This window comes from Nocardia sp. FBN12, assembly GCF_054031145.1.
In genome coordinates, this window is sequence record NZ_CM132926.1 from 1016648 (window position 1) to 1072400 (window position 55753).

Below are 55753 nucleotides of genomic sequence, written 5' to 3' on the forward strand. Positions count from 1 at the left end.
GTACGGCAATGTGCGCAATATCGTGCTGGTCGGGCACAGCATGGGCGGGATCATCGCGCTCGAAGTGGCGCGGCACATCCACCTCGGTAGCGATCGGCGCTTGGTGGCCGTTGTGCTGGATTGCACACCGATGGACCTGGATGCGGTGCGACCCGAAAGTCGTAGTCGTGGTGCCGATCTGGTGCGATGGCTGGGCTGGTTGCCGGGTGCCAGAGAGAGCAGGCTGCTGCGCTTCGCGGTCGAGATGTCGGTGCGGCGTGAACGTTTCGCGCAGCGCGACGGGCTGTTCTACGACATCGACTATCGCGCGATGGGCGCGGCGGCGTCGGAGGTGTTGCGCGACAAGATCTTCTCGCGAGATGCGGCCAGTAACGGGTTGATCGAGTCGCAGTTCCTGGCGATCGTCGCGGGCGGCGGCACCGCGGATCTCCGGGCGCTCGGCCGGCCGAATCCGGACAAGCGAAACCCGGCCATCGTGTTCATCCGCCCCCGCGACGCCGCCCGCGACGGCGTGGTGGACGTGGCCTATTCCCACGACGTGCTGATCGAACACGCCGGTGGCGTCGACGGCACACTGTCGGTAGTGCGGCCGGGTCAGATCGAACACGCGAATCCGATTCAGCGACCCGGCGAATACAACGAGGTCATCGAATCGCAGGTGCTGCCGTTCGTGCGCCGCTTCCAGGAAGCCAATCGCCACGATCCGCCCTGATCAACGCACGCGGGTACCGAGAATGGTGCGCACGCCCGCGATGAACAGCTGCAAGCCGAAGTCGAATCGGGCGGTGGGATCGGGGGTTTCGAGCAAGGGCGTGTTGTCCTCGCCGAGCGCGCCGACGGAGTCCATCTGCATGCGCGACTGCTCGTCGACGGTCTGGCCGAGCACGTAGTAGAGCAGGGTGTAGGCCGTGAGATCGGCTTCCTCCCTGGTCATTCCGGCGCGAATGACGATGCCGGCCAGGCGTTCCCGCGCCTTGCTCGTGGTCAGCCGCGAGGCATAGGTAGCCGACACCAGTTCGGCGCCGTCGCGGAAGGCGAGCAGGCAGTCGCGCAGCCGATGCGCCAACTCGGTGAGCTGGGAGGGCCACTCGGTGGCGGTGATCGGCTCGTCCATCGGGGCGAGAATCCGGTCGGCCACCGCGCCCAGCAGGGTCTGCTTGTCCTTGACGTGCCAGTACAGCGCCCCCGGCTGTACCTGCAGCGAGCCCGCGAGGCGGCGCATCGTCAGGTCGGCGAGCCCGTACTGGTCGAGAATCGCGACGGCGGCATCGACCACATCCGTCTTCCGCAGTTGCACGCGCGTCCTTTCGTGGTGAATTTCCGACCCGAGTGTCGTGACTCACTCGTAGCCGCTACCCTATCCTGAACACCGTTCAAGTTGCACGGCCACGCCGGGTGGATCACGCCCACGGCTCGTGCGCATACCCCCGTCGAAGGGACATCACGTCGTGACACAGGCACCCGTCCAGACCGATATTCTGGCCATCGCCCGTGAGCAGGTGCTCGAGCGCGGCGAGGGCCTCACCGAGCAGCAGGCCGTCGAGGTGCTGCGCCTCGGCGACGACCGCCTGGAAGCGCTGCTCGAGCTCGCCCACGACGTGCGGATGAAGTGGTGCGGCCCGGAGGTCGAGGTCGAGGGCATCATCAGCCTCAAGACCGGCGGTTGCCCCGAGGACTGCCACTTCTGCTCGCAGTCGGGCCTGTTCCAGTCGCCGGTGCGCGCGGCCTGGCTCGACATCCCCAGCCTGGTCGAGGCGGCCAAGCAGACCGCCAAGACCGGCGCCACGGAGTTCTGCATCGTCGCCGCCGTGCGCGGGCCCGACGAGCGCCTGATGGCGCAGGTCGCCGCGGGTGTCGAGGCCATTCGCAACGAGGTCGACATCCAGGTCGCCTGCTCGCTCGGCATGCTCAACCAGGAGCAGGTCGACCAGCTCGCCGCCATGGGCGTGCACCGCTACAACCACAATCTCGAGACCGCCAAGTCGCACTTCCCCAAGGTCGTCACCACCCACTCCTACGAGGAGCGCTTCGAGACGCTGCGGATGGTGCGTGAAGCCGGCATGGAGGTGTGCTGCGGCGGCATCCTCGGCATGGGCGAGAGCATCGAGCAGCGCGCGGAGTTCGCCACGCAGCTGGCCGCGCTGAGCCCCGACGAGGTTCCGCTGAACTTCCTCAACCCGCGTCCGGGCACCCCGTTCGGTGACCTCGAGGTACTGCCCGCCGCCGACGCGCTGCGCGCGATCGCCACCTTCCGGCTCGCGATGCCGCGCACCATCCTGCGCTTCGCCGGTGGTCGCGAGATCACCCTCGGCGACCTGGGCGCCAAGCAGGGCATGCTCGGCGGGATCAACGCCGTCATCGTCGGCAACTACCTCACCACCCTCGGCCGTCCCGCCGAGTCCGATCTGGATCTGCTCGGCGAGCTGAGCATGCCGATCAAGGCGTTCAACGAAACACTGTAAATCGCTGTGTACGATCGAGTATCGACCCAGGTCGGCAGGGATGACACGACCGCCGAGTCGCACTTCACGGAGGCGGTAACCGCATTGGATGAGCGCTACAACCCGTTCACGGGTAAGCGGATCGTGCCCGGAATCGACGACGCGATGCCCGCGTCGGCCACGCTCGGTCTCGAACCGCCGCGATTCTGCGAACACTGCGGGCGCCGGATGATCGTGCAGATCAGCCCCGACGGCTGGTGGGCCAAGTGCTCGCGGCACGGTGTCATCGAATCGGCGCGGTTGGAACGCCGGTAGTGCTCGGCCGCGGGGAGCGTCCGGAGGTATTGCGGCGCGAGGTCGTCGGCGTCGGCGTCGTCATGGCCGTGGTGCTGGTGGCGAGTGCGGCGGCCGGCGTGGTCTGGGGTCTGCTGGCGCCGACCGAGCGGTTGCGGGTGACCCAGCCCGGTCGCGCCGCGGTACTCACCGGCGAGAGCATGCACCTGTTCGACGCGGTCGGGATGTTCCTGTGCATCGGCGCGGTGGTCGCGGTGTTGAGCGCGGTCGGTGCCTGGCGGGTGCGGGTCGCGCGGGGACCCGCGCTGGTGCTCGGCGTGCTGCTCGCCTCCGGGCTCGGCGCGGTGCTGATGATGTGGATCGGCGAAGGGGTTGCGGGCGTGCGTCATCCGCGCCCCGACGACCCGGCGATCGGTCAGATCGTCGCGCTGCCCGCGGAAGTCGGCACCGATCTCGCCCTGCTGGTGCAACCGTTTCTCGCTGCCCTGGTGCTGTTGTTCCTCGCCGCGTTGCACCCGGCCGCCGATCTCAATACCGGCGCCGCCGGGCTGCTCGGTGACTTGCGCCCAGCCGACTTCGCCGACGACGCCGACGAATACCGGCTGCCGTACGGCGCCGAACAGTATCGGCCGAGCGGCGATTTCGATCCGAGTTCGCAACCCCGCGGCTGAGTGCCCATAGCGCGATACCATTTTCGCATAACAGCAGGTAGGTACTTGCTTGCGATGCGAGAGGAACGGTCGTGGGATTCATCGGTGGTGGTCCGGTCGTCGAGGAACTCGACGCGAGATTCTGGCGGCTCACCGAACCGCTGACCTATCAGGGCGCGGTCGAAACCTTCACCGTCCCCAGCGGATTCCGCACCGACTTCGCGTCGGTGCCGCGCGCGCTGGTGTGGCTGATTCCCCGCTACGGCGCCTACACCCGGGCCGCGATCCTGCACGACTATCTGTGCCGCACAGGCGAAGTCGGGCCCGCCGACGCGGACGGGATATTCCGGCGCAGCCTGCACGAGGCCGGGGTATCGGTGCCGCGGCGCTGGATGATGTGGGCGGCGGTGCGCCTCGGCAGCAGGTTGCGTGGGGCTCGCGCGGTCGATGTGCTCGGCTGGTTGCTGATCGCGGTGCCCTCGGTGGTCTTCCTCGCGGTGCCTGTTGTGGTGGTGACTGCCGCGCTGCTGGTCTTCTGGGTGGTCGAACTGGGTTTCTGGGCGACCGGACGGATCGCCCGCCGCACCGCGGCGCCACCACCGAAGCCGCAGATGAAGACCGCCTGAGCGCGGATCTCACCCGGAACGGGGGAGGTGGCGGCGTTTTCGCGTGGCTAGCGTTCGGCGCATGTCCGAGCCGAGCACCGACGCCGCAGCACCGCCCGCCGAGTGGTCGATTCCCCGCGGCCTGATCGTGTTGCTGTCGCTGGCCGCCGCCGTCGTCACCATCGCCGGGTTGAAAGCGTTCTCCGGGATCGTCGGGCCGGTCTTCCTCGCGCTCATGCTCACCGTCGCGGTGGAGCCGTTGCAGAGCTGGGCACAGCGGCGCGGATGGCCCGCGTGGGCGGGGATGGCGGTGGCGCTCGCCGCGGTGGTGGCGATCATCGTCGGCATCGGTGGTGCGCTCGCGCTGTCGGCGGTGCAGTTGGCCTCACTGCTGCCGGAATACGCGGACAAGCTGAACTCGCTGCTCGACAACGCGCGGGGGTGGCTGTCGGACCTGGGCGTCAGCACCGAGCAGATCCACAGTGTCCTCGATGGCGTGGACGTCGGTAAGGCGGTGGGCGCCATCGAGATGCTGCTCGGTGGGGTTCTCGGGGTGTTCTCGAATCTGTTCTTCGTGCTGGCGCTGCTGCTGTTCATGGCCGTCGACGGCATGACGATGGCCAAGCGGATGGAGTTCGTGGCGCGGGAGCGGCCCGCCATCGCGAACGCGCTGACCTCCTTCGCCACCGGGACCCGCAAGTACCTGATCGTGTCGACGGTCTTCGGCGCGATCGTCGCGGTGATCGACGGCGGCGCGCTGTGGTTGATGGGTGTGCCGTTGCCGATTCTGTGGGGGCTGCTGTCGTTCATCACCAACTACATCCCCAACATCGGGTTCGTCATCGGCGTCATCCCGCCCGCGCTGCTCGCGCTACTCGACAGCGGTCCGGTGCTGATGATCTGGGTGATCGTGATCTATTCGGTGATCAACTTCGTGATCCAGTCGATCATCCAGCCCAAATTCGTCGGTGATGCCGTGGGACTCGGGGTGACCATCACGTTCTTGTCGCTGGTGTTCTGGGCGTGGGTGATCGGTGCGCTGGGGGCGCTGCTGGCGATTCCGCTGACCTTGCTGGTGAAGGCGCTGCTGCTCGACATCGATCCGACGACGCGATGGGCGGATGTCTTGATCGGCGCGCCGATCGACAAAAAGACTGCGCCGCAGCAGAAGTCGGGCAAGGCTGCCGCGACCGCGGTGGACAAGGAATAGACCTCGGCGTGGATCGGTTCACCGGAAAACCAGTGGAATGTGGTCGTACCAGCTCCTTATCCTGGCGACATCGAAGTTTCGGGGGAGGACCTGACCATGAAGACCGCAGCCGAGCAGGCCGCTGAACAGCCCGCCGAGCGACCCGATCTGGTCGCCTGGCGCCGCCGCCACGCCCTGCGCAGCTCGTCCGCCGCCACCGCGGTGCCGAGTGGGCGCGCCTACCGGCGCTCGCCCAAGCACCGCGACCGCCGCCACGAATCCTGAACGGGCCGGACTATTCCGGTTCCGTCCGGGTCAGCACCACCAGCGGCAACGGCTTGTCGACCTTGGCCTGATATTCGGCCAGCAACGAATTCTCCGCCAGTGCCCACGCCGCGAACTCGTCGTATCGCTCGCCCGTCAGTACGTCGGCTTTCGCCGCGAACTCTTCCCCACCCAACTCGATCGTCACCCGGGGATCAGCCTTGGCGTTGTGATACCAGGCCGGGTACTTGTCCTCCATGAACGAGCTCACGTACATCACGTCGCCGCGATACAACGCACCCAGCGGAACTACGTGCGGCTTACCGCTTTTGGCGCCGGTCGTCGTCAGCAGCAGCAACGTGGCGCCCGCATAGTCGCCCCCGACTCTTCCCTCGTTCTCGCGGAACTCCGTGATGACCCCGTCGTTCCAGCCTGCCATCTCCTCCTCGGAGAACTCCTTGTTCCATGGCGCGTCAGGGTCGTCGTAGGAGGTGGTTTCTTTCGCGTCCGCTCGGTTGTTGTCCATGCCTGCAGTGTGACACCGCCCACCGACAACTTTCGGTCCTCCGCCGCGGTCCGCACGGTGATGCGGTAGCCGAGAGGCATCCCGCTGGGTCCGGTCAGGTCGGGGGGCGTAGGGCCGCGAACTCGTCGGTGACGCGGAGGCCGGAGTCGGTGAAGCGATAGAGGGCCGCGGGCCGGCCGCCTGCTCGGCCGGAGGGCGCGGTGGCACCGGTGGGGGTTATGACCTTGCGGCGGGTGAGGACTCGTTGGAGGTTGGTGGTATCCACGTCGTAGCCGAGTGCGGCGCAATAGATTTCGCGCAGGGTCGACATGGTGAAGGTGTCGGGAGCGAGCGCGTAGGCGATGTTGGTGTAGGAGAGTTTGGCGGCAAGGCGGGTGCGGGCGTGGTCGACGACGGTGCGGTGGTCGAAGGACATGTCGGGCAGGTTCGAGACCGGGTGCCAGGTGGTGTCGGAGGGGAGTTTGGGTTCGGTGGTGAGGGGGACCAGGCCGAGGTAGGCCGAGGCGATGCGGCGCGGGGCCGGGACGCGCTCGGGATTGCTGAACACCGACAACTGCTCGAGGTGGTGCAGGTCGCGCACGTCGACCTTCTCGGCGAGCTGGCGCCGCGCGGAGGTGTCGAGGTCCTCGTCGTCGCGCAGGCGGCCGCCGGGTAGCGACCACGTGCCCTTCTGCGGATCGAGCGCGCGTTCCCACAGCAGGACCGCCAACTCCGGGTACTTGGCGCCTCTACCTGCGGAAATGCTCGAGGGGAAGCGGCGAACCTGGAACACCGCGGTGAGCGATTCGTGGATGGTGTTACTATGGGGCACGTTTTCGATTGTAAGTCGAAAACCTGGTTTGGTGCGAATCGCGGCGATGGAGCCGCTCGCACGATGAAGGGAGCCACCATGGCGACGACGACTGCACAGCGGACGCTGATGGATTCGGTCTTCGACGGACCCACGGGCTACGCGGGTGTCGAGGCGACGCCGGAATGGGCGCAGGAGGTGCGCCGGCTGGCGCGCGAACGCAATGCGACCATCCTCGCGCACAACTACCAGCTGCCCGAGATCCAGGACGTGGCCGACCACGTCGGCGACTCGCTGGCCCTGTCGCGCATCGCGGCCGAGGCCGAAGAGGGCACCATCGTGTTCTGCGGCGTGCACTTCATGGCCGAGACCGCCAAGATCCTCAGCCCGGCCAAGACCGTACTCATCCCGGACCAGCGCGCGGGCTGCTCGCTGGCCGACTCGATCTCCGCCGAGGAACTGCGCGCCTGGAAGGCCGAGCACCCCGGCGCGATGGTGGTGTCGTATGTGAACACCACCGCCGAGGTGAAGGCACTCACCGACATCTGCTGCACCTCCTCCAACGCCGTCGACGTGGTCGACTCGATCGACCCCGACCGCGAAGTGCTGTTCCTGCCCGATCAGTTCCTCGGCGCGCACGTCAAGCGGGAGACCGGGCGCGAGAACATGCACATCTGGGCGGGCGAGTGCCACGTGCACGCCGGCATCAACGGCGACGAGCTCACCGAGCAGGCCCGCACGCACCCCGATGCCGAGCTGTTCGTGCACCCGGAGTGCGGTTGCGCCACCTCGGCGCTGTACCTGGCCGGCGAGGGCGCGTTCCCGGCCGAGCGGGTGCACATCCTGTCGACCGGCGGGATGATCGACGCGGCGAAGGCATCGCACTCCAACCAGGTGCTGGTGGCGACCGAGATCGGCATGCTGCACCAGCTGCGCAAGGCGGCGCCCGGGATCGACTTCCAGGCCGTCAACGATCGCGCGTCCTGCAAGTACATGAAGATGATCACCCCGGCCGCGCTGCTGCGCTGCTTGGTCGAGGGCGCCGACGAGGTGCACGTCGACCTGGCGATGGCCGAGGCTGGGCGCGCTTCCGTGCAGCGGATGATCGCGATCGGCAACTCCGGTGGTGGAGAGTGACCGGCACCGTTCGGCCGAGACGGTAGGCGACCATGGTGGTTTCCTGGGAGGCCGAGGTCGACCTGGTGGTCATCGGCGGTGGCGTCGCGGGTCTCACCGCGGCGCGCACGGCCTCGTTGCGTGGCCTGCGGGTGCTCATCCTCAGCAAAGGTGGCCCGACCGATACGTCGACGCAGTACGCGCAGGGTGGCATCGCTGTCGTTGCGCCACTGGGCGATTCGGTCGATTCGCATGTGCATGACACGGTCGAGGCCGGGGCGGGCTTGTGCGAGGTCGACGCGGTGCGCTCGATCGTCGAGGGCGGGCAGGCCGCGGTCGCCGCGCTGACCGACCTCGGTGCGGTGTTCGACCTCGGACGCGACGGGCAGATCTCGCGCACCCGCGAGGGTGGGCACAGCACGCGACGCATCATTCACGCCGGTGGGGACGCTACCGGCGCCGAGGTGCAACGTGCGCTGAACGCGGCGGGGCTGCCGGTGCTGTTCGGTGCCGCCGCGCTGCGTGTGGTGACCGGGCCCGACGGGGTGCAGGGCGTTATCGCGGTGTCGGACAACGGTTTCGGCGTCGTCCATTCGCCCTCGGTGCTGCTGGCCACCGGTGGGCTCGGGCAGCTCTACGCGCTGAGCACCAATCCGCCCGGGGCGACCGCGGACGGTGTGGCGCTGGCCTTGTGGGCCGGGGCGGCGGTGGCCGATCTCGAATTCGTGCAGTTCCATCCGACGGTGCTCTACACGCCGGGCGGGGTGGGCAGGCGGCCGTTGATCAGCGAGGCGGTCCGCGGCGAAGGAGCGATACTCGTTGACTCCCAAGGGAACTCGGTGACTGCTGGGCACCCACGAGGTGACTTGGCACCTCGGGATGTGGTGTCGCGGGCGATCGCTGAGCGGATGCGGGCACTCGGGACCGACCACGTCTTCCTCGACGCACGCGCTGTCGAGGGGTTCGCGCAGCGGTTCCCGACCATCACCGCCTCGTGTCTGGCGGCGGGGATCGACCCTGCGGCGCAATTGATTCCGGTCGCACCCGCCGCGCACTATCAGTGCGGTGGAGTTCTCACCGATACCCACGGACGGACCGGTGTGCCGGGGCTGTTCGCGGCGGGTGAGGTCGCCAGAACGGGGCTGCACGGCGCCAATCGGTTGGCCTCCAACAGCTTGCTCGAAGGGCTGGTGGTCGGTGAGCGGGCAGGCGCGGCGGCGGTGGAGCGGGTCGGTGTTCGCGCGCGGGTCGACGAGATCGCGTCGTGGACACTGGAATTCGCCGATCGTTCGGTGGTCCAACAGGCGATGACCGAGCATGCCTCGGTCGTGCGCGACGGTGCCGGACTCGCCGAGGCGCTGGGACGCATCGAGGCCGCGATGTCGGCGGTGCCGCTGCTCGACCTCGGTGCGGAATCGGCGCAGTATCTGCGGCGCATCGAAGACGCGGCGCTCACCTTGACCGCGCGGGCGCTGCTGCACGCGGCGGCCCGCCGGACCGAGAGTCGCGGGTGCCATACGCGTTCAGAGTATCCGGAGTCGGTCGATCGGCAACGGCACAGTACCGCGATTCGTGAGACGCACAGTGGTCTCGAGCTGTCCACCATGGCAGTGGATTCCGAGCCGGTGGGGACGCGGTGAGAGTCGTCGCGTCACCATGCTGTTTGTTCAGGTAATACCGGCGGAGCGAGAGTCTCCCGCCCGATCGACGCGGCAACCAGTCGCCCGAGAACAGGAGTGCAGTGATGGCACTGGATGCCACCCTCGACCGTGATGAGCTGCTGACGCTGATCCGTACCGCCCTCGACGAGGACCTGCGCTACGGCCCCGACGTCACCACGGTCGCCACCGTGCCCGCGGACGCGGTGAGCAAGGCCTCGGTGGTCTCGCGCCAGCACGGCACTGTCGCGGGCCTGGACGTCGGACTGCTCGTGCTCGACGAGGTCCTCGGCGCGGGTACTTACGAGATCACCGCCCGGGTGGCCGACGGCACCCGCGTGGAGCCGGGCACTTCGGTGCTGAGCATCGTCGCCCCCACCCGCGGCCTGCTCACCGCCGAACGGACCATGCTCAACCTGGTCTGCCACCTGTCCGGCATCGCCACCGCCACCGCCGCCTGGGTCGACGAGGTCGACGGCACCGGATGCGAGATCCGTGACAGCCGCAAAACACTGCCCGGCCTGCGTGCCCTGCAGAAGTACGCGGTCCGCGTCGGCGGCGGCGTCAACCACCGCATGGGTCTGGGCGATGCCGCGCTGATCAAGGACAATCACGTGGTGGCGGCGGGCTCGGTCGTCAACGCCTTGCGCGCGGTCCGCGAACTGGCACCGGAGATCGCCTGCGAGGTCGAGGTCGACAGCCTCGAACAACTCGACGCCGTCCTGGCCGAAAACGTCGAACTGGTCCTGCTCGACAACTTCCCCCTCTGGCAGACCCAGGCCGCCGTCCAGCGCCGCGACGCGACGGCGCCGGACACCAAACTTGAGTCCTCCGGCGGACTTTCGCTCGAACAAGCCGCCGAATACGCGGGCACCGGCGTCGACTACCTCGCCATCGGCGCTCTCACCCACTCGGTCCGCGTGCTCGACCTCGGGCTCGATATGTGAGCGAGCCGCTCAGGCGTGGTCCGTCACGGTTCGACGGTGACCTTGATGGCCTCGCCCTTTTCGACGACGGTGAACGCCTCGAGTGCGTCGGCGAGGGGGATGCGGTGCGTGATCAGGTCGTGGACCGGGACTCGGCCGGTGGCGATGTAGTCCAAGGCCCGCCGATTGTGTTCGGGGGCAGAGCCGTTGGCGCCGTGTATGTGGAGTTGGCGGTAGTGGATGACGTTGGAGTCGCAGGTGATGGTGGGGTCGGTTTTCGGTAGACCGCCGAAGAAGGAGATGCGGCCGTTGCGTGCGGCCATCGCGATGGCCTGCTCCTGGGTGATGTTCGCGGCGGTCGCGGTGATCACCACATCCGCGCCGCGGCCGCCGGTCAGCTCCATGACGCGATCGACGACGTCGGTCTGCGACGCGTCGATGACCTCGTCGGGCGCAACCGCCTTCGCCGACAACGCCAGCCGCACGGCATTGACATCGACGAGATAGACCGGCCCGCACTGGTGCACGCCGCGCGCGATCCGGATGTGCAGGCAGCCGATCGGGCCCGCGCCGAAAACGACTACTGTGTCGCCGGATTCGATGCCGAGCAGTTCCTGGGCGTTGATCGCGCAGGCCAGCGGCTCGGCCGCCGATGCCTCCGCGAAGCCGACATTCTCGGGAATCCGGTTCAGGCCGTCGACGCGCAATACCTCTCGCGGCACGATCACGTACTCGGCGAAACCGCCGTCGTACTGGTAGCCGACCGAAGTCTGGTTGCGGCACACCGCCATCCAGCCCTTGCGGCACTCGTGGCAGTCACCGCAGGGCACCGCCGCGATGACCTGCGCGCGGTCACCGACCTGCCATGACGCGCCGTACAGCTCGGCCACCCGCGCACCCACTTCCACGACCTCCCCCGCGATCTCGTGGCCGAGAGTGCGTGGGGGCGTGAGGTTTTGGTGGCCGTTGTACCGGATCTTGACATCGGTGCCGCAGGTGGAGCAGTTGCGCACCCTGAGCTTGACCTCGTCCGGGCCGCACTGGGGTTCGTCGATGTCCTCGAGGCGGATGTCCTCGGGTGCGTAATAGCGCAGGGCCTTCATGTGAGCCGTCTTCCTTTCGCCGTCTCCGGCCGGGTGTGGGCTGTGTCTCCGCGCCTACGGTAGCGACCATTCGGGCATAAATCCACTGCAATGGCTGCCCAGTTATGCCCGAATGCTTGTCAAGATGACCGAATGTGCGCTCTACTGAGTGGGTCAATGTGGCCAGGGTCACATCTGTTCGAGCCGTTCGAGGAAAATACGATGTCTGTCTCACCACCGGAATCACGCACCGCACTGCGCGTCCACGTGCAGCGGGTCGGGACGTTCCTGTCCAGCATGGTCATGCCGAATATCGGCGCCTTCATAGCCTGGGGCCTGCTCACGGCCCTGTTCATCGAAAAGGGCTGGATCACTTCGCTCACCGGCGCCTGGGGCGAGGACAGCTGGGTGGCCCGCATCGGCGGATGGGGTGATTACGACGGTGGGGGCATCGTCAGCGCCATGATCACCTACCTGCTGCCGGTCCTGATCGGTGCGCAGGGCGGGCGGCTCATCTACGGCGCGCGCGGCGCGGTGGTCGGCGCGATCGCCACCATGGGCGTGATCGCCGGTGCGCAAGTGCCGATGTTCCTCGGCGCGATGATCGTCGGCCCACTCGGTGGCTGGGTGATCAAGCGGCTGGACGCGGTGTGGGAGAACAAGATCCGTCCCGGCTTCGAGATGCTGGTGAACAACTTCTCGGCCGGGATCGCCGGTGCGGTGCTGGCGGTGTCGGGCTTCTTCGGGATCGGGCCGCTGGTCACCGGATTCAGCAGGGCGGCAAGCAATATCGTCGACCTGCTCGTCGAGAACAACCTGTTGCCGTTCACCTCGGTGTTCATCGAGCCGGCCAAGGTGCTGTTCCTGAACAACGCGATCAACCACGGCATCCTGACCCCGCTCGGCACCAATCAGGCGAGCGAGACCGGCAAGTCGGTGCTGTTCCTGCTCGAGGCGAATCCCGGCCCTGGCCTCGGATTGCTGATGGCCTTCGCGGTGTTCGGGCGGGGCGCGGCGAAAGCGTCGGCGTCGGGCGCCGCGGTGATCCACTTCCTCGGCGGCATCCACGAGATCTACTTTCCGTATGTGCTCACCAAGCCGCGGCTGATCGTGGCGGTCATCACGGGCGGCATGGCGGGGGTGCTGATCAATGTCGTGTTCGGTTCCGGTCTGCGCGCGCCTGCCGCACCGGGTTCGATCCTGGCGGTGTACGCCCAGACCGCAGGCGACAGCTATCTGGGTGTCACGCTGTCGGTGCTCGGCGCGACGATCGTGACGTTTCTGATCGCGGCCGTGCTGCTGCGGACCGACCGGACCGGCGCCGAGCCCGACCTGGCGGACGCGACCGCCACCATGGAAGCGATGAAGGGCAAGCGCTCGATCGCCTCGACGCTGCTGGGGGCGAATGATCCCGCCCCGGCACGGATCTCGACCATCGTCTTCGCCTGCGATGCCGGCATGGGCTCCTCGGCGATGGGTGCCTCGGTGCTGCGCAAGCGGATTCGGGAGGCGGGATTCGCCGACGTGAGCGTGGTCAATCGCGCGATCGCGAGCCTCGGTGACGATTACGACCTGGTGGTCACGCACGCTGACCTGGCCGAACGGGCGCGGACTCGCACGCCCTCGGCGCTGCACGTGTCCGTGACCGACTTCATGAACAGTCCCACCTATGGCGAGATCGTCGGAATGCTGTCCCGTGCAGAAGGTTCCGAGACAGCTCCCGACCTGCTCGCGTCCGATTCGATCGTGCTCGCGGGCCTGGCTCGAGGCCGTGCCGAGGCCATCGATGAGGTAGGTGCGCTGCTGGTGGCCGCCGGCGCGGTCGAGCAGGACTATGTGGCGGCGATGCACGAGCGAGAGCGCACGGTGTCCACCTTCATGGGCAACGGGCTGGCCATACCGCACGGGACCAACGCGGCCAAGAACGCCATCCGGCATAGCGCGATCGCGGTGGTGCGGTACCAGGAAGCGATCGACTGGAACGGGAATCGGGTGGATTTCGTCGTCGGCATCGCGGGTGCCGGGGACGACCATCTGGCGGTGCTGTCGCGGATCGCCACGGTCTTCGCCGACGCCGAGCAGGTGCGGCGGCTGCGGTCGGCGGCGACACGCGAGGAGATCGCGGCCGCACTCGGTGACGTGCAAGCGCACGCCGATATCGCAGAATAGCGTGGTGGATTCGGAATCGAGGCAGTCGCAGATCGTGGAGTACGCCCGCGCACGAGGGCGGGTGGATGTCCTCGGCCTGGCCGACGAACTCGGGGTCGCGGCGGAGACCATCCGCCGCGACCTGCGCACCCTCGCCGAACGTCGGCTGCTGCGCCGGGTGCACGGTGGCGCCATCCCGATGGAGAGCGCGGTCTTCGAATCGAGTCTGGAATACCGCAGCCGGGTCGATCTGGCGCAGAAGCATCGGATCGCCGGGGCCGCCGCCGAGCAGTTGCACGGTGCCGAAACCGTATATCTCGACGAGGGATTCACGCCGCGGTTGATCGCGGAGAAGCTGGCGGACCGGGAACTGACCGTGGTCACCGCCTCGCTGCTGGCCGCTGAAGTGCTGGCCGACAGTCCCGGGATCACGGTGCTGCTGCTCGGTGGGCGGATGCGCGGGCGCACCCTGGCGACCGTCGACCACTGGGCGCTGCGCATGCTGGGCGAGCTCAGCATCGACCTCGCCTATCTCGGCACCAACGGGATCTCGGTGGAGAACGGCCTGACCACCCCCGATCCCGCGGTGGCCGCCGTGAAAGGGGAGGCGGTTCGGCGTTCGGCCCGGCGGATCCTGGTGGCGGCTGACAGCAAGTTCGGGGTGACGAGCTTCTGCCGGTTCGCCGAGGTCTGCGACTTCGAATCGTTGATCACCGGCGCCGAGTTGGGGATCGCGCAAGCGCGGCGATACGAGGCGCTCGGGCCGACGGTGATCCGCGTCTGAGGATCAGCCGGTGAGTTCGCGTTGCAACGGGGTGCGGAAGCGGGGGATGGCCCGGACGTCACCGAACCAGGTTGTGGTGCGGTCGATTTCGGCGTCGATGAGCTTTTCGGTATCGGTGCCGACGTCTTCGAGGAGGCGGATCACTACTTCACCGTCGGGGCGTTGGGCCCAGCCGCCGACGATGCGGCCGTCGGCCCAGATGGAGGGGCCGATGTTGCCGTTGGTGTCGAAGAGGGCGGGGGCGTGGGGGCCGAGGAACCACTCCCGGGATTGCCAGCCCATGGGGGTGGGGTCGAGGGCGGGGAGCAGGGCTGCCCAGGGTTCGGGGGTGGCGACCGGGTCGAGGTCGTCGGCGAGGAGTATCCCGGGGGTTCCGTCGAGGTCCACGTCGACGGTGTCGAGTTCCGCCAAGGCCTTTCGGACGTCGCCCAGCGTCCAGCCGGTCCACCATTTCAGGTCGGTGATCGGAGCCGGGCCGAAGGTGTGCAGCCACTGACGCACCAGCTCGACGCGGGCTTCCGTGGCGGGCATCGGTGAAAACCCTTGGGGCAGCCAGGTTTCCACCGGCGCCCAGGTGTATTGGCTGCTGGTCCAGCTGCCGTTCGGGCGGCCGCGCACGATCCGTCCCTCGGCGCCGAGCACCACGAGCACCCACGTGGTGATGCTCGTCGGTTTCGAATAGGACTTCCCAGGAGCGGTGTCGATCTGCGTGCGCAGGCGCGGCACGTCTTTGCTCAGCTGGACGCCGGTGGCCGCTCCCCGGGTGAGCAACGCCGCGTGGGTCTCGGCTTCGACCTCGGCCAGCCACGCCGAAATGTCACCGTCGACCGCACCCGCCAGTTCGATATAGCGACCGTAGGTACGACGCTGCTTGTGGGCCAGCGCATCACAGGTGGACGCCTGCAGAATAGGCAGCAGTTCGGTCGGCGCGACGAACATCGTGCGACGCATAGCGAGCATCCGAATCAGCGCACGGTCGTCGTAGAGCGCCTTCTCCACCTCGGCCGGGGTGAGGTCGATGCCACGAGCCCCGACGGACAGGAACACCGTCGCGGGATCGGTAGCGTGCAGAACCACCATCGAACGCGCGATGTCCACAGGGTCGGTCGAACGGGCCGACGGCGCGAGCCGATGCCGAGTCGCCAGCCGGGCGCGACGCTGCGCGGTATCGATCGAAAGCATGACCGGATGGTATGCGGGGGCACCGACAACCGCGCGCACCGACGGCCCGGGCGAAGCCTTTGTGCTGGACGGCGGGTATCAGGGTGCCAGGGGCGGATGAGGTCGAGAAGGCTGCCGAATGCCACCGTGCGTAGTGTCCATTTTGTGCAGACTGCGTGGTTCTCGGTTTCGCTCCCCGGCGTGAATCTCGTTGCTATCGTCCGCTCATGAACGCAGCGCCACCGGTTGTTACTGCGGCTGAGCTGGGGGTGGACGATGAGGAGCGGCCCGCGCGGGTGCTCTCCGGATTCCCCCATCGGCTGGTCGGTGTCGTCGCGCTCGGGCTCGCGCTGTTGTCGGTGTGGCAGGTGTTTCGGCCGTTGGCGCAGGGGAGTCAGTACTACCTGGTCATCTTTCTGGCCGTCGCGCTACCGCTGGTCTATTTGAGTTATCGGTCGTGGTGGGGGCGGCTCGATCGAGCTGATGGGCCGTCGGTGCTGGACTGGGTGTTGGCCGGAATCACTGTGGTGGTGTGTCTGTATCCGGTGCTGCCGATCCGGATCGGGGACGCGGGTGGGGGATACGACGCGTTCCTCGATCGCCAGGGGATGCTGGCGCCACTCGATGTGGTGATGGGCGGGCTGCTGCTCGTGCTCGTGCTCGAGGCGTGCAGGCGCACCACCGGGGTGATCTTGCCGGTGGTGTGTCTGGTGTTCCTCGGGTACGGGTATTACGGCGGGCTGCTGCCCCAGGATTGGTCGATCGCGCACGCGGGGCTCGACATCGATCAGATCGTCGACGCGCTCTACAACTCCGGCAGCGGCTTCTACGGCACACCGTTGGACGTGGCCGCCAGCTACATCGTGCTGTTCACGCTGTACGGGGCGGTGCTCGAATTCTCCGGTGCCGCACGGTTCTTCGTCGATCTGTCGGTGTCGTTGTTCCGTCGCTCGCACAGCGCGGCGGGACGTACAGCGGTGGCTTCGGGTTTCTTGCTCGGGACCGTCTCGGGGTCGGGGACCGCGACCGCGGTGAGCACCGGCGCGGTGACCTGGCCGATTCTGCGCAAAGCCGGTTACCGGCCCGAACAGGCCGGTGGGATGCTCGCGGCGGCGGGCGTCGGTGCGATTCTGTCGCCGCCGACGCTGGGTGTGGCGGCGTTCATCGTCGCGGAGTATCTCGATGTGTCGTATGTGACGGTGCTCGGGTGGGCGCTGATCCCGACGCTGCTGTACTACCTCGGCATCCTGCTCTCGGTCGAGATCGACGCGCGCCGCATCCACGCGGACGGGCGCGCGCCGGCGGATCTGGCGGACGGGCCGCTGCCGACGCCGTGGTGGAAGCTGCTGGGACGCTTCGGATATCACTTCTCGTCGTTGATCGTGATCGTCGTGCTGCTGCTGGTCGGCGTGAGTGCGACGCGCGCCGTCGTCTACGCCACCGTCCTGGCGCTGCTCCTGGCCATCCCGGATCGGATGCTGCGCAGGTCCGCCGCGGCAGACACCGCGCCGACGACTGCCGCGCCCGTGGGCACAGCGACCCCCGCCGCCGAGGCGGACGCGCCGGGCAGGTATCGCTGGACGCGAAAGACCGTGACGCAGTTCGCCTTCGAGGCATTGCGTGCCCTCTCGGTCGGTATGCGCTCGGCTCTGCCCGTGGTGGCGGTGTGTGCGGCGGCAGGCGTGATCACCGCGATGACCACCAAGACGGGGCTCGGTGCCCAACTGGCCGCGCTGCTGGTCAAGGCCGGCTCGGCGCTGTCGGATGATCCCGCCGTCGTCCTGGCGACCACCGCTGTGCTGGCGGCGATCGCGTTGTCGCTGCTCGGCCTCGCGGTGCCGGTCACGGCGTCGTTCGTCATCGGCTGGGTGATCATCGGGCCCGCACTGCTCGACCTGCACGTCGCCGCGCCCGCCGCCGCGATGTTCGTCTTCTACTTCTCGGTGCTCTCGGAAGTGACACCGCCGACCGCCCTCGCCGCCGTCGGGGCGGCGGCGGTGACCGGCGCGAAAGCGATGCCGACCATGTGGCACGCCCTGCGATACGCGCTGCCTGCCTTCCTGGTGCCACTGATGTTCGTGCTCACCGACTCCGGGCAGCACCTGCTCGGACGCGGTGCGGCGCTCGACGTGCTGTGGGTCACCGCGGCCGCCTGCGTCGGAGTCGCGGCGCTGGCGGCGGCGACCGGCGGTTGGCTGTTCGGGATCGGTGCCATCGGTCCGATTCCGCGCGGACTGGCCGCCGCGGCAGGCCTGACATTGCTGTACCCGAATCCGCTCGCCACCGGAATCGGGCTCGGGTTGCTGGTCGTCGCCGTGGTGGCGGGGCTCGTCGACCGGGTACGGAAAACGTCCACGGGCACACCGTGATCGACAGAAATCGGCAGGCGGCGTCGCCGTCGACGAGAGGGGACCTGATGGTCAAAAGTATTGTCGCCGTGGTCGCGGTCACCGCCGCTGTCACACTGCTCACCGGTTGTGGTGGCCGCCAGGACACCCCGACGGCCGACGGGGGCGGCGAGGTCACCTGTGAAGTGAAGCAGGACACCAGGATCGGCATCGCCACCGGCAACGCGACCGGCGTGTACTTCGCGCTGGGCAACGCCTACGCCGAGCAGATCTCGACCGCCACCGGTGGCACCGTGAAAGCCACGGCGGCCGAAACCGGCGCCTCGGTGCAGAACATCCAGCAGGTGGTCGGCGGCACCTATCAGGTCGGCTTCTCGCTCGCCGACTCCGCGGCCGACGCGGTCGCGGGCAAGGGCAGCTTCACCACCGCGCAGCCGATCCGCGCGCTGGCCCGGCTCTACGACAACTACACCCAGGTCATCGTGCGCACCGACGCGGGCATCAACTCACTGGCCGACCTGCGCGGCAAAAGGGTCTCCACCGGCTCGCCCAAATCGGGCACCGAGGTGATCGCCCAGCGCGTGCTGCAGGCCGCGGGCCTCAACCCCGACACCGATGTCGCCGCCCAGCGCCTCGACCTGACCAAGACCGTCGACGGGCTCAAGGATGGCTCCATCGACGCCATGTTCTGGTCCGGTGGCCTGCCGACGCCCGGCATCACGGACCTGTTCACCACCGCCAAGGACAAGGTCCGCTTTCTCGACATCACCGGGGTGCTGCCGAAGCTGAAGGAGATCAACCCAGTCTACGAGACGGGCACGATCCCGGCCGCCACCTACGGTCTGCCCGCTGACGCGCCGACCATCGTGGTGCCCAACCTGCTCGTCGTGCGCGAGGACCTCGACGCGAACCTGGCCTGCGTGCTCACCAAGACGCTGCTGGATCGCAAACCTCAACTGGAACAGGCGAATCCGGCCGCCAAGGGGATCAACGCCGATACCGCGAGCAAGACGGCGCCGGTGCAGTTGCATCGCGGGTCGGAGGCCGCACTGCGCTGACGACCGGGACAGCTCGGCCGTGGGCAGTCGCGGTGCGCGATGGGGACGCGCGCCGAGATGCTGGACCCCGGCCGCGGGGTGGCGGACAATCGCGCCATGAAGCGGGTCGGGGTCCTCGTCGCGGTGTCCGCGTTGCTCACGATGTTGTCCGTGGTCGGACCGGTCGTGCGGGCACAACCGACGTGCACGCCGGGCGTCGACCTGCGGCCGGTGGCGATCACGGTCGACGGCGAGCGGGCGACCGGCCGCGTGTACGAGCCGTATCGCTGTGTGCCAGGCGATATCCCGGCGACGAAACTGGTGGTGGCGGTGCACGGGCACGGTGGTTCGTCGGCCGATTTCGCCCCGTACATGACCGCGCTCGCGCGCACGGGTGGGTCGCCGATCCTGCTGATGGATCTGCGCAGCGCCGACGGGCCGTGGCGCACCGGCGACTGGAATCTGTGGGCGGGCTGGCACGACCTGGTGGCGGCGACCCAGTGGTATCGCGGCGAGCATCCCGATATCGCGTCCACCGTGCTGTGGGGCTGGAGTCAGGGCGGCATCACCAGCGGGCTCGCGGTGGCACACGGGCCGCCCGGCCTGTTCGACTACTGGGTCGACAACTATGGTCCCGCCGATGATTTCACCATGTGGGCGGCCAGTGGATCGGTGAATCCCGCACTCCCGCGCCAGATCGAACGTGACGCGGGCGGCTGCACGCCGGTGATCTGCCCGCTCGCCTATGTCGACCGTTCGCCCGCGCTGCTCGCCGACCGGCTGAGCATGCGCAGGGCCTTCCTGATCCACGGCACCGCCGACGCCATCGTGCCCTTCGCGACCAGCGTGGAACTGCGGGCGGCGCTCACCGCGGCGGGCAAACCGTTCTCCTTCTACACCGTGGTCAGCGGGCGCGACCTCACCGGCGCGATCGTTCCCGGTGACCACTCCGTCGGGCCCGCGCTGTTCGAGGGTGGGTGTGTGGTGCTGCGGCTGCTCGCGGGGACCGAGCCGCTCGCGCCGCAGGTCAGCGACTATATTGTCGATGTCGAGAACGGGCTGGTCACCGCCCCCGCGGCGCCCGTAGGCGCGAAGTGCGCGGCCTGAGCCGCCCGGGAACAACGTTCGTCGAAGTGCGGTTGTGCGAGAAGACACCGACCGAAACGAGGACGCGATGACCGACGATCACGGCTGGCAGGGTGACGAGCTCGACCTGGACGCCTATCTGGCCAGGATCGGCTACGACGGACCGCGCACCGCCTCGGTCGACACCCTGCGCGCACTGGTCAGGGCGCACACCACCACGATCCCCTTCGAGAATCTCGAGATCATCCTCGGACGTGGCATCCCGCTCGACCTGAATTCCCTGCAGGACAAGCTGGTCAGGCACCGTCGCGGTGGCTACTGCTACGAGAACGCCGCGATCTTCGCCGCCGCGCTCGAACGGCTCGGGTTCGGCGTCTCCGGACTCAGTGGCCGGGTCACCTACGGAGTGGCCGATACCGGTGTCCTGCGGCCCGCCACCCACGCCTTGCTGCGCGTGCACACCCCCGACGACGACCGCGTCTGGATCTGCGATGTCGGTTTCGGCTTCGGTCCGCTCGAGCCGTTCGAATTGGTCGACAGCGCAGGCGAATTCACGCTCGGTGACTGGCGCTACCGGCTCGAACACCGGGCTGACCAGTGGGTGCTGTTCCAGTTCGGCCGCGACGGCTGGCTCGACCGCTACACCTTCACCGAGAACCCGCAGTTCCGCATCGACTACACGGTCGGCAACCACTTCGTGTCGACCTCACCACGGTCGCCGTTCACCACCCGGCCCTTCCTCCAGCGGTTCCTGCCCGATGTCCACCACGTGCTCGACGACCTGACGTTGATCGCGGAATACCCGGACGGCACCTCGACTTCACGTGATCTGGACCCCACCGAGCTGACCAAGGTATTGGCCGAAATATTCGATATCGACCTCACCGAAACCGACGCCACCAGCATCGCGGCCACTCCCTGGCGAACCGGATAGCGCTGTCCCCACACGGCACGGCGGTTTGCTTCCTGGATGGCGCTACGGCAAATTGATGGTTACTTGCCGGGAAACAATTCCGTTGTGGGGGCCGATTCTGTGGGGTCGATGGTGCCGAACGTTCGTCTCGCGTTGCCGGTCGAAGCCGGTGCGGCGGTTCGTGGCACCGTCGAACGACGGCAGGATCTGGACGGGCTGCGCGGGATAGCCATCGCGCTCGTGGTGGCCTTCCACGTGTGGGCGGGCCGCGTATCCGGCGGTGTCGACATCTTTCTGGTGCTGTCGGGGTTCTTCTTCACCGGTGCCGTGGTGCGCGGGGTGGAGCGGCGCGGTGGCGTTTCCGTGGGGGAGACCGCGCGCCGGACCGCGCGCAGGTTGATGCCGTCGCTGGTGGTGGTGTTGGGGACGGTTCTGCTCGCGACGGTCGTGCTGCGGCCCTATACCCAGCTGGGGGAAGCCTCCGCGCAGACATTGGCCTCGATGTTCTACGGCCAGAACTGGTATCTGGCGACCGCCGAACTCGACTATCTCTCGCCCGATCCGTCGGTGAGCCCGTTGCAGCACCTGTGGTCGATGTCGGTGCAGGGGCAGTTCTACCTGGCGATCCTCGCGCTCCTGGCCGGGTGGGCGTGGTTGCGGCGACGCGGGTCGGCCGGGCGCCTCGCCCTGGTGCTCGTGCTGGCCGGGCTCGGGCTGCTGTCGTTCTGGTACGCGGCATCGGGCACCGCACAGCACCAGGCGTGGACCTACTACGACAGTGTCGCGCGCGGCTGGGAGTTGCTGGCCGGTGCGTTGCTGGCCGTGGCGGCACCCTGGTTGCGGATGCCGAACCGGCTGCGTGCACTCGCGGCCGCGCTCGGGCTGGCGATGGTGCTGTCGTGCGGGCCGCTGTTCGACGGGGCGAATCAGTTCCCCGGCGTCGCGGCGCTGTGGCCGGTGGCGGCCGCCTGCCTGGTGATCGCGTCGGGATTCGGTGGCACCGCGCGGGCGTGGCCGAATCGGCTGCTGGCAGGCCGGGTCTGTACCGAACTCGGCGCGTTCGCTTATCCGCTGTATCTGTGGCACTGGCCGATTCTCATCTTCTATCTCGGCGAGACCGGTCGGGCCGATGCCGGGGTCGTCGACGGGCTGGTGGTGATCGGCGCCTCGCTGATCCTGGCCTACGCGACAACCCGCCTGATCGAGACGCCGTTGCGGATGCCGCCTCGCGGCGAGCCGACCGAACGCCGCCGGGGGACCGGCGCCCTTGTCACCGCGCTGTCGGTCGCGGTGTTGATCGCCTCGGTGGGCTGGCAGGTCGTGCTCGTGGCGAACCCGGCCGTGCCACCGCGGGCACTGGACGCCCAGCGCTACCCGGGTGCCCAGGCACTGCTCTCCGGCGCCGAATACTCGCCGGAACCCATGCGTCCCACCGTCTTCGAAGGACAAGCCGACACCCCGTCGCCGACCACCGACGGCTGCATCACCCCCGACCGCGAGGTCCGCGTCTGTACCTACGGCGACCCCACCGCCGACCGTTCGATCGCGCTGGTCGGTGGCTCACACTCCGAGCACTGGTTGCCCGCGCTGGAGGTGCTCGGCGTCGAACACGGGTTCCGGGTGATCTCCTACCTCAAGGAGGGGTGCCCGGTCGTCCTCGCCGATGAGCCGTCCTACGCCGAGTGGCCGTTCCCCGAATGCCACGAGTGGTCCGTCGAGGTACTCGACCGGCTGTCCGCCGAACCGCCGAACTGGGTGCTGACGCTGTCCACGCGCTACCGCATGAACGGCCTCGGCGACGAGGTGCCCGCCGAATACCTCGAGGTGTGGACGGCCATGCAGGATCGCGGGTTCAATGTGCTCGCGCTGCGCGACACGCCACGGTTACGCCGCGACGGTGTCCTCTACCGGGCCACCGATTGCCTGGCCCACCGTGGCGACCCCGACAGCTGCGGGCTCGACCGCGCCGAGGTCCTCGACCCGCACGACCCCGCCGCGGAACCGGCGGCAGGCTACCCGAACATCCACCCGCTCGACCTGTCCGACGCGGTCTGCCGGCCGCAGCGCTGCCGCGTGGTCGAGGGCAATGTGCTCATCTATCGCGACGAACACCACCTGACCGCCAGCTACGCCCGCTCGCTCGCCCCCGAACTCGGCCGTCAGATCGGGGCGATCACCGGCTGGTGGTAGCGCGGGAGACTGCTCACCGCAGCCACAACAACCACACCGGCACCACAGATCCGGCTACTCTCGGACCGTGCGCACCCCACGGAAGGTCTCGGTCCTGTTCGTCGCGCTCGCTGCGTTTCCTGTTGCCTGCTCGTCCGGACCCGACCAGCCGCAGACCGTCGCAGAGTCCTTCGCCGCCGCGCTGACCAGCGGCGACGCCTCCGCCGCCGCGGCATTGACCGATGCGCCCGAGCAGGCCCGACCGGCCCTGACCGCGCTGTTCGACAACCTCGGCAAGAACGACACGGTCCGGGTGACATCGACCGACGGCAAGTCCTTCACGCTGGAATCCACCTGGAAATTCGGCCCCGAGGGCCGCAACGCGTGGACCTACTCGAGCGCCGGAACCACCACCGGCGAGGACGAGTGGAAGATCGCCTGGCAGCCGACCACGGTCGCGCCCGGCCTCGACCTCGGCCCGCTCAGCTACAGCCCGGTCGAGGCGAAGCCTGCCCGTGTACTCGACGCCACCGGCGGTGACCTGATGACCCAGCAGGTGGTGACGCTGGTGAACGTCGCGCCCGATGCCGACCTGGCCGCCACCGCGGCGCTGCTCGCGCCGCAGGGCGTCACCGAGGCCGGCTTGCAGGCGGATCTCGCTGCGGCGCAGGGCAAGCCGATCACCGCCGTCGCCCTGCGCGACGCCGACATCGCGCCGGTGCAGCAGTCGCTGACCGGGGTGCGCGGGGTGACGCTCGCGCCACAGACCCGGCTGCTCACCGTCGACAAGGCACTCGCCGGACCCACCATCGGCGGCCTGGCCGAGATCTGGCAGGAACAGGCCGACGCCGCGGCAGGCTGGGCGATCCGCGCGCAGACCGCCGAAGGCACCCGGCGCATCGCCGGGCCCGACGCTGAGCCCACCACAGACATCGCCAGCACGCTCGACATCGACCTGCAGCACGCCGCCGAGGACGCACTCACCCCGATCGCCACCCCGGCTGCCATCGTCGCGCTGCGCCCCTCGACGGGGGAGGTGCTGGCCGTGGCACAGAACGAGCCCGGCGACGCGCAGGGCCCGATCGCGCTGACCGGGCTCTACCCGCCGGGCTCCACCTTCAAGACCGTGACGGTCTCGGCGGCACTGCAAGCGGGCGGCCTGACCCCCGACACCGTGCTGCCCTGCCCGGGCCGCGCCACCATCGAGGGCCGCACGATTCCCAACGACAACGGCTTCGACCTGGGTATGGTGCCTCTGCACACCGCGTTCGCACGCTCGTGCAACACCACGATGGCCGAGTTGGGAGTGAAGTTGCCCGCCGACGGACTGACCGCGGCCGCCCAACAACTGGGTCTGGGTGTGGACTATGTGACACCCGGCTTGACGACTGTCACCGGGAAAGTTCCCTCCGCCGAAAACCCGGCGCAACGGGTCGAATCGAGCATCGGACAGGGCACGGTGACCGCGTCGCCGTTCGGCATGGCGCTCGTGGCGGCCTCCCTCGCGCACGGTTCCGCGCCGCCGCCGAGCATCATCCGTGGACGTCCCGGCGCCCCGGATCGGACGTCGCCCGCGGTGCCCGAAGCGGTGACGTCGCAGATAGAGACCATGATGGCGGAGACCGTGAGCGCCGGTACCGCCACCGCGCTGCGCGACATCCCCGGTCTGCTCGGCAAGACCGGTACCGCGGAGTATCTCGACGACACCCATGCCCACGGCTGGTTCGTCGGCATCGACGGTGATGTGGCGTTCGCGGTGTTCGTCGCGGACGCGGGCAGCTCCGGTCCGGCGGTCGAGGCAGCGGGACGGATGCTACGTGTGACACCATGAGTCGTCTTTCCCCCCGCAGGCGAGCAATCCCCCCGCTGCCGCACGCGGTCATCACCCAGCCAGCTACACTCGTCGGCGGACCATATCCATGGTCAATACGCGGGATGTCACAATTTCGAGAAGGTTCGGAGTAGGCGCCATCGATACCGGTCAGAAGATCGCGGAGCATTACCGCCTGGTCGAGCGTATTGGTAGCGGCGGCACAGGCGTTGTATGGCGTGCTGTCGACGAACGCCTCCAACGCTCCGTGGCAGTGAAGCAGATCCACATCAAACCCAGCTTGCCCGAGGGCGAGCGGGATGTGTTGCGCCAGCGCGCGATTCGGGAAGCCCGCAACGCGGCACGCTTCCAGCATCCCAATGCCATCGTGGTCTTCGACATCACCGAGCACAACGGTGATCCGTGCCTGGTGATGGAGTACCTCAAGTCGGTCAGCCTCGCCGGTGAGCTGGGCCAGAAGGGCCCGCTGCCGCTGCTCGAGGTCGCCCGGATCGGTGAGAAGGTCGCCTCCTCGCTGATCGCCGCCCATCAGGCCGGCTTGGTACACCGCGACGTGAAACCGGGCAATATCCTGCTCGGTGACCACGGTGAGGTGAAAATCACCGACTTCGGCATCTCCCGCGCGGCAGGTGACGTGACGCTCACCGAGACCGGGCTGATCTGCGGTACCGCCGCCTATCTGGCACCCGAGGTCGCCCGCGGCTCCGATCCGACCCCCGCGGCCGACGTATTCGCCCTCGGCGCAACGCTTTTCCACGCGCTGGAAGGCGAACCGCCCTACGGCGCCAACGCCAACCCCCTCGCGGTGCTCTACGCCGCCGCCAACGGACAGGTGCGCGAGCCCCACAACGCGGGCCCTGCCACCGATTTCCTGCTCGACCTGCTCAGCCCGGACCCCCTCGACCGCCCGACGATGACCGAGGCGCGCGACGCGCTGGCCTCGTTCGCCGAGGACGAGAACGCGGTGCCGGCCGGATTCGTGCCTGCCAGTGAGGCTTTCAATCGACGCAACTCCGCGGCGACCACCCAGGTGATCCGGCAGTCCGGGCGCCGGGCCTCGCATGCAGGCGCGTCCACCTCGACGACGCGACAGATCCGCTCGAACCCGCGTCCGCAGCCCCGTCAGGACACCGCCGCGCATCCGCGTACCCAGGCTCAGCCGATGCCCGCGCCGCGCAAGCAGGCGGGCAAGGGGCGTGCGGTGCTGATCGGTTCCGCGGTGGGTGCCGTGGTGGCGGCGGTCGCCGTCGCGTTCAGCGCGTTGAACAGCTCGGACTCGGAGTCGCCGCAGACGCAGGCCGGTCCGCAGACCTCCGCGCAGGCCTCGGCCGCGCCCAAGCCCAGCGCGACCGTTCCGCCGCTCGGGCAGGCGAGCAATGTCGGCACGGTCGACATCGGCTCGGCCGGTCAGCTGGTTGAGGCGTTCTTCAGCGACCCGGCCGGTTCGTGGTCACTGCTCACACCCGCCGCCCAGCAGGTCTACGGCGGCGAGTCCGCCTTCCGTGAGTACTGGAACGACCGCTCCATCCAGAACTTCGCCAGCATCACCGCCGTGAGCGGCAACAATGCCGACGGATCCACGAACATGCGCCTGGCCAGCATCACCATCAACGGCTCGACCAAGGCGATGGTCATGCGTGTGGTGAACTCGGGCGGCAATCTGCGCATCGACGGGGATACGCGCTAGTCGGAAGTCGGGCGAACTCGAGTGGTTCGCCCGACCACCGCGGCTCGGCACATGTGATGTGAGTCACTTCGTTATCGCGACCCTATCTGAATCCGGTATCAACTTCAATATTGATCGCCGCGCGGCTCCGGCCGAGGAATGAGATGGTCACCATGACGAAAACCCAGCAGGTGCGGCTCGCGCAGCGTCCGTCCGGACTTCCCGACGCCGACACCTGGACGGTGACGACCGAGGAGCTTCCCGCGCTGTCCGCCGGACAGATTCTGGTGAGAGTCGACTTCATTTCGCTGGACCCGGCGATGCGTGGCTGGCTCAATGACGTGCGCTCCTACGTGCCGCCGGTCGGGCTCGGCGACGTGATGCGCGCGCTGGATATCGCGACGGTGGTCGAATCGGCGCACCCGGACTTCGCGGTCGGCGACACGGTGAGCGGGACCTTCGGCGTCACCGAGTACGCGATCAGCGACGGCAAGGGCGTCGGGCGGGTCGACCTGAGCGTCGCGCCCGGACCCACCTGGCTCGGCGCGCTCGGAATGCCCGGCATGACAGCGTATTTCGGTCTGCTCGAGGTCGGGAAGCTGGCGCCCGGTGAGACCGTGGTGGTGTCGGCCGCGGCCGGCGCCGTCGGCGGCGTGGTCGGCCAGATCGCCAAGGCCAAGGGCGCGAACGTCATCGGGATCGCGGGCGGGCCGGAAAAGTGCCGATTGCTCACCGAGGAGCTCGGCTTCGACGCCGCCATCGACTACCGCGGTGACGACGTTCTGCGCCGGATCCGTGAGCTGGCGCCGAAGGGCATCGACATCTACTTCGACAATGTGGGTGGCGAGATTCTCGATGCCGCGCTCGCCAACCTCCGCCGCGGGGCCCGGGTGGTGCTGTGCGGGGCGATCTCGGCGTACAACGACGAGAAGCTGCAGCTGGGGCCGTCGCGCTATATGTCGCTGCTCGTATTCCGCGCCACCATGACCGGATTCGTGGTCTTCGACTACGCCGATCGCTACGGCGAGGCGGTCGCGCAGATCGGTCAGTGGCTGGCCGAGGGGACGCTGAAGAGCCGCGAACACGTCGTCGACGGCGGCGTGGCACAGTTCGGCGAAACCTTGAACCTGCTGTTCACCGGCGGCAACACCGGAAAACTGGTGCTCGCACTCTGACCGTCGCGACAGCGGGCGGAATCGGCGGGGCGCCGAATTCAGCTGGTGGATACGCTGTTTCGCCGACCGGACCCCTGATCCGGCGAATTGCCGGTGACCAGGGCCACCGCCAGCCCGGCGTTGAACGCGCCCAGTTCCTCCGGGGTGTCGGGGCCGCTGAGCCGATACCAGCGCACCGGGTCGATCGCGAGGGCGATGATGCCGCGCACCACCCTGGTGACATCGATGGGGGTGAAGGCGCCGCTGTCGATGCCGTGCGATACCAGGTTTCGGTACAGGGTGGTGGTGCGGCGGCGAATCACGCGAATCTCGGCGAGATGGTCGGCGGTGAGGTTCGCCATCTCGTATTGGGCTACTCGTGCGGCCACGTGGCAGCGGGCGTTGCTGATGACGTGTTCGGTCACCACGCTGCGTAGGTGCTCGACGGGGTCGCCGGGATCGGGAACCAGCAGGGCCTCATGGGCTTTGACATGGGCGACGCGGGTGATCTCGAACAGCATGTGCTCCTTGGCCGGGAAGTGCACATACATCGCGGCGGGGCTCAAGCCCGCCCCCGCGCTGATGTCGCGAGTGGTAGTGCCCTGGAAGCCTTTCGCGGCGAAGCATCGGGTCGCGGAGGTGAGCAGATTCCGGGCGACCTCGCTGTAGGTGTCCGGCCACAGTTCGGGTGAAAAGTCTTGTAGCCGTGGATCGTCAAACTGCCAGCCGTGGGATTCGTCCGGTTGCCGCGTGGCCATAGCCGCTCCGATCTGCGCTCGCCCGCCGGGTGGCCGCGACGCGGACCGCGCGCGGGAATCCGCACCGCTGTCCGAGTGCAGCCCTTGACTTTCCCACCTTAGCTAGCAACTATGCATTAAGTCACATCTGACTGAGCGCTTAGTAGCCTGGTCGAGGGACCGAAACGGTTGATACCGAGGCGGTCTGGTGCACAGTGGTAAGAGAGAATTGCTATGAGTCTTGCGGAACCGGGGATTCCTGACCCGCCGTCAGCAGTACTGGCCATGAACGGGATCTCGATATCGTTCGGCGGGCTGGTGGCGCTGTCGGATGTTTCGCTGGACATCGCGCCGCGGCAGGTGCTCGGCGTGATCGGCCCCAACGGCGCGGGGAAGACGACCCTGTTCAATGTCGCGTGCGGATTCGTCCGCCCTGACCACGGGTCGCTGTGGTGGCAGGGCGCCGAACTGACCGGGCTGCGGCCACATCAGCTGGCGGGGCTCGGCATCGCCCGAACCTTGCAGGGGCTCGGGCTGTTCGACCACATGAGCGTGCTCGACAATGTGATGATCGGCGCCGACCGGCACGCCGGTGCCGGATTCCTCGCGGGACTGTTCGCGCTCGGTTCGCGAGACGAACGGGCGCTGCGCGCGCGTGCCATGGATGTGCTGGCCGAGCTCGGTATCGCCGAGGTGGCGGGGCGAGTTCCGAGCAGCCTGCCCTATCCGGTCCGCAAACGCGTCGCGCTGGCGCGGGCGCTGGTCGCGCAGCCACGGCTGCTGCTGCTCGACGAACCGGCGAGCGGGCTGTCCAACGCGGAGATGGACGAACTCGGCGAACTCATCGGTCAACTCGCGCAACGGATGTCGATCATGCTCGTCGAACATCACATGGACCTGGTGATGAGCGTCTGCGACCGCATCGCGGTCCTGGATTTCGGCAAGCTCATCGCCTGTGGCACACCCGCCCAGGTGCGTGAGGACCCGGCGGTGATCACCGCCTATCTCGGTGAGGAAGTTCACCACTCGGCCGTTACCGGGGAACGGTGAATCCGATGCTCGAAATCCAGCATCTCAGTGTCGCTTACGGTCCGGTGCGCGCACTGCGCGACGTGACGGTCACGGTGCCGCGCGGCCAGGTCACGGCGGTGCTCGGCGCCAACGGGGCGGGCAAGTCCACACTCCTGCGGACGATCTCGGGCCTGGTCCGCGCCGAGCACGGGACCGTGCTGCTCGACGGCCACGACCTGACCCGCACCCCGGCCGAGAACATGTCCGCGCTCGGCCTGTCCCACGTGCCGGAAGGGCGCGGGGTGATCACGGAATTGACTGTGGCGGAGAACCTTCGGCTCGGTGCGCTCGGCCGGCGTGACAAGTCCCGGCCGGTCGACATCGACCGGGTGTTCACCTTGTTCCCGATGCTCGCGCAGCGCCGCGACCAGCTCGCAGGCGCCATCTCGGGTGGGCAGCGGCAGATGCTGGTGATCGGCCGTGCGCTGATGGCCGACCCCACCATGCTGCTGCTCGACGAACCGTCGCTGGGCCTGGCACCGCGCGTCGTCGCCGAGATCTTCGATCTCCTGCGCGGTCTGGTGGAAACCGAAGGGCTCACGATCCTGCTGGTGGAGCAGAACGCCCGCAGTGCCTTGTCCATCGCCGACCAGGGCGTCGTGCTCAATCTGGGGAAGGTCGTCGTCTGCGACGCCGCCGCGACCCTCGCCGGTGACGACCAACTCCGCCACGCGTATCTCGGCTTCTGAGAAGCACTTCCGGTTAGGACCTCTCGTGCAGCAATTGGTGAACACACTGCTCACCGGCATCAGTTCGGGCGCGATCTACGCGGCGTTCGCACTGGCTCTGGTACTCATCTGGCGATCCACCCGGATCGTGAATTTCGCGCAGGCGCCGATGGCGATGGTGACCGTCTATGTCGCGCTCGTGATCGTCGACGCCGGATACTCCTACTGGCTGGGGTTTTTCGCGGCGCTGGCGTGTGGCTTCCTGCTCGGTGCGGTGACCGAACGCGTGGTCATCCGGCCGGTGGAGGGGAAACCGGATATCAACGCGGTCATCGTCACGCTCGGCCTGTTCATCGTGATCCAGGCGATCGCGGCCATCGTCTTCGGCACCCGGTACCGATCCTTTCCCGCGCCGTTCGGCTTGCGCGGTTTCCAGATCGGCGAATTCAATCTGGCGCTCACCGGTTTCGGTGTGTTCACGATCGTGTCGGTGCTGATCGTGATGGTGCTGCTGGCGGCGTTGTTCCGGTTCACCGATGTCGGACTGAAGATGCGCGCCTCGGCGTTCAGCCCGGAGGTCGCCCGGCTGCTCGGAGTGAAGGTCAACCGGATGCTCACCTTGGGCTGGGCGCTGGCGGCACTGACTGGGACTCTGTCCGGACTTCTCATCGCGGGCGGGAATCTGGTGCATCCGGCGTTCATGGACTCGGTAGTGGTGTTCGGTTTCGTCGCCGCGGTGATCGGCGGGCTGGAGAGCCCGGTCGGCGCGGTGGTCGGCGGCTTGCTGCTGGGGTTGGGACTGAGCTTCGTCAGCGGCTACGTGGGTTCGGAACTGGTCCCGCTGGCCTCGCTGGTCATCTTGCTGGCGGTGCTGCTGGCGCGCCCCGGCGGTCTGTTCTCCCGGACCGCGACTCGGAAGGTCTGAATCATGTTGCGCACCTTGAAGACATCGGTGCTGCTGCGGCACCTGACGCTGGCGCTGCTCGGCCTTGTCGCGATCGTCGTCGTGGTGGAGTCGGTGAGCGACTACCGATCCGTGCAGCTGGCGTCCATGGCCTACCTGGCCATCGCCGCGGGCGGGCTGACGATGCTCACCGGCCTCAACGGGCAGTTGTCGCTGGGGCACGGCGCGTTCCTGGCGATCGGCGCCTACACCACCGCGGTCGTTCTCCAGAAGTTCTCGGACGCACCGATTCTCGTCGTCCTGCTGGTCGCGACCGTGGTGACGACGATGATCGGCGCGGTGGTCGGGGTGGCGGCGGCGCGCCTGCACGGCCCCTACGTCGCGGGGGCCACCTTGGCTTTGGCCATCGGTGTACCGGGGCTGGCCATCTACTTCGACGAATTCCTCGGCGGCGAACAGGGACTCAACGTGCGCGCCCCCGCTGTGCCGGACTGGCTCGGCGACCTGGCGTTCTTTCTGACCGGGAACGAGATGTCGGTGAGCAAGTACGTGGCCTACCTCGGCTGGTGCTGTCTCATCGTGGTGTTCGTGCTGTTGGCGAACCTGTCGGCGGGCCGGGTCGGACGGCGTTGGCGGGCGGTGCGCGACGATGAGATCGCCGCCTCGCTGGCCGGAATCAATCTGGGCCGAACCAGGATTCAGAGTTTCGTCGTCAGCACCGCGTGCGCGGGGCTGGCCGGCGCGATCATGGCGCTCTCGGTGCGGATCACCGCGCCGAGCGGGTTTCCGCTCACGCTCTCGCTGGTGCTGCTCAGCGCGATCGTGCTGGGCGGGCTCGGCAGCCTCGTCGGTGCGCTGGTCGGTGCGGCACTGCTCACCTATCTGCCGCCCGCCGTCACCGATCTGGGCTCGGGCATCGGGCTGAGCGACATCCAAGCAGCTGAGCTCACCCCGCTCATCTACGGGCTCACCACCATCGCGGTCATCCTGGCGGCTCCGTCGGGTCTCGTCGGCATTGCCGGCGCACTGCTGCGGCGGCGCTCGCGGCCTCGCGATGACCAAGCCCAGATCCGTAACGATCAACCCGGTTCGAAGGAGATTCGGCAGTGATGAAGACATGGATGAAACGGGTGGCCTCGGCCACCTGCGCCTGCGTGGCGGCAGCGTCGCTGGTGGCGTGCGGTGCGGGCGCGGAGCGAACCGGGGGCGGTGGTGGTGAGTCCAGCGTCGGCGTCACCGACACCAGCGTCAAGATCGGCGGTCATTTCCCGCTCACCGGCGTCGCGGCGCCCGGCTACAGCGAGATCCCCGTCGGCCATCAGGCCTACTACGACTACCTCAACAAGAAGGGCGGCGTGAACGGGCGAACGATCGAGTTCCTCGCGCGTGACGACGCCTACAACCCCACCAACACCAGCCGTGTCGTCAACGAACTGGTGCTCAAGGACCAGGTCTTCGCGATTGTCGGCGGGCTCGGCACCCCGACGCACAGCGCGGTGGTCGACTTCCTCAACAGCGAGAAGGTGCCCGATCTCTTCGTCTCCTCCGGGTCGCTGGCCTGGGGTGACGCGGTGCAGAAGAAGCCGTTCACCTTCGGTTGGCAGCCCGATTACGAGGTCGAAGGCAAGATCATCGGCGACTGGATCAAGAAGAACAAGCCGAACGCGAAGGTCGGCTTGTTCCTGCAGGCCGATGATCTCGGCGCCGATGGCGAGAAGGGCATCAACCAGTACATCAAGAACCAAGTCGTCCAGGCCGTTCGCTACACCCCCGGCAACACCGACATCGGCCCCCAGATCGCCGCGTTGCAGGCCGCCGGAGCGGACCTGGTGGTGGGCTTCAACGTCCCCTCGTACACGGCGTTGAGCCAGCTCGGCTCGCTCAAGCTCAACTACAAACCGTCCTGGTTCTACAGCAATGTGGGCTCCGACCCGGCGCTGGTCGGTTCGCTGCTCGCCCGGTTCTCCGAAGGCGCGGTCGGCAACGGTGGCGGCATGCTCGACGGTGTGATGACCACCTCCTACGTGGCCGATCCCGAGAGCGTGGGCGATCCGTGGACGGATCTGTGGCGCACGGTGTGGCAGGAGAGTGGCCAGCAGGGCGAGCTCACCGGCTACCACGTCTACGGCATGGCACAGGCCTACACCTTCGTGCAGGCCTTGCAGGCGGCCGGACCCGAACCGACCCGCGAGGGCATTGTGGCGGCGATCGAGAAGGTCGGTGCCGAATTCGACGGGCCGGGGCTGGCACCGTTGCGGTTCTCGAAGGACAACCACCTGGGGATGTCGGGTGTGCGCGTCGCCGAGATCAAGAACGGCGCGCTTACCTCGGTCACGCCGGTCCTGGTGACCGGTGGCGGTGACACCCCGATCACCCAGGACAACTCCGGCGCGGACCAGGACAAACCGACCGCGAACGGGATCCCGGACGTGCCCGCGGCGAAGTAGCAGGCACGCGCGGCGGGCTCGGTGATCGTGACCGGGCCCGCTGCCTGTTCGCCGCGGCCGGTCGAGGCGGCGCGGCTGGGGAGGATGTGCTGGAAAAGCGATGGCGGGCGACCATTAGGCTGGTAGCTGACCTGAGCCCCAGCACAGAACAGGACCGTACCCCGATATGACTACCCGCATCGAGCTCGCCCGCGTCGATCTGCGCGGTCGTACTCCTTCCACTGCCGAGCTGCGCACCGCGCTGCCGCGTGGCGGGGTCGACGTCGACTCGGTGCTGCATCATGTGCGGCCGGTCGTCGAGGACATTCGTGATCGAGGTGCCGCGGCCGCGCTGGACTACAGCGAGAAGTTCGACGGTGTGCGGCCCGCGGTGGTGCGGGTGCCGGTCGGCGAGCTGAGCAAAGCCCTCGCCGAGCTGGACCCGGCTGTTCGGGCGGCGCTCGAGGTCGCGATCGAGCGGACCAGGAAGGTGCACGCCGATCAGCGGCGTACCGACACGGTGACCGAGGTCGTGCCCGGTGGCACCGTCACCGAGAAGTGGCTGCCGGTGGAGCGTGTCGGGCTGTATGTGCCCGGCGGCAACGCCGTGTATCCGTCGTCTGTGGTGATGAATGTGGTCCCGGCGCAGGCCGCGGGTGTCGAGTCGCTGGTGGTGGCCTCGCCGCCGCAGTCCCAGTTCGGTGGGCTGCCGCACCCCACGATCATGGCGGCGGCCGCGCTGCTCGGCGTCGACGAGGTGTGGGCGGTCGGCGGTGCGCAGGCGGTGGCATTGCTGTCGTACGGCGGTGTCGATACCGATGGTGGGGCGCTCGAGCCCGTCGATCTCATCACCGGGCCGGGCAATATCTACGTCACCGCGGCCAAGCGGTTGTGCCGCGGGCTGGTGGGCATCGATGCCGAAGCGGGCCCGACCGAGATCGCGGTGCTGGCCGATGCCACCGCCGATCCGGTGCACGTGGCCGCTGATCTGATCAGTCAGGCCGAGCACGACGTGCTGGCCGCCAGTGTGCTGGTCACCGATTCTCCCGCGCTGGCCGACGCGGTCGATGCCGCGCTGAATGCTCAGCTCACGGTGGTCAAGCACAATGATCGGGTACGGGAAGCGTTGTCGGGCAAGCAGTCCGGGATCGTGCTCGTCGACGACATCGCGCAGGGTTTGCGGGTCGTCGATGCCTATGCCGCCGAGCACCTCGAGATCCAGACCGTCGACGCTGCCGCGGTCGCCGCACGGGTGCGCAGTGCGGGCGCGATCTTCGTCGGCCCGTGGGCGCCGGTCAGCCTGGGTGACTACTGCGCCGGCTCGAATCACGTGCTGCCGACCGCAGGCTGCGCGCGGCACTCCTCGGGGCTGAGCGTGCAGACGTTCCTGCGTGGCATCCACATCGTGGAGTACACCGAGGCGGCGTTGAAGGATGTCGCCGGACACGTTGTCGCCCTTGCCGATGCGGAGGATCTGCCCGCGCACGGTCAGGCCGTGCAGGCGCGTTTCGAGGCGCTGTCGTGAGCACTCCCACCGTGCCCGGCGCCTCGGCGACCCTGGACCAGCTACCACTGCGCGACAACCTGCGGGGCAAGTCTCCTTATGGCGCACCGCAATTGACGGTGCCGGTGCAGCTCAATACCAACGAGAACCCGCACCCGCCGAGCAAGGCGCTGATCGACGACGTCGCCGAGTCGGTGCGTGCCGCCGCGGCCGATCTGCACCGGTACCCGGATCGAGATGCCGTCGCCTTGCGCCACGACCTGGCCGAGTATCTGACCCGGCAGACCGGCGTCGCGGTCGACACCGCGAATGTGTGGGCGGCCAACGGCTCCAACGAGATTCTGCAACAGCTGTTGCAGGCATTCGGCGGACCGGGCCGCAGCGCACTGGGTTTCGTGCCCTCGTACTCGATGCATCCGATCATCTCGGAGGGGATCGACACCGAGTGGGTCGAGGCCAAGCGCAGCGGTGACTTCTCGCTCGATATCGACTACGCGGTGGCGCAGATCGTCGAACGCAGGCCTGACGTGGTGTTCGTGACGAGCCCCAACAACCCGACCGGGCACAGCATTCCGATCGACGAGCTCGAGCGGATTCTCGATGCCGCGCCCGGCATCGTCGTCGTGGACGAGGCCTACGGCGAGTTCTCGGCGGCGCCCAGCGCGATCACCCTGATCGACCGGTTCCCGACCAAGCTCGTGATCACCCGCACCATGAGCAAGGCGTTCGCCTTCGCGGGCGGGCGCCTGGGCTACCTGGCCGCCTCGCCCGCGGTGATCGACGCGATTCTGCTGGTGCGCTTGCCGTATCACCTGTCGGTGGTCACCCAGGCCGCCGCCCGCGCGGCCTTGCGGCACGCTGACGAAACCCTCGGCAGTGTCGCGGAACTGGCGGCCCAGCGTGATCGGGTCGCCGCCGCGCTGGTGCCGCTCGGCTTCGACGTGATCCCCAGTGACGCCAACTTCGTGCTGTTCGGCCGGTTCACCGACGCGGGCGCCGCATGGCAGCACTACCTCGACGCGGGCGTGCTGATCCGCGACGTCGGCATCCCCGGCTACCTGCGCGCCACCATCGGCCTCGCCGCCGAGAACGACGAATTCCTGCGCGTGAGCCGCGATATCGCGGGCACCGACCTTACTCACTGAATCCACCTGTGGAGGAGCACATCATGAGCAGAACAGCGCGGGTGGAACGCGTCACCAAAGAGTCCTCGATTCTGGTGGAGCTGAACCTCGACGGTACCGGGCAGACCGAGATCTCCACCGGCGTGCCGTTCTACGACCACATGCTGACCGCGCTCGGCGCGCACGCCGGGTTCGACCTGGTCGTGCGAGCCGAGGGCGACATCGAGATCGAAGCGCACCACACGGTCGAGGACACCGCGATCGTGCTCGGCCAGGCACTCGGCCAGGCGCTGGGCGACAAGAAGGGGATCCGCCGCTTCGGCGACGCGTTCATCCCGATGGACGAAACCCTCGCGCACGCCGCCGTCGACGTGTCCGGGCGACCGTACTGCGTGTTCACCGGTGAGCCGGAACACCTGGTGCACACCATCATTCCCAGCGCGGGTCCCGGTGCCTCGTATTCGACGGTGCTCAACAAGCACGTCTTCGAGTCGATCGCGCAGAACGCCCGTATCGCCCTGCACGTGCGGGTGCTCTACGGCCGCGACCAGCACCACATCACCGAGGCCGAATTCAAGGCTGTCGCACGGGCTTTGCGCACCGCCGTCGAAATCGACCCCCGGGTCAGTGGTGTGCCGTCCACGAAGGGTGTGCTGTGAAATCCGTTGTGCTGCTGGACTACGGCTCCGGCAACCTGCACTCCGCCGAACGCGCGCTGGTGCGTGCGGGTGCGCAGGTGGAGGTCACGGCCGATCCGGAAGCCGCGCTGGCCGCCGACGGCCTCGTCGTCCCCGGTGTCGGCGCGTTCGCGGCCTGCATGGCCGGGCTGCTGTCGGTGCGCGGTGACCGGATCATCGGTCAGCGCCTCGCGGGCGGACGTCCCGTACTCGGCATCTGCGTCGGCATGCAGGTCATGTTCGACCGCGGCGTCGAGTTCGGTGTCGAGACCGAGGGCTGCGGTGAGTGGCCGGGCACGGTCGCCGGTCTGGACGCCCCCGTCCTCCCGCACATGGGCTGGAACACGGTCAAAGCACCCGCCGACAGCACCCTGTTTGCCGGCATGGACGCCGACACCCGCTTCTACTTCGTCCACTCCTACGCGGCCCAGCAGTGGGAACTCCCCGACAACGAGCACATCGCCCCCGCGAAGCTCACCTGGGCCGAACACGGGGTTCCGTTCCTGGCAGCCGTCGAGAACGGGCCACTGTCGGCTACCCAGTTCCACCCGGAGAAGTCCGGCGATGCGGGTGCGCAGTTGCTGCGCAACTGGATCGGGTCGCTGTAGTTCCGGCGGTTCGTGGGCCGTCGACGCCACGGTCTCGCCAGGGGTGAACAATATTTCCACTCGTGGCTACGCATGGCGATCGCCGGCCAGGAACGCACGGACCAGCGTGACGCAACGGTGGGCGTCGTCGAACCATGGGGCGTGGCCGCCGGGAACGACGGCGAGGTGTGCGCCGGGGATCTTCGCCACGGATGACCGTGCCTGTTCGGGTGAGCAGAAGACGTCGTCTTCGCCCCAGACGAACAGGGTCGGAGTGTCGATTCGGGCGAGTTCGGCGTCGGTGAGGACGTTCTCGGGGCGTGCGGTCCGATCTTGGATCAGGCGGCGCAGGAGGGCGCGGTAGGACGCGGCTTGTCCTGGTAGGCGCAGTGGCAGGCGGTGTAGGTCGAGCATGTCGTCCGACATCGCGCGTGCCGCGTTCGCGCCGATCGCCTCGGTGAGAGCGATCCGTGCGATGAACCGAGGGGACGGTAGTCGCATCAGGCTCTGGTCGAAACGTCCCCGGATCGGGGAGGTCAGGGCTGCGAACTCGGCGATGACGCGGGATCCGGGCAAGGCGGTGGCGGGGGTGGCGACCAGCGCTGCTCGCGATACTCGCTCGGGTGCGTCGAGCATCGTCCAGAGGGTGAACAGGCCGCCCAGGGAGCTGCCGACGAATGCGGCTCGTTCTATGTCGAGCGCGTCGAGAGTTCCGGTGACTACGCCGATCGCTAGTTCGCGGACTGTTCGACCCTGCCAGGTGCAGGGCGGGGCGAGGCTGTGGCCGGGGAGGTCGATCAGGATGTGCCGGAAGCCGGGCAGGCCGGCGACCAGGGGTGCCATGCCCATCGCGGGCGCGGAGATGCCGTTGATGTGGACGAGCGGCTCACCCTCGCCGACTGTCAGGACGCGAACCGTGGGGTCGCCCAGCATGACTACGTGTTCGGTGGTCGTCAGTCCGTAGGTGGCGGCAACACGTTGTTCCGCCGCGCGGATCCGCCGCTCGAGGCCCTGGGAATTGCTCATGTGACCACTGTCGGCCTCGAGCGTGGTCGCGTCTTGGACGAATGTTCGGCATCAGGTCGCCGCGAGTGCGCCGGGGGTGATTCCGGCGAAGGCCGCCATGTCGCGGTGGAGGTGGGATTGGTCCGAATAGCCGCATGCCACAGCGACTTCGGCGGCGGAGCGGCCCACCGTCAGCAGGTCGAACGCGCGGCGGAATCGGACCACCATCGCCGCTCGTTTGGGTGTCACGCCGACCTGTGCGGTGAATCTCGACCACACGCGCTGGCGACTCCACCCGGTCAGTTCGGCCAGCTCCCGCACCTGGACCGCGCCCCTGTCCGCGATGATTCGCTCCCAGCAGGCGGCGACCTCGGGATCGGCCATCCTGGTTGTTTCCCGGGCGGCCAGAAATTTCGTTGTCACCGCGAATCTCTGCGCCCACGTTGTCATTTCGGACAGCTGCTCGCACAGCAGCGGTGCCGCCGATCCCCAGATTTCGCCCGGTCCCGCCAAGGCGCCGGCCAAGTCGGCCGGAGCGACACCGAGCAGGCGGTAGGCGACGATCGGCGACATCCGCAACTCCACGCATTCGAGGCGCTCCGCGCGGACATGACGAATACCGGGAACGAGACCGGCGACCAGCCCATCGAAGGTGGGCTGCTGATCAGGACCGTCCACGGTCAAACGACTGTCCCCGAACTGGATCACCACGGTGACCTCCGGCCGAGCGAAAATCCGCATATCGCACCCCACGGACCCACGGTCGCGAAACCCGTCCATCGAAACGCCCGCCATCGCTGTCGCTGTCGACCTCGCCAGGTCCCAACCGACATCCAGCTCCCGTTCGGACATGATCGGCCGCACATTTCGAGCGTACGAGCTCGGTTGCGAGCCAGGCAACCTCGTTCGGACCCTGGATAAAGGTCGGCGTAAGGAGTCTGCAAGTGGCCACTGCGATCGTTCACGCGTCCTCTTCTCGGAGGTGCGTTGACGGTAGGAGACATTGTGGGCGAGACGGTCGATGGCCAGCACTCGGGCAGCGGTAACGATCCTTTCTGGACGGGCCCGCGGTTCCTCGACGCGGTGACGGCGATGACCTTTGTCGTCCTGGTGATCCTGCAGTACGGGTGGTGGCGCGACCATGGTCGCCCGTTTTCGTGGGTCTTGGTGCTCGCGACACCGCTGTTGGCGTTCGTGCCCTCGGGGATCATCGTGAAGGCTGTTCGCAAGCGGTGGACCGCGCGATGGGCCGATGAGCACGGTTTCGTCTATCACCGCGCGGCAGGATGGCCGGTGCCCGAGTGGGACTTCCCGCCGTTCACTATCGGCCGGGCACGGCGCTTTCGGGTCCGCGACGCGATGCAGGGCAGGATCGGCAGTTACCCGGCCAGCTTCTTCCATCTGACCTGGCTCCACAACAACAAGATCAACATCAGCACTCACTACCGAAATGTCTTCATCATCGACCTTCCCGCGGCGCTTCCCCGGTTGACGATGGGGCCGACGTTGGACCTGTCCACCGGTGATCGGGTGGAGTTCGAATCCGCGGACTTCAACAAGCACTACTCGGTGCATTCGTCGAATCCGGCGTTCGCACACGCGGTTTTCACACCGCGCACGATCGAGCTGCTGGTGAACCTCGGGCCGCGAAGGCAGGCGGCGAGCGTGACCAAGTTCGAGATCGTGGGCAACCAACTGGTGGGGGTCACCATCCTCGGCAATCGACCCCGCGAGATCGGCACGGTGTTCGAGGTGATGCGAATCGTCGCCGAGGGCATCCCCAGGTTCGTCTGGACCGACTACGCGACTCAGTCCGATCGGTCGGAGCAGTACGGCCCCGACGCTCTCAGAGAACGGAATTTCGCATGAGTACCGCTGTCCTGGTCACCGCTGTCGTCGTGGGGCTGATCGTGGTTCTGTGGTACTTCGCTGCCTACAACGACTTCGTCCGGCTCCGGAACCTGGTCGCCGAATCATGGAAACAGATCGACGTCGAGCTGCAGCGCCGCCACGACCTGGTACCGAATGTGGTCGCCACCGTTGAGCGGGCCGCGGCCTTCGAGCGCGGCACCTTGGAAGCGGTGATCGAGGCGCGTAACCGTGCGCGGGCACTCACCGGCGCCGCGAAGCCTACTGGCACCGCCGTGTTCGCGGTCGCCTCCGCCGAGAACGCTCTGACCACGGAGCTCAGGCGCGTGCAGGCCCTCTCCGAGGAGTATCCCGAGCTGGGAGCTGTGCGCAACTACGCGGCACTGCAGCGCGAGCTGGCCGACATCGAGGACCGGATCGCGGCTTCCAGGCGCCTGTACAACGCGAATGTCCGTGCCCTGAACACCAAGGTCGAATCCGCGCCCGCCATGCTGGTCGCTTCGCTGCATCACGTGTCCGCGGCCGAGTACTTCGAACTGAGCGGTCCGCAAGTGCGGGCCGTCATAGATCTGGACCAGCTGTTCAGCGATCGGACGGGCCGATAGCGGGCCACTGATCGTTCAGTCGATCCAGTCGTAGCCACCATCGGCAGCGGTCAGCTGGGCGCGAATGGTCAGCGATTGTCGAAGTGCGCTTGGTCGGCGGCTTCGGTGCCCGCGGTCCAGCCTTCGGCGCTGCGGATGGTGATGCCTCGGGTGCGGGCGGTGGGGAAGTAGGTGTCGAAGGCTTTGTCCACTCGTTGTCGGTGGGAGGCCAGGGCTGGGAGCAGGTGGGTGGGCGCGTCGGCGATGGTTACCTCGGCGGCCTTGGCGAGGCGTTCGCCGATTCTCGTGGCATAGGCGGTGAGGTACGCCTTGCGGTAGTGGCGGGAGCGGGATTCCTCGGTGGTGGCGTTGTCGATCATGGTGCGGGTGGCTTGGACGAGCAGGGAGGTGGACAGGATCTCCACGGCGTCGAGGTCGAGGTCGTCGCCGACTATCGTGACGAAACCCCAGTCGGCGACGAAGATCGCGCGGGCGCGATTGGCTCGGGTGACCATGTCGATGAGCAGGGCTTTGGCGTCGGTGTAGGGGGTTTCGAGCCAGATTCTGCGGGCGGCCGGGAGGTCGGGGTCGGCTCGCTCGGCGTCGAGTAGGGCGCGGTCGATGGCGTATTTGGTCATGAGTTCCTGCGCTTTGGCGGAGAGGGTTTCCGCTTCTTCGGCGAAGGAGGTCGACTCGGCTTTGGCGAGGAGGCCGCGCACTCGGCCGAGGGTCTTTTCGTCGACGTGGTGGTGGGTGGTGGTTTGTCCGCGGGTGCCGGGGAGCGGGAGGATCTGCTCGAGTTTCGGGAGCTGGATGAGCAGGCTCAGGGCGCTCAGGGCTGCGGTGAGGGCCTCCGCTCCGGTGAGCAATCGGCGATCGGCCCACTGGTCGAGGTGCGGGCGGTCGGCCGTCCACCACACCGTGGCCGCCAGCTCGCCCAGTTGCGACTGCCAGATCTCGTCGACGGATTCGGCGGGGAACTCGGCGAGATGCTCGGCCATCAGGTCCGCCAGATAGCCGGTCGCGAACTCGTCCACCCGCCTGCGCGCGGCCTCGTGGATGTCGGCGGGTAACCAGCCGAACTCGAAGGCGCGGGCGATGATTCGCTGCCCGGCGAGCTGCATTCCGGCGGTCAACTCCGCGCCGGCCACCTGTTCGACGAACCGCGCGATCGCGTTCTTGTCGCCCTGGGCGGCGAGGAAGGCCACCGTCGCGATCGCGTCGGCGACCTGCGCCACGTCACCCGAGAGCGCGGCGTCGACCGGAAGTCCGGGAGCGGCTGCCGGTTTACGGCCCGTGCGACGTCGACGATTCTGCTTGGCCAAGAGGCAGGGTCCTGTTCGTGACGGGGATGGGCAGCGGCGCGAAAGTTCGCGGCCGTCCATTGTCGCGCATCGTCCTAGCGGGGGAGGCGGGGTGATGCTCTCGGCGTCGTAGTCGTGTCCGGCCCGACAAAATCCGACTGTGGGTGGATTCGGTGCGCAGCGGGCGGACATAAGGTGGCGATATGAGCTACCGGGGGATGTTGACCGAGGAACGGGCCGAACTGATCGCACTGCTGCGGAGTTTGAGCGAGCAGGAGTGGGAGACGCCGTCGCTGTGTGCGGGGTGGAGAGTGCGCGATGTCGTCGGGCATATGCTGCAGGACACGCTGAGTCCGCTGAATTACGCGGGAGTGGTGGTGAAGAGTCTCGGGTCGGTGAATCGCACCAATAACACGATCGCGCAGTCGTTCTCGGCGCTGCCGACCGCGCAGATGGTGGACAAGCTCGACAACGAGGCGGGTCGACTGTCGAAGCTCTCACCCCGGCTGATGCTGTCCGACCTGGTGGTCCACCACCAGGATATCCGCCGCCCGCTCGGCCGCCCCCGCACCATTCCCGCCGATCGTCTCACCGCTGTCCTTTCCTACCCGGACCCCTTCGCCTTCCCCGGCAGATACACCAAGGGCCTGCGCTTCGTCGCCACCGATGTCACCTGGTCCTCGGGCAACGGCCCGGAAGTCCGGGGCCCGGGCGAGGCCATCGCGCTCGCCGTGGTCGGCCGCACCGTCGCCCTCGACGACCTCACCGGCGACGGCCTGCCCGAACTCCGCCGCCGCCTCGGCTGAACGATTCGACCCTTCTCGGAATCCGCGAAAAGTTCACCGGGGCAATAACTCTCGCTCAGCGCCGAAGAGCGGTCGCCGTCTGCGTCCGCGAGAGCTTGTCGGGATTACGCACGGAGTAGAGCCCGGTGATGAGGCCGTCGTCGACGCGGACCGCGAAGACCGTGTCGATCGCGCCGTCGCGGCGCAGGATCAGGGCGGGGTGGCCGTTGAGCTGGGCCGGTTCGACGGTCATCTCGGCGCCGATCCTCGGCACACTGGCGGTGAGCAAGGCGGCGACCAGGTCGGCGCCCACGATCGGCGACAGCGCCGCCTGCTTGATTCCGCCGCCGTCACCGAGGAAGACGACATCCGGCGCGAGTAGGTCGAGCAGATTCCGCAGATCGCCGGTTTCGATCGCCCGCTGGAACGCCGCGAGCGCATCGCGGGATTCGCTCGCGGACACGATCCCGCGCGGTCGGCGGGCCGCGACGTGGGCGCGCGCCCGGTAGGCCAGCTGGCGGACGGCGGCAGGGCTCTTGTCGACGGCGTCGGCGATCTCGTCGTAGCGCAGATCGAACACTTCGCGCAGCACGAACACCGCTCGTTCGATCGGCGCCAGCGTCTCGAGGACGAGCAGCATGGCCATCGAGACGCTCTCCGCCAGCTCGACGTCCTCGGCCACGTCAGGCGTGGTCAGCAGCGGTTCGGGTAGCCAGGGACCGACATAGGACTCCCGGCGCCGGCCGAGCGTTCGCAGCCGATCGAGTGACTGGCGGGTCGTGATCCTGACCAGATACGCGCGCTGGTCCCGCACCGTATCGAGGTCGACGCCCACCCACCGCAGCCACGTCTCCTGCAACACGTCCTCGGCGTCGGCGGCCGAGCCGAGCATCTCGTAGGCGACCGTGAACAGCAGATTGCGATGGGCGACGAACACCGCGGTCGCGGTGTCGTCGGGCGTGGTCCGCGGCGCCATGGGTAGCTCCTGTCTCCGCTCGGATGTGTCGCACACCAGACGCCGGCCGCCGCCGTGGCGTAACACCGATCCGCAGTGGCGTGCGTCACGCCGACCGGGTGTTACGGAGCTCCGGTCGCGTTCGTCTCATGGTCGTCCGATCCAGCACTACCAGTGAGGAACCCGTCATGGAAGCCCGATTCAACCTTTTCGACACCGAGGTCGGCGCCAAGTTCAGCAAGCGATTCGGCAACGCCAGCCTGGCGCTGATGCAGTCGACGCTGCCGAAAGCCACCCAGGACCTGGTGATGTTGCGCGTCAGTCAGATCAACGGCTGCGGCTACTGCACCGACGCGCACAGCAAGGACCTCGCTCACGCCGGCCAGTCCGCGACGCGGATCAATCTTGTTGCCGCATGGCGCGAATCGACCGTGTTCACCGACGCGGAACGGGCGGCGCTGGCGCTGGCCGAGGAAGGTACCCGTGTCGCCGACGCCGCGCGGGGTGTGTCCGACGAGACCTGGGCCCAGGCGCGTCAGCACTACGACGACGAGCAGCTCGCCGCCTTGGTTGCCGTGGTGGCCCAGATCAACGCGGCCAATCGGCTCGGGGTGATCCTGCGTCAGCAGGGCGGTTCCTATGAGCCCGGCATGTTCGAAGCCGTGGCCGGCTGATCGAGTCGGGGAGTCGTCACAGGCCGGGCTCATCGGATCCGGCCTGTCCCGAACAGGTGACTACCCCGCGGCGGTGCGGCCGCAGTCGTCGAGGGTCGGCCTCCATCGCTTCGCTGACCGGTGCGCGCCCGGAGGAATCGGGTCTGGTCTCCGGCATCAACAACGCCGCGTTCCAGATCGGTGCCGCGCTCGGCATCGCCGTCGCCTCGTCGGTGGCCTTCGCCTGCACCCCCGACCCGGGCTTCCAGGCGCGCACCGACGGCTTCCAGGCGGGCTTCGCGGCCACCGCGATCTTCGCCGCGGTCGGTCTGCTCACCGCACTGCTGTTGCTGCTGACCCGTCGCGCGAACACCGCTGCCGCCGCCGACGACCAGCATCTGGTGTCGACCGGACACTGAGGCGGGACCCGCCCGTCCGGCCGCGTCACGGCCGGGCGGGCGCACGCGCGCATCGACACGGCGCCGCGGTGGACCGTTGCGTGGTCCGGTGGGCAGACCTACTAGTCTGGTCGCGTGAGTCTTGTGCTGTTGCCCGCTGTCGATGTCGCCAATGGTGAGGCCGTGCGCCTTGTGCAAGGGGAGGCCGGTAGCGAAACGAGCTACGGGTCGCCTCGTGACGCGGCGTTCGCGTGGCAGCAGGCGGGGGCCGAGTGGGTGCATCTGGTCGATCTGGACGCGGCGTTTGGCAAGGGGAGCAATCGGGAGCTGATCGCGCAGGTCGTCGGTGAACTCGATGTCAAGGTCGAGCTGTCCGGTGGCATCCGTGACGACGATTCACTGAAGGCGGCGCTGGCCACCGGGTGCGCGCGAGTGAACATCGGTACCGCGGCGATCGAGGATCCGCAGTGGTGTGCGCGGGTGCTCGGTGAGTACGGCGACCGGATCGCGGTCGGGCTCGACGTCAAGCAGATCGACGGGCAGTGGCGGCTGCGTGGCCGCGGCTGGGTGACCGACGGCGGCGACCTGTGGGAGGTGCTCGAACGACTCGAGCGCGACGGGTGCGCGCGCTATGTCCTCACCGATGTCTCCAAGGACGGCACGCTGACCGGCCCCAACCTCGAGCTGCTGAGCGAGGTCGCCAACGCGGCCGAGGCGCCGGTGGTCGCCTCCGGCGGGATCTCGGTGCTCGACGATCTCGTCGCGATCGCGGGCCTGGCCGACGAAGGGGTCGAGGGCGCGATCATCGGCAAGGCGTTGTACGCGGGCCGGTTCACGCTGCCCGAAGCTCTGGCCGCGGTGCGCTGACACCGCCGATGACCGCCGCGCTGAGCACCGCCGAACTGACCGACCTGCTGACCGTCGCCACCCAGGTTCTGGACGGGGTGGTGCCGCGTTTCGTCGAAGGGCTCGGCGCGCCGAGCGCGGTGACCAAGGGCCGCAACGACTTCGCCACCGAACTCGATCTCGAGCTGGAGCGCACCATCTCCGCCGAACTCCAGCAGCGCACCGGGATCGCGGTGCACGGCGAGGAATTCGGTGGGCCCGCGCTCACCTCCGGCACGGCCTGGGTGCTCGATCCGATCGACGGCACCTTCAACTACTCCTCCGGTCACCCCATGTCGGGCACGCTGCTGGCGCTGGTGCACGAAGGCGAGCCGGTGATCGGCCTGACCTGGCTGCCCATGCTCGGCCGCCGCTATGCCGCGGTATCCGGCGGGCCGGTGTATCTCGACGGCGTGGCGCTGCCGCCGCTGGAACCGGCCAAACTGTCGGACTCGATGATCGGGTTCGGCGCCTTCAACCTCGACTCGGCCGGTCGCATCCCCGGCCAGTTCCGCTTCGATCTGCTCGGTGCGTTGAGCCGGCTGTCCTCGCGTGTGCGCATGCACGGCGCGACCGGCATCGACCTGGCGTTCACCGCCTCCGGAGCGCTCGGCGGCGCGGTGGTTTTCGGGCACCACCCGTGGGACAACGCGGCGGGGGTCGCGCTGGTGCGCGCGGCGGGCGGCGTGGTCACCGACCTGGCGGGCGCGCCGTGGACGATCACCTCCGGTTCGGTGCTGGCCGCCGCACCGGGCGTGCACCAGGAACTGCTGGAAATGATCTGTACCGTCAGCGAAGAAGAACGAGGGTGAACCCCATGACACCGCGCACCGAAACCACCGCGGCGAGCACGCTGGCGGTCCGGGTGATCCCGTGCCTCGACGTCGACGCGGGCCGCGTGGTCAAGGGCGTGAACTTCCAGAACCTGCGCGACGCGGGCGACCCGGTGGAACTGGCCGCGACCTACGACGCCCAGGGCGCCGACGAGCTGACCTTCCTCGACGTCACCGCCTCGACCGGCGACCGCGCCACCATGCTCGACGTGGTGACCCGCACCGCCGAGCAGATCTTCATCCCGCTCACCGTCGGCGGCGGCGTGCGCACGGTCGAAGACGTCGACCGGCTGCTACGCGCGGGCGCGGACAAGGTGTCGGTGAACACCGCCGCCATCGCGCGCCCCGAAGTGCTGTTCGAGATGTCGCAGCGTTTCGGCGCCCAGTGCATCGTGCTCTCGGTCGACGCGCGCACCGTCCCCGACGGCCAGCCCGACACCCCCTCCGGCTGGGAGGTCACCACTCACGGCGGCAAGCGCGGCACCGGCATCGACGCCGTCGAATGGGCCATCCGCGGCGCCGAACTGGGCGTGGGCGAGATCCTGCTGAACTCGATGGACGCCGACGGCACCAAGGCAGGCTTCGACCTGCCGATGATCACCGCGGTCCGCGCCGCGGTCCGCGTACCGGTGATCGCCAGCGGTGGCGCGGGCTCGATCGAACACTTCCCTCCTGCCGTCCACGCCGGAGCCGACGCGGTGCTCGCCGCGAGCGTCTTCCACTTCGGCGATCTGACGATCGGTCAGGTCAAGGATGCGATGCGAGCGGACGGCATCACCGTCCGCTGACCCGTGAGCCCGCGCGCAGACGCGACAGCGCGGCGTCGGAGACGATCTCGCGCGGCAGCACGAATCCCATTGTGCCGTAGGCAGCCCCCATCCTGGCTGTCGAATCCGCGATGCTGTCATCGGAGCCCGCCGTCATTTGGAATCATCGTGCGGCGACTGCGATGGATTCTGGTGGCGCCGATGTTGGTTCGGGGATGAGTTTCGGAATCGCGTTGTCCCCTTTTGCCTTCGATCAGTCCGCCAATGCTGTGGACACGGCCGTGGACCTCGGCCGCGCGGCCGCCGAGGTCGGGTTGAGTTCTGTGTGGTTGGGGCAGACGTTCAGCACTGACTCGATTGTGTTGTCGGCGTTGATCGGTCGGGCGGTGCCGGGGATCGAGGTGGGGACTTCGGTGGTGCCGGTGCCGGGCAGGCATCCGTTGCTGGTGGCGAGTCAGGCGCAGACCGCGCAGGCGGCGGCCGGTGGGCGGTTCGTGCTCGGGTTGGGGCTGGGCGCTCGGTCGTTGTCCGAGCAGGCGTTCGGCGGGCCGTTCGATCGGCCTGCCCTCCGATTGCGCGAGTTCCTCACGGCGCTGCGGTCGATTCTCGATACCGGGGAGGTCGACTTCCGTGGTGAGACAGTGACCGCCGCCAGTCCGATGCCCACGGCGGTCGCGGGGGCGGACCCGACGGTGCCGGTGCTGGTCGCGGCGATGGGGCCGCAAGCGTTGCAGGCCACCGGGGAACTGGCCGACGGCACGTTGCCCTTCCTGGTCGGTCCCGAGGCACTGGCCGAGCACATTGTCGCGCCGTTGACCACCGCCGCGGCGACGGCGGGTAGGCCGCGTCCCGGCGTCGTCGCGATGGTCCCCGGCGTCGTGACCGCCGACGTCGCCGAGGCACAGCGTGTCGCCGAGGCGAAAACTGCCTTCTACGACACGGTTCCGTCCTATCAGCGGGTAGTCGCGCTGTCGGGCGCGCAGCGGGCCGCCGAGCTGGTGGTGATCGGTGACGAGGAGACAGTCGCCGCGCGGGTGGCCGACTACTTCGCCGCGGGCGCCACCGATGTGGTGTTCTCGCAGACCGACCTGACCACGCCCGAGGACCAGCAGCGCACCTGGCGGCTGCTCGGTGAGCTGAACCGCGCTCGCTGAACCACCCTCACAGTCCCATGTCCGCGGCGATGGTGGTGCGCAGGACTTCGCTGGTGCCGCCCAGGATGCGGTCGATGCGGTGGTCGGCGTAGAGGCGGGCGATGGGGGAGTCCGCGAGATAGCCGACGCCGCCGTGCAATTGGAGGCAGCGGTCGATCACCCGGCCCGCCGACTCGGTGCAGAACATCTTGGCCGAGGCCGCATCGGCGGGGGTCAGGTCGCCGCGGTCGTGGGCGGCCAGGGCGCGGTCGACGACCGCCTCCAGCGCGTCGACCTCGGCACGGCAGGCGGCCAGTTCGAACTTGGTGTTCTGGAAGCCCGCCACCGAGTGGGTGAACGCGGTGCGCTCGGCGGTGAAGCGGTGCGCGAACCGGACCGCCGCGCCCGCCTGTGCGTGGGCGCCGACCGCGATGGTCAGCCGTTCCCGTGGCAGCTGCGCGGCGAGGTGGGCATCGCCGCGGTGCGCGTCGCCGAGGCGATCGGTGACCGGTACCCGGACATCGGTGAAGGTGAGTTCGGCTGTGCCCGAGACCTTTCGGCCGAGGGTGTCCAGCGCGCGGCCGACCCGATAGCCGGGCGCGGCGGCGTCGACGACCAGCAGCGACAGGCCGTAGGTGGGGTCTTCGCTGTTCGGGGCCGCGGTGCGCGCGACCACGATGACGCGGTCGGCGTGCACACCACCGACGACGAAGGTCTTCGAACCATTGAGCAGATATTCGGTGCCGTCCAGCGACAACGGCGCGGTGGTCCGCATATCCGACGGTTCGGTCCCGGTGCCCGGTTCGGCGACCGCGAGCGCGAACATCGTTTCGCCGGTGACGAATCCGGGCAACCACCGTTGCCGCTGTTCGGCGGTCGCCAAGTCGGTGATCAGCGGCAGACAGCGCGACACATGGGCGCGTGCGCCACCGAAGGATACCGCGGCGCGGGCGATCTCCTCGGTGAGCACCGCCCGGTACCGCAACGAGTCCAGGCCGGAGCCGCCGTATTCGACGGGCACCTCCATGCCGAGAATCCCGAGTTCGCCCAGCCGGTAATAGAATTCGCGCGGCACCAGTCCGTTGTCGTACCACTTGCCGAAACTCGGCACGACTTCGGCCTCGATGAACGCGCGCATCGCCGCCCGGAAGGCGCGGTGCTCGGCATCGAAAACTGTTCTGCGCATGAAGGATTCCTTACCGGCCGGAAAGGCCACGAGCCGACCCGCCCGACGAGTTGATCGGGCGGGCCGGCGAGACGGCGGTGCGTTGGGACTACTTCGGCGGGGTGGGGACCGCGGGATCCTTGCAGTAGGCGCCGAGGTCGGCCGGGCACGGCGCGAGAATCGTCGAGAAGTACTGGTATGCCGAGAACAGCGCCAGCGGACCACCGACGGTGACCAGCCCGATCATCGTGCCGACCGCGCCGAGCGTGGCCGCGCCGAGCACGCAACCGGCCACCGTGGCGCCGACCCACGGCACCAGCAGCATGATCACCGGGCTGGCGATGGTCGCGCCCGCGGCACCGCCGACCAGGCAACCGATGCCGCCGCCGACCACCGCGCCGACGATGGCCGCCACGGCGCCACCGACGCCGAGGCGCTGGCTGAGCACGCCGAGGGCGGCCTGATCACGCGGGGTGAACGACTCGGCGATCTGCTGCGCGGCCACGTCCTGGGTGATCAGGTTCGTCGCCGGGGCCACCGGGGTGCCGCCCTCGCGAGACGGGGTCAGGGTCGCCTTGCCGCCGTCGATGGTGGCCGCGATCGGGTACACCTTGTCGTCCATGCGGTAGGTCAGTGGCAGTGCGGCGACCGGGGTGTCGGCGCCGGTGGTGAGTACCAACTGGCCGTCGACAACCTGCAGTTTGCCGTCGGTGGACAGCACCGCGGTGTCACCCTGCCTGCTGACCTCGTAGCGAACCTCGGTCTGGGGAGCCGGATCGGCGTGGCTGGTTCCGGTACTGGCACACAGGGCCAGCGCGGTCATGGCCGCCGTGGCCAAGGTGGTGGACATTCTCATCTTCGAACCTCATCGATCGGTGTTTTCGGACAGGCCGCGCACGCTGGGATGCGCTGCGCAACGGTTGGGGCAGCGACTATTTGCCGCTGGTGTCGATCAGGCCGCCCTCTTTGAGCGACCAGTGCTCGCCGACGAAGGTCTGGATGCCGACGGCTTCGAGCGGATAGCCGTCCTGGGGACCGGTTTTCATCGAGATGCCGGGCAGCATCAGGTCGGCGGAGACGTTGTCGAGCGAGCGCATCGCGTCACGCAGGCCCTCGCGGGTGGGGCACTTCGCCGCTTCCATGGTCTTGCGGAAGCTCTCGGCCATCGTCCATCCGGCCATGGCGTGCTGGTTCTCCGGATCGGCGCCGGGGGCGTACTGCGTCAGCTTGGCTCGGTAGGTCTGCATGCCGGTGTCGGTGGACCAGCGCGGGTCGGCGGCGTCCTTGAGGAACGCCGCGGTCACCGTGCCCTGGACGTTGGGCAGCCCGACCGGACGCAGGGTGGCCATGGTGTTGGACACCACGGCCAGCACGTGCAACGGATTCCAGTCGGCGTTGCGCACATCGGCGGCCAGTGCCTGCGCGGCGAACTTCGGTGTCGAGAAATTCAGCAGCACATCGGCTTTCGAGTTCGCCAGGTTGCGGACCTGAGCGTCGACGGTGGGGTCGGTGACCTCGAAGCTCTGCTCGGCGATCACCTTCACCCCGCTGCCCGCGACGCCCTCGGTGAACGCCGCCAGGAGGTCCTTGCCGAAGTCGTCGTTCTGGTAGAGCACCGCTACGGTCGCGTTCGGTCGCTGCTGCTTCACGTACTGCGCGTAAGCCAGACCCTCGGTGCGATAGCTGGGCTGCCAGCCCATGGTCCACGGGTTCTCGGTGGCGGAACCGAACTTGTTGGCCCCGGTGGCGACGAACACCTGCGGCACCTTGCGCTGGTTGAGGTAGTCGGTGACCGCCGAAGAAGTTGCCGTGCCCAGTGTTTGGAAGACCGCGAACACCTGGTCCTGTTCGACCAGGCGACGGGTCTCCTCGACCGTCTTGGGCGGTTGGTAACCGTCGTCGCGCACGATGTACTCGACTTTGCGGCCGTCGATGCCGCCCTGCTCGGCGTTGATGTAGTCGAAGTAGGCCTTGGCGCCCTTGGGCACCTCGCTGTAAGCCGAGGCCGGGCCCGACAGCGGGTACGCCCCGCCCAGCTTGATGGTGCTGTCGGTGATACCGGTGGTCTGCTGACCCTTGCAGTCGCCTTGACCGACAGAGCCGGTCTCCTCGCCGCGACCGCCACACGCGGTGAGGGTCGCGAGGAGCGCGGCCGTCACGCCGATGGAGCGGATTGCCCTAGTGCGCATGAGTTTTCCCTTTCCGGACACGATGTCCGAGCCATTGCGACCACTGGGTGGCCAGGCCGGCCAAACCCTTCGGTGCGAGGTACATGACCGCGATGATCAGCAGTCCGAAGATGACGCCGGGGGCGGCTTGATTGACGTCCTGGGCGAAGCTGGGCACGAACATCACGAACAGTCCGCCCAGCAGCGGGCCCCAGGTGGTGCCGAGTCCGCCGACGACCAGTCCGGCCAGCAGCGTGATCGACAGTGTGAGCGCGAAGGAGTCGGGCGAGACGAACGCGATCACCCAGGTGTAGACACAGCCCGCGATGCCCGCCAGCAGCGCGCTCCAGGCGAAGGCGAGCGTTTTGTAGTGCGCCAGATTCACTCCGAGTACCTCGGCGGCGATCTCGTTGTCGCGCACCGCGTGCAGCGCGCGCCCGACCCTGGAGCGCAGCATCCCGGCGACCAGCACGAAGCTCACCACGGTGGTGGCCAGTGCCAGGAAGTACAGCCATTGGTCCTCGGCCAGCCCGGTCCACGCGGGCGGGACGGGCTTGGTGACGGTGAGTCCCATGGAACCGCCGGTGAGTCCGTCGAACCGCTTGAGCAGCGGCACCAGGAAGATCGCGATGGCCAGGGTGACCAGTGCCAGGTACAGCCCGCGCAGCCGCAGCGCCGGGACCCCGAGGGCGAAGCCGAGGGCGAAGGTGACGGCCGCGGCGATCGGAATGGTCGCCAAATACGGTGTGTCCCAGTGTTCCATCGCGATCGCGGCCGTATAGGCACCGATGGCGAAGAAGGCGCCGTGACCGAGCGAGATCTGGCCGGTGTGGCCGACCAGCAGGTTCAGCCCGAGCAGGGTGACCGCGTAGATCATCGCCATGGCCAGCTGGAAGGTATGGAAGGGCACCAACTGGAAGGGGGCGAGGCAGGCGAGAAGGAGCAGCACGCCGATCGCGACGAGTGGCCAGCGCACCGTATTCAGCCGGTGCAGTATCGGTTTCGCGACCGGGGTAGCCGAAGGCCTTGCCGCAATGTTCACTTCGCTCATACTCGTTCCACCGCCGCGTGTCCGAACAGGCCTTGAGGGCGCAGCAACAGCACGCCCAGGATGATCACCAGCGGCACACCGATCTTGAGTTCGGTGCCGATCGCGTCGACGTAAGCGCCGGTGAGGGTTTCGGCGACGCCGACGATCAGACCGCCTGCCACCGCGCCGCCGGGGGAGTCGAACCCGCCCAGCGTCGCCGCCGCGAAGGCGTAGATCAGGACCCCGCCCATCATGTTGGGTTCGAGGAACAGCAGCGGTGCCGACAGCACGCCCGACACCGCTCCGACCAGCGCGGCCAGACCCCAGCCGAGCGCGAGCACGGTGCCGACCCGGATGCCGACGAGCTTGGCCGACTGCGGGTTACACGCCACCGCCCGCATCGCGAGCCCGATCCTGGTGTAGCGGAACAGCAGATACAGCAGTGCCATGACCACGGCGACGACGAGCAGAATGCCGAGGCTGCCGTAGCCCACACTCAGGCCGCCACCACGTAAAGCGCCCTCCGGGAAGGGGTTCGGGAACGACTTGGTCTGATACGACCAGATCCAGCCCGCGGCGGCGTGGATCGTGAAGAACAGTCCGACGGTGACGATCACCAGGGTGATCTCGGGTGCGCCCTCGACCGGACGGATCACCACTCGTTCGATCAGCATGCCGCCGGCGAACGAGATGGCCAAGGTGAGCGGCAGCGCCGTCCAGAACGGCATGATCTGGCTCAGCTGCCAGGCCAGGAACGCCGAGAACATGGCCAGCTCGCCCTGGGCGAAATTGACGATTCCGGTGAATCGGTAGATGAGTACCAGGGCCAGCGCGAGGCCCGCGTAGATGGCGCCCGCCGAGAGTCCCTCGACGAGTTGCTGCAGGAATTCGATCACGGCTTCACCTGGATTCCCAGGTAGGAGCGGGTGACCTGCTCATCGGCCCGGATCTGCTCGGCGGTGCCCGACAAGACGATGCGCCCGGTTTCCAGGACGTGCGCCTGCTGGGCGACATTGAGCGCGAGGTGGGCGTTTTGTTCGACGACGATCACCGTGGTGCGTTCCTCTTCGTTGATGGTGGCGACGATCCCGAACAACTCCTGGGTGACCAGCGGCGAGAGGCCGAGTGAGGGCTCGTCGAGCAGCAGCAGGCGGGGCCGCAGCATCAGGGCCCGGCCGATGGCGAGCATCTGCTGCTGGCCGCCGGACAGGCCGCCCGCGGCGTCGCGCTGTTTGTCGCGCAGGATCGGGAAGTAGTCGTAGACGCGGCGCAGGTCGGTGTCGACGGCGGCGCGGTCACGGCGGGGGTAGGCGCCGAGGCGCAGGTTCTCTTCGACGGTGAGCGGGGCGAAGGTGCCGCGCCCCTCCGGCACATGGGCGACACCGAGGCGCGCCATCGTCTCCGGTGCGCGACCGGACACTTCGTCACCGTCCAGGAGCAGGCTGCCGCGCACCTTGATCATCCCGCACAGGGCGCGCAGCAGGGTGGTCTTGCCCGCGCCGTTCGGGCCGAGGATCGCGCATACCGCGCCTTGTGCGACCGAAAAGCTCACGCCGTGCAGGACTTTCGCGGCACCGTACCCGGCGTGCAGGTCGGTGACCACCAGGTACGCGTCGTCTGCGGTCGGCCAGTGCTCGCTCATGCCGAAGCTCCCAGGTAGGCGCGGATGACGGCCGGATCCTGCTGTACCGCTTCCGGTGTGCCCTCGGCGATCACCTGGCCGAACTCGAGACAGATCACCCGATCACAGGTGCCCATCACGAAACCCATGTGGTGTTCGACGACGATCACGGTCAGCGCGAGGTCGGCCTGCAGGGCGCGCAGCCGCTGGGCGAATTCGTCCACTTCGCCGTGGCTCAGGCCGTTCACCGGCTCGTCGAGCAGCAGCAGTTGTGGTCGCACCGCCAGCGCTCTGGCGAGTTCGATGCGTTTGAGGGTGCCGAAGGGCAGGCCCGCGGCTGGATGCTCGGCGACCGCGGTCAGGTCGAGGCGTTCGAGCAGTTCGTCGGCCTCGACGCGCAGCGCCTTCTCCTCCTTGCGGACCTTCGGCAACCGCAGCCCCGCCGACACGAAGCCCGCGCAGGCCCGGTGATGCGCGCCGACGAGGATGTTCTCGCGCACCGAGAGGCGGGGGAACAAGCCGAGGTTCTGGAAGGTGCGGGCGATGCCGAGTCCGGCGAGCGCGTCCGGGCGCGCCGTCGACAGATCGGTATCGCGGTAGCGCATGGTGCCCGACGTCAGCCGGTTGCGCCGGGTCAGGCAGTTGAACAGGGTGGTCTTGCCGGCGCCGTTGGGTCCGATCAGGCCGACCATTTCGCCGGGAGCGACCGTGAACCCGACGTCCTGCAGGGCGGTGATGCCGCCGAAGCGCACCGTCAGGTTGGTTATCTCGAGCATGCGGCAAACACTAAGACCGCAGGTCGGAGCCCACATTGGACGTTGCGGACCAAGAACGCAGCCGCCGCTCGTCCGCTGCGGACAGTGTGACGTGGTTGACACTGTGGGCGCGCGCATGCACACTCCCGAAACATGTCAGCTGTGTCACGTTTATCCGTTTCGGCCGAGTCTGAGCAGGTGCAGGCCGAGCGTCGGCGGATTGCGGGCTGCGCCTACGCACACGCCGACGAGATCGCCGACGATGTGATGGCCAAGATCCTCGTCCAGCTGCCCGGGTACGCCTCCG

General features: G+C 68.1%; 57 protein-coding genes (2 of these 57 cut by a window edge). 39 read left to right on the plus strand and 18 right to left on the minus strand.

Annotated features, from left to right (window positions below; all coding sequences use genetic code 11):
- On the plus strand, nt 1-712 hold the 3' portion of the coding sequence (locus ACWZHB_RS05075; protein ID WP_427906759.1) for an alpha/beta fold hydrolase. Its footprint begins 434 nt before the window's first position; the window shows 712 of its 1146 coding nt (coding positions 435-1146); the start codon falls outside the window, past its left edge; its stop codon occupies nt 710-712.
- On the opposite strand, the gene ACWZHB_RS05080 is transcribed toward ACWZHB_RS05075, so the two are convergent.
- Complete coding sequence (locus ACWZHB_RS05080) at nt 713-1297, minus strand: TetR/AcrR family transcriptional regulator C-terminal domain-containing protein (protein ID WP_427906760.1); 585 nt, start codon at nt 1295-1297, stop codon at nt 713-715.
- A 151-nt stretch (nt 1298-1448) separates the two neighbouring features.
- On the opposite strand from ACWZHB_RS05080, the gene bioB reads away from it, so the two are divergent.
- The 6 genes from bioB to ACWZHB_RS05110 all read left to right on the plus strand — a co-directional run bounded on the left by bioB (nt 1449) and on the right by ACWZHB_RS05110 (nt 5464).
- On the plus strand, nt 1449-2462 hold the full coding sequence (gene bioB, locus ACWZHB_RS05085; RefSeq protein ID WP_266287331.1) for a biotin synthase BioB: 1014 nt from the start codon (nt 1449-1451) through the stop codon (nt 2460-2462).
- 84 nt (nt 2463-2546) lie between these two features.
- Nucleotides 2547-2756, plus strand: coding sequence for a biotin synthase auxiliary protein BsaP (bsaP, locus tag ACWZHB_RS05090; protein WP_427909087.1), 210 nt, complete (start codon nt 2547-2549; stop codon nt 2754-2756).
- Complete coding sequence (locus tag ACWZHB_RS05095; RefSeq protein ID WP_427906761.1) at nt 2756-3406, plus strand: DUF2567 domain-containing protein; 651 nt, start codon at nt 2756-2758, stop codon at nt 3404-3406. The genes bsaP and ACWZHB_RS05095 overlap by 1 nt, the downstream gene beginning before the upstream one ends.
- A 71-nt stretch (nt 3407-3477) precedes the next feature.
- Nucleotides 3478-4011, plus strand: coding sequence for a DUF1353 domain-containing protein (locus ACWZHB_RS05100; protein WP_427906762.1), 534 nt, complete (start codon nt 3478-3480; stop codon nt 4009-4011).
- 61 nt (nt 4012-4072) lie between these two features.
- Complete coding sequence (locus ACWZHB_RS05105; protein ID WP_427906763.1) at nt 4073-5200, plus strand: AI-2E family transporter; 1128 nt, start codon at nt 4073-4075, stop codon at nt 5198-5200.
- 96 nt (nt 5201-5296) lie between these two features.
- Nucleotides 5297-5464 carry a hypothetical protein gene (locus tag ACWZHB_RS05110; RefSeq protein WP_427906764.1) on the plus strand — a complete coding sequence of 56 codons (168 nt, stop codon included), beginning with the start codon at nt 5297-5299 and terminating at the stop codon, nt 5462-5464.
- 10 nt (nt 5465-5474) lie between these two features.
- On the opposite strand, the gene ACWZHB_RS05115 is transcribed toward ACWZHB_RS05110, so the two are convergent.
- Both ACWZHB_RS05115 and ACWZHB_RS05120 read right to left on the minus strand, forming a co-directional pair.
- A complete protein-coding gene (locus ACWZHB_RS05115; RefSeq protein WP_427906765.1) occupies nt 5475-5969 on the minus strand; it encodes a nitroreductase/quinone reductase family protein in 495 nt (164 codons plus the stop codon).
- Nucleotides 5970-6063: 94 nt separating this feature from the next.
- Complete coding sequence (locus ACWZHB_RS05120; protein ID WP_427906766.1) at nt 6064-6780, minus strand: NUDIX hydrolase; 717 nt, start codon at nt 6778-6780, stop codon at nt 6064-6066.
- Nucleotides 6781-6858: 78 nt separating this feature from the next.
- Here ACWZHB_RS05120 and nadA point away from each other — a divergent pair, with 78 nt between their 5' ends.
- The 3 genes from nadA to nadC all read left to right on the plus strand — a co-directional run bounded on the left by nadA (nt 6859) and on the right by nadC (nt 10480).
- Nucleotides 6859-7896, plus strand: a complete 1038-nt coding sequence (gene nadA / locus ACWZHB_RS05125; protein ID WP_427906767.1) for a quinolinate synthase NadA — start codon at nt 6859-6861, stop codon at nt 7894-7896.
- Between the two features lie 32 nt (nt 7897-7928).
- Nucleotides 7929-9515, plus strand: a complete 1587-nt coding sequence (locus ACWZHB_RS05130) for an L-aspartate oxidase (protein ID WP_427906768.1) — start codon at nt 7929-7931, stop codon at nt 9513-9515.
- Nucleotides 9516-9619: 104 nt separating this feature from the next.
- Nucleotides 9620-10480, plus strand: coding sequence for a carboxylating nicotinate-nucleotide diphosphorylase (gene nadC / locus ACWZHB_RS05135; RefSeq protein ID WP_427906769.1), 861 nt, complete (start codon nt 9620-9622; stop codon nt 10478-10480).
- Nucleotides 10481-10503: 23 nt separating this feature from the next.
- On the opposite strand, the gene ACWZHB_RS05140 is transcribed toward nadC, so the two are convergent.
- Nucleotides 10504-11562, minus strand: coding sequence for a zinc-dependent dehydrogenase (locus ACWZHB_RS05140; RefSeq protein ID WP_427906770.1), 1059 nt, complete (start codon nt 11560-11562; stop codon nt 10504-10506).
- Nucleotides 11563-11763: 201 nt separating this feature from the next.
- Here ACWZHB_RS05140 and ACWZHB_RS05145 point away from each other — a divergent pair, with 201 nt between their 5' ends.
- A complete protein-coding gene (locus ACWZHB_RS05145; protein WP_427906771.1) occupies nt 11764-13710 on the plus strand; it encodes a PTS mannitol transporter subunit IICBA in 1947 nt (648 codons plus the stop codon).
- Nucleotides 13711-13714: 4 nt separating this feature from the next.
- Nucleotides 13715-14473, plus strand: a complete 759-nt coding sequence (locus ACWZHB_RS05150) for a DeoR/GlpR family DNA-binding transcription regulator (protein WP_427906772.1) — start codon at nt 13715-13717, stop codon at nt 14471-14473.
- Nucleotides 14474-14476: 3 nt separating this feature from the next.
- Here the strand turns inward: ACWZHB_RS05150 and ACWZHB_RS05155 are convergent, their stop codons facing one another.
- A complete protein-coding gene (locus ACWZHB_RS05155) occupies nt 14477-15655 on the minus strand; it encodes a winged helix DNA-binding domain-containing protein (RefSeq protein ID WP_427906773.1) in 1179 nt (392 codons plus the stop codon).
- Nucleotides 15656-15861: 206 nt separating this feature from the next.
- On the opposite strand from ACWZHB_RS05155, the gene ACWZHB_RS05160 reads away from it, so the two are divergent.
- From ACWZHB_RS05160 to ACWZHB_RS05195, 8 genes are all read left to right on the plus strand, one after another.
- Nucleotides 15862-18003 (plus strand): TRAP transporter permease, encoded by a 2142-nt coding sequence (locus ACWZHB_RS05160; RefSeq protein ID WP_427906774.1) that lies wholly within the window; start codon nt 15862-15864, stop codon nt 18001-18003.
- Nucleotides 18004-18050: 47 nt separating this feature from the next.
- Entirely contained in the window at nt 18051-19040 is a 990-nt protein-coding gene (locus tag ACWZHB_RS05165; RefSeq protein ID WP_427906775.1) for a TAXI family TRAP transporter solute-binding subunit, read from the plus strand.
- A 39-nt stretch (nt 19041-19079) separates the two neighbouring features.
- Nucleotides 19080-20126: an alpha/beta hydrolase family protein gene (locus ACWZHB_RS05170; RefSeq protein ID WP_427906776.1), complete on the plus strand. Its 1047-nt coding sequence runs from the start codon at nt 19080-19082 to the stop codon at nt 20124-20126.
- A gap of 67 nt (nt 20127-20193) precedes the next feature.
- Nucleotides 20194-21039 (plus strand): arylamine N-acetyltransferase family protein, encoded by an 846-nt coding sequence (locus ACWZHB_RS05175; RefSeq protein WP_427906777.1) that lies wholly within the window; start codon nt 20194-20196, stop codon nt 21037-21039.
- A gap of 108 nt (nt 21040-21147) precedes the next feature.
- Nucleotides 21148-23208 carry an acyltransferase family protein gene (locus ACWZHB_RS05180; RefSeq protein ID WP_427906778.1) on the plus strand — a complete coding sequence of 687 codons (2061 nt, stop codon included), beginning with the start codon at nt 21148-21150 and terminating at the stop codon, nt 23206-23208.
- A 67-nt stretch (nt 23209-23275) separates the two neighbouring features.
- The gene (locus ACWZHB_RS05185; RefSeq protein ID WP_427906779.1) at nt 23276-25018 is read left to right on the plus strand and encodes a penicillin-binding transpeptidase domain-containing protein; all 1743 of its coding nucleotides are present in this window, start codon (nt 23276-23278) and stop codon (nt 25016-25018) included.
- Between the two features lie 88 nt (nt 25019-25106).
- Nucleotides 25107-26705, plus strand: a complete 1599-nt coding sequence (locus ACWZHB_RS05190; protein WP_427906780.1) for a serine/threonine-protein kinase — start codon at nt 25107-25109, stop codon at nt 26703-26705.
- A 143-nt stretch (nt 26706-26848) separates the two neighbouring features.
- Nucleotides 26849-27859: an NADP-dependent oxidoreductase gene (locus tag ACWZHB_RS05195; protein WP_427906781.1), complete on the plus strand. Its 1011-nt coding sequence runs from the start codon at nt 26849-26851 to the stop codon at nt 27857-27859.
- Nucleotides 27860-27897: 38 nt separating this feature from the next.
- On the opposite strand, the gene ACWZHB_RS05200 is transcribed toward ACWZHB_RS05195, so the two are convergent.
- Complete coding sequence (locus ACWZHB_RS05200; protein ID WP_427906782.1) at nt 27898-28596, minus strand: TetR/AcrR family transcriptional regulator; 699 nt, start codon at nt 28594-28596, stop codon at nt 27898-27900.
- A gap of 213 nt (nt 28597-28809) precedes the next feature.
- Between ACWZHB_RS05200 and ACWZHB_RS05205 the strand changes: the two genes are divergently transcribed.
- The 9 genes from ACWZHB_RS05205 to hisH all read left to right on the plus strand — a co-directional run bounded on the left by ACWZHB_RS05205 (nt 28810) and on the right by hisH (nt 37557).
- The gene (locus tag ACWZHB_RS05205; protein ID WP_427906783.1) at nt 28810-29625 is read left to right on the plus strand and encodes an ABC transporter ATP-binding protein; all 816 of its coding nucleotides are present in this window, start codon (nt 28810-28812) and stop codon (nt 29623-29625) included.
- Between the two features lie 5 nt (nt 29626-29630).
- Nucleotides 29631-30335, plus strand: coding sequence for an ABC transporter ATP-binding protein (locus ACWZHB_RS05210; protein WP_427906784.1), 705 nt, complete (start codon nt 29631-29633; stop codon nt 30333-30335).
- A gap of 25 nt (nt 30336-30360) precedes the next feature.
- The gene (locus ACWZHB_RS05215; protein ID WP_427906785.1) at nt 30361-31239 is read left to right on the plus strand and encodes a branched-chain amino acid ABC transporter permease; all 879 of its coding nucleotides are present in this window, start codon (nt 30361-30363) and stop codon (nt 31237-31239) included.
- A 3-nt stretch (nt 31240-31242) separates the two neighbouring features.
- Nucleotides 31243-32328: a branched-chain amino acid ABC transporter permease gene (locus ACWZHB_RS05220; RefSeq protein ID WP_427906786.1), complete on the plus strand. Its 1086-nt coding sequence runs from the start codon at nt 31243-31245 to the stop codon at nt 32326-32328.
- On the plus strand, nt 32328-33665 hold the full coding sequence (locus ACWZHB_RS05225) for an ABC transporter substrate-binding protein (RefSeq protein WP_427906787.1): 1338 nt from the start codon (nt 32328-32330) through the stop codon (nt 33663-33665). The genes ACWZHB_RS05220 and ACWZHB_RS05225 overlap by 1 nt, the downstream gene beginning before the upstream one ends.
- A gap of 166 nt (nt 33666-33831) precedes the next feature.
- Nucleotides 33832-35169, plus strand: coding sequence for a histidinol dehydrogenase (hisD, locus tag ACWZHB_RS05230; protein ID WP_427906788.1), 1338 nt, complete (start codon nt 33832-33834; stop codon nt 35167-35169).
- Nucleotides 35166-36293, plus strand: coding sequence for a histidinol-phosphate transaminase (locus ACWZHB_RS05235; protein WP_427906789.1), 1128 nt, complete (start codon nt 35166-35168; stop codon nt 36291-36293). Before hisD ends, ACWZHB_RS05235 begins: the two co-directional genes overlap by 4 nt.
- Before the next feature lie 23 nt (nt 36294-36316).
- Entirely contained in the window at nt 36317-36931 is a 615-nt protein-coding gene (gene hisB / locus ACWZHB_RS05240) for an imidazoleglycerol-phosphate dehydratase HisB (RefSeq protein WP_427906790.1), read from the plus strand.
- On the plus strand, nt 36928-37557 hold the full coding sequence (gene hisH / locus ACWZHB_RS05245) for an imidazole glycerol phosphate synthase subunit HisH (RefSeq protein ID WP_427906791.1): 630 nt from the start codon (nt 36928-36930) through the stop codon (nt 37555-37557). The genes hisB and hisH overlap by 4 nt, the downstream gene beginning before the upstream one ends.
- A gap of 66 nt (nt 37558-37623) precedes the next feature.
- Here the strand turns inward: hisH and ACWZHB_RS05250 are convergent, their stop codons facing one another.
- Together ACWZHB_RS05250 and ACWZHB_RS05255 are read right to left on the minus strand one after the other, a co-directional pair.
- Complete coding sequence (locus tag ACWZHB_RS05250; RefSeq protein ID WP_427906792.1) at nt 37624-38562, minus strand: alpha/beta fold hydrolase; 939 nt, start codon at nt 38560-38562, stop codon at nt 37624-37626.
- Nucleotides 38563-38613: 51 nt separating this feature from the next.
- The gene (locus ACWZHB_RS05255) at nt 38614-39282 is read right to left on the minus strand and encodes a helix-turn-helix domain-containing protein (protein WP_427906793.1); all 669 of its coding nucleotides are present in this window, start codon (nt 39280-39282) and stop codon (nt 38614-38616) included.
- 264 nt (nt 39283-39546) lie between these two features.
- On the opposite strand from ACWZHB_RS05255, the gene ACWZHB_RS05260 reads away from it, so the two are divergent.
- Together ACWZHB_RS05260 and ACWZHB_RS05265 are read left to right on the plus strand one after the other, a co-directional pair.
- Nucleotides 39547-40410, plus strand: a complete 864-nt coding sequence (locus ACWZHB_RS05260) for a DUF3137 domain-containing protein (RefSeq protein WP_427906794.1) — start codon at nt 39547-39549, stop codon at nt 40408-40410.
- Nucleotides 40407-41015 carry a LemA family protein gene (locus ACWZHB_RS05265; RefSeq protein WP_427906795.1) on the plus strand — a complete coding sequence of 203 codons (609 nt, stop codon included), beginning with the start codon at nt 40407-40409 and terminating at the stop codon, nt 41013-41015. Before ACWZHB_RS05260 ends, ACWZHB_RS05265 begins: the two co-directional genes overlap by 4 nt.
- 68 nt (nt 41016-41083) lie before the next feature.
- Here ACWZHB_RS05265 and ACWZHB_RS05270 read toward each other — a convergent pair whose 3' ends face one another.
- On the minus strand, nt 41084-42319 hold the full coding sequence (locus ACWZHB_RS05270; RefSeq protein WP_427906796.1) for a DUF2786 domain-containing protein: 1236 nt from the start codon (nt 42317-42319) through the stop codon (nt 41084-41086).
- Nucleotides 42320-42501: 182 nt separating this feature from the next.
- Here ACWZHB_RS05270 and ACWZHB_RS05275 point away from each other — a divergent pair, with 182 nt between their 5' ends.
- Nucleotides 42502-43104, plus strand: coding sequence for a maleylpyruvate isomerase family mycothiol-dependent enzyme (locus ACWZHB_RS05275; protein ID WP_427906797.1), 603 nt, complete (start codon nt 42502-42504; stop codon nt 43102-43104).
- A gap of 55 nt (nt 43105-43159) precedes the next feature.
- Here the strand turns inward: ACWZHB_RS05275 and ACWZHB_RS05280 are convergent, their stop codons facing one another.
- On the minus strand, nt 43160-44059 hold the full coding sequence (locus ACWZHB_RS05280) for an RNA polymerase sigma-70 factor (RefSeq protein ID WP_427906798.1): 900 nt from the start codon (nt 44057-44059) through the stop codon (nt 43160-43162).
- A 167-nt stretch (nt 44060-44226) separates the two neighbouring features.
- Between ACWZHB_RS05280 and ACWZHB_RS05285 the strand changes: the two genes are divergently transcribed.
- The 5 genes from ACWZHB_RS05285 to hisF all read left to right on the plus strand — a co-directional run bounded on the left by ACWZHB_RS05285 (nt 44227) and on the right by hisF (nt 47595).
- Nucleotides 44227-44712 (plus strand): carboxymuconolactone decarboxylase family protein, encoded by a 486-nt coding sequence (locus ACWZHB_RS05285; protein ID WP_427906799.1) that lies wholly within the window; start codon nt 44227-44229, stop codon nt 44710-44712.
- 56 nt (nt 44713-44768) lie between these two features.
- On the plus strand, nt 44769-45110 hold the full coding sequence (locus ACWZHB_RS05290; protein ID WP_427906800.1) for a hypothetical protein: 342 nt from the start codon (nt 44769-44771) through the stop codon (nt 45108-45110).
- A 114-nt stretch (nt 45111-45224) separates the two neighbouring features.
- Nucleotides 45225-45956 (plus strand): bifunctional 1-(5-phosphoribosyl)-5-((5-phosphoribosylamino)methylideneamino)imidazole-4-carboxamide isomerase/phosphoribosylanthranilate isomerase PriA, encoded by a 732-nt coding sequence (priA, locus tag ACWZHB_RS05295; RefSeq protein WP_427906801.1) that lies wholly within the window; start codon nt 45225-45227, stop codon nt 45954-45956.
- An 8-nt stretch (nt 45957-45964) separates the two neighbouring features.
- Nucleotides 45965-46786, plus strand: coding sequence for an inositol monophosphatase family protein (locus ACWZHB_RS05300; protein WP_427906802.1), 822 nt, complete (start codon nt 45965-45967; stop codon nt 46784-46786).
- 5 nt (nt 46787-46791) lie between these two features.
- Nucleotides 46792-47595 carry an imidazole glycerol phosphate synthase subunit HisF gene (gene hisF / locus ACWZHB_RS05305; protein WP_427906803.1) on the plus strand — a complete coding sequence of 268 codons (804 nt, stop codon included), beginning with the start codon at nt 46792-46794 and terminating at the stop codon, nt 47593-47595.
- Here the strand turns inward: hisF and ACWZHB_RS05310 are convergent.
- The gene (locus tag ACWZHB_RS05310; protein WP_427906804.1) at nt 47582-47731 is read right to left on the minus strand and encodes a hypothetical protein; all 150 of its coding nucleotides are present in this window, start codon (nt 47729-47731) and stop codon (nt 47582-47584) included. The genes hisF and ACWZHB_RS05310 overlap by 14 nt on opposite strands.
- 58 nt (nt 47732-47789) lie before the next feature.
- On the opposite strand from ACWZHB_RS05310, the gene ACWZHB_RS05315 reads away from it, so the two are divergent.
- The gene (locus ACWZHB_RS05315; protein WP_427906805.1) at nt 47790-48728 is read left to right on the plus strand and encodes a TIGR03564 family F420-dependent LLM class oxidoreductase; all 939 of its coding nucleotides are present in this window, start codon (nt 47790-47792) and stop codon (nt 48726-48728) included.
- Nucleotides 48729-48735: 7 nt separating this feature from the next.
- Here the strand turns inward: ACWZHB_RS05315 and ACWZHB_RS05320 are convergent, their stop codons facing one another.
- From ACWZHB_RS05320 to ACWZHB_RS05350, 7 genes are all read right to left on the minus strand, one after another.
- Nucleotides 48736-49893, minus strand: coding sequence for an acyl-CoA dehydrogenase family protein (locus ACWZHB_RS05320; RefSeq protein ID WP_427906806.1), 1158 nt, complete (start codon nt 49891-49893; stop codon nt 48736-48738).
- Nucleotides 49894-49981: 88 nt separating this feature from the next.
- Entirely contained in the window at nt 49982-50728 is a 747-nt protein-coding gene (locus tag ACWZHB_RS05325) for a hypothetical protein (protein WP_427906807.1), read from the minus strand.
- Nucleotides 50729-50804: 76 nt separating this feature from the next.
- Nucleotides 50805-52061 (minus strand): ABC transporter substrate-binding protein, encoded by a 1257-nt coding sequence (locus ACWZHB_RS05330; protein ID WP_427906808.1) that lies wholly within the window; start codon nt 52059-52061, stop codon nt 50805-50807.
- On the minus strand, nt 52051-53091 hold the full coding sequence (locus tag ACWZHB_RS05335; protein ID WP_427906809.1) for a branched-chain amino acid ABC transporter permease: 1041 nt from the start codon (nt 53089-53091) through the stop codon (nt 52051-52053). Before ACWZHB_RS05335 ends, ACWZHB_RS05330 begins: the two co-directional genes overlap by 11 nt.
- The gene (locus tag ACWZHB_RS05340; protein WP_427906810.1) at nt 53088-53966 is read right to left on the minus strand and encodes a branched-chain amino acid ABC transporter permease; all 879 of its coding nucleotides are present in this window, start codon (nt 53964-53966) and stop codon (nt 53088-53090) included. Before ACWZHB_RS05340 ends, ACWZHB_RS05335 begins: the two co-directional genes overlap by 4 nt.
- The gene (locus ACWZHB_RS05345; protein ID WP_427906811.1) at nt 53963-54712 is read right to left on the minus strand and encodes an ABC transporter ATP-binding protein; all 750 of its coding nucleotides are present in this window, start codon (nt 54710-54712) and stop codon (nt 53963-53965) included. The genes ACWZHB_RS05340 and ACWZHB_RS05345 overlap by 4 nt, the downstream gene beginning before the upstream one ends.
- Entirely contained in the window at nt 54709-55467 is a 759-nt protein-coding gene (locus tag ACWZHB_RS05350; RefSeq protein WP_427906812.1) for an ABC transporter ATP-binding protein, read from the minus strand. The genes ACWZHB_RS05345 and ACWZHB_RS05350 overlap by 4 nt, the downstream gene beginning before the upstream one ends.
- A 141-nt stretch (nt 55468-55608) precedes the next feature.
- On the opposite strand from ACWZHB_RS05350, the gene ACWZHB_RS05355 reads away from it, so the two are divergent.
- Nucleotides 55609-55753, plus strand: the start of a protein-coding gene (locus ACWZHB_RS05355; RefSeq protein ID WP_427906813.1) for a PucR family transcriptional regulator. The gene runs 1145 nt beyond the window's last position; 145 of the gene's 1290 nt are visible here — the first part of the coding sequence; the start codon lies at nt 55609-55611; its stop codon lies off the right edge, out of view.

Bases quoted from the DNA above. Each gene is read 5' to 3' on its own strand.
- ACWZHB_RS05345 (WP_427906811.1), bottom strand. From the start codon at position 54,712: ATGAGCGAGCACTGGCCGACCGCAGACGACGCGTACCTGGTGGTCACC.
- ACWZHB_RS05200 (WP_427906782.1), bottom strand. From the start codon at position 28,596: ATGGCCACGCGGCAACCGGACGAATCCCACGGCTGGCAGTTTGACGAT.
- ACWZHB_RS05180 (WP_427906778.1), top strand. From the start codon at position 21,148: ATGGTGCCGAACGTTCGTCTCGCGTTGCCGGTCGAAGCCGGTGCGGCG.
- ACWZHB_RS05330 (WP_427906808.1), bottom strand. From the start codon at position 52,061: ATGCGCACTAGGGCAATCCGCTCCATCGGCGTGACGGCCGCGCTCCTC.
- ACWZHB_RS05210 (WP_427906784.1), top strand. From the start codon at position 29,631: ATGCTCGAAATCCAGCATCTCAGTGTCGCTTACGGTCCGGTGCGCGCA.
- ACWZHB_RS05335 (WP_427906809.1), bottom strand. From the start codon at position 53,091: ATGAGCGAAGTGAACATTGCGGCAAGGCCTTCGGCTACCCCGGTCGCG.
- ACWZHB_RS05130 (WP_427906768.1), top strand. From the start codon at position 7,929: ATGGTGGTTTCCTGGGAGGCCGAGGTCGACCTGGTGGTCATCGGCGGT.
- ACWZHB_RS05315 (WP_427906805.1), top strand. From the start codon at position 47,790: ATGAGTTTCGGAATCGCGTTGTCCCCTTTTGCCTTCGATCAGTCCGCC.
- hisF (WP_427906803.1), top strand. From the start codon at position 46,792: ATGACACCGCGCACCGAAACCACCGCGGCGAGCACGCTGGCGGTCCGG.
- nadC (WP_427906769.1), top strand. From the start codon at position 9,620: ATGGCACTGGATGCCACCCTCGACCGTGATGAGCTGCTGACGCTGATC.
- hisB (WP_427906790.1), top strand. From the start codon at position 36,317: ATGAGCAGAACAGCGCGGGTGGAACGCGTCACCAAAGAGTCCTCGATT.
- ACWZHB_RS05225 (WP_427906787.1), top strand. From the start codon at position 32,328: ATGAAGACATGGATGAAACGGGTGGCCTCGGCCACCTGCGCCTGCGTG.
- nadA (WP_427906767.1), top strand. From the start codon at position 6,859: ATGGCGACGACGACTGCACAGCGGACGCTGATGGATTCGGTCTTCGAC.
- ACWZHB_RS05115 (WP_427906765.1), bottom strand. From the start codon at position 5,969: ATGGACAACAACCGAGCGGACGCGAAAGAAACCACCTCCTACGACGAC.
- ACWZHB_RS05195 (WP_427906781.1), top strand. From the start codon at position 26,849: ATGGTCACCATGACGAAAACCCAGCAGGTGCGGCTCGCGCAGCGTCCG.
- ACWZHB_RS05310 (WP_427906804.1), bottom strand. From the start codon at position 47,731: ATGACGGCGGGCTCCGATGACAGCATCGCGGATTCGACAGCCAGGATG.
- hisD (WP_427906788.1), top strand. From the start codon at position 33,832: ATGACTACCCGCATCGAGCTCGCCCGCGTCGATCTGCGCGGTCGTACT.
- ACWZHB_RS05160 (WP_427906774.1), top strand. From the start codon at position 15,862: ATGAACGCAGCGCCACCGGTTGTTACTGCGGCTGAGCTGGGGGTGGAC.
- ACWZHB_RS05110 (WP_427906764.1), top strand. From the start codon at position 5,297: ATGAAGACCGCAGCCGAGCAGGCCGCTGAACAGCCCGCCGAGCGACCC.
- ACWZHB_RS05175 (WP_427906777.1), top strand. From the start codon at position 20,194: ATGACCGACGATCACGGCTGGCAGGGTGACGAGCTCGACCTGGACGCC.
- ACWZHB_RS05255 (WP_427906793.1), bottom strand. From the start codon at position 39,282: ATGCGGATTTTCGCTCGGCCGGAGGTCACCGTGGTGATCCAGTTCGGG.
- ACWZHB_RS05325 (WP_427906807.1), bottom strand. From the start codon at position 50,728: ATGAGAATGTCCACCACCTTGGCCACGGCGGCCATGACCGCGCTGGCC.
- ACWZHB_RS05265 (WP_427906795.1), top strand. From the start codon at position 40,407: ATGAGTACCGCTGTCCTGGTCACCGCTGTCGTCGTGGGGCTGATCGTG.
- ACWZHB_RS05285 (WP_427906799.1), top strand. From the start codon at position 44,227: ATGGAAGCCCGATTCAACCTTTTCGACACCGAGGTCGGCGCCAAGTTC.
- ACWZHB_RS05165 (WP_427906775.1), top strand. From the start codon at position 18,051: ATGGTCAAAAGTATTGTCGCCGTGGTCGCGGTCACCGCCGCTGTCACA.
- ACWZHB_RS05155 (WP_427906773.1), bottom strand. From the start codon at position 15,655: ATGCTTTCGATCGATACCGCGCAGCGTCGCGCCCGGCTGGCGACTCGG.
- ACWZHB_RS05140 (WP_427906770.1), bottom strand. From the start codon at position 11,562: ATGAAGGCCCTGCGCTATTACGCACCCGAGGACATCCGCCTCGAGGAC.
- ACWZHB_RS05190 (WP_427906780.1), top strand. From the start codon at position 25,107: ATGGTCAATACGCGGGATGTCACAATTTCGAGAAGGTTCGGAGTAGGC.
- ACWZHB_RS05220 (WP_427906786.1), top strand. From the start codon at position 31,243: ATGTTGCGCACCTTGAAGACATCGGTGCTGCTGCGGCACCTGACGCTG.
- ACWZHB_RS05170 (WP_427906776.1), top strand. From the start codon at position 19,080: ATGGGGACGCGCGCCGAGATGCTGGACCCCGGCCGCGGGGTGGCGGAC.
- ACWZHB_RS05320 (WP_427906806.1), bottom strand. From the start codon at position 49,893: ATGCGCAGAACAGTTTTCGATGCCGAGCACCGCGCCTTCCGGGCGGCG.
- ACWZHB_RS05275 (WP_427906797.1), top strand. From the start codon at position 42,502: ATGAGCTACCGGGGGATGTTGACCGAGGAACGGGCCGAACTGATCGCA.
- ACWZHB_RS05250 (WP_427906792.1), bottom strand. From the start codon at position 38,562: ATGAGCAATTCCCAGGGCCTCGAGCGGCGGATCCGCGCGGCGGAACAA.
- ACWZHB_RS05350 (WP_427906812.1), bottom strand. From the start codon at position 55,467: ATGCTCGAGATAACCAACCTGACGGTGCGCTTCGGCGGCATCACCGCC.
- ACWZHB_RS05205 (WP_427906783.1), top strand. From the start codon at position 28,810: ATGAGTCTTGCGGAACCGGGGATTCCTGACCCGCCGTCAGCAGTACTG.
- ACWZHB_RS05280 (WP_427906798.1), bottom strand. From the start codon at position 44,059: ATGGCGCCGCGGACCACGCCCGACGACACCGCGACCGCGGTGTTCGTC.
- ACWZHB_RS05105 (WP_427906763.1), top strand. From the start codon at position 4,073: ATGTCCGAGCCGAGCACCGACGCCGCAGCACCGCCCGCCGAGTGGTCG.
- ACWZHB_RS05145 (WP_427906771.1), top strand. From the start codon at position 11,764: ATGTCTGTCTCACCACCGGAATCACGCACCGCACTGCGCGTCCACGTG.
- ACWZHB_RS05300 (WP_427906802.1), top strand. From the start codon at position 45,965: ATGACCGCCGCGCTGAGCACCGCCGAACTGACCGACCTGCTGACCGTC.